This window comes from Nocardiopsis sp. NPDC055551 (assembly GCF_053619415.1).
This window is the reverse complement of record NZ_JBSHJJ010000006.1, coordinates 346,029-397,130: the sequence shown is the minus strand read 5'-3', so window position 1 is coordinate 397,130 and position 51,102 is coordinate 346,029. Positions and strand designations below refer to the sequence as shown.

The 51,102-nt window shown below is 69.9% G+C and carries 46 protein-coding genes and 1 pseudogene (1 of these 47 cut by a window edge); 10 read left to right on the top strand and 37 right to left on the bottom strand.

All coding sequences use genetic code 11. The features are described 5' to 3' along the window. Window positions 1-269 precede the first annotated feature (269 nt). The 3 genes from ACWGSK_RS13915 to ACWGSK_RS13905 form a co-directional block, all read right to left on the bottom strand. Complete coding sequence (locus ACWGSK_RS13915) at window positions 270-569, bottom strand: chorismate mutase (protein WP_358507623.1); 300 nt, start codon at window positions 567-569, stop codon at window positions 270-272. A 260-nt stretch (window positions 570-829) separates the two neighbouring features. Beyond that, on the bottom strand, window positions 830-1,489 hold the full coding sequence (locus ACWGSK_RS13910) for a PaaI family thioesterase (RefSeq protein WP_358507643.1): 660 nt from the start codon (window positions 1,487-1,489) through the stop codon (window positions 830-832). A gap of 157 nt (window positions 1,490-1,646) precedes the next feature. Further along, window positions 1,647-2,084 (bottom strand): GNAT family N-acetyltransferase, encoded by a 438-nt coding sequence (locus ACWGSK_RS13905; RefSeq protein ID WP_358507621.1) that lies wholly within the window; start codon window positions 2,082-2,084, stop codon window positions 1,647-1,649. Between the two features lie 64 nt (window positions 2,085-2,148). Between ACWGSK_RS13905 and ACWGSK_RS13900 the strand changes: the two genes are divergently transcribed. The 4 genes from ACWGSK_RS13900 (at window position 2,149) to ACWGSK_RS13885 (ending at window position 5,998) form a co-directional block, all read left to right on the top strand. After that, window positions 2,149-3,021, top strand: coding sequence for an AraC family transcriptional regulator (locus tag ACWGSK_RS13900; RefSeq protein ID WP_452455957.1), 873 nt, complete (start codon window positions 2,149-2,151; stop codon window positions 3,019-3,021). A gap of 67 nt (window positions 3,022-3,088) precedes the next feature. Continuing rightward, window positions 3,089-3,829: an AzlC family ABC transporter permease gene (locus ACWGSK_RS13895; RefSeq protein WP_452455956.1), complete on the top strand. Its 741-nt coding sequence runs from the start codon at window positions 3,089-3,091 to the stop codon at window positions 3,827-3,829. Next, entirely contained in the window at window positions 3,826-4,140 is a 315-nt protein-coding gene (locus ACWGSK_RS13890) for an AzlD domain-containing protein (RefSeq protein WP_358507617.1), read from the top strand. The genes ACWGSK_RS13895 and ACWGSK_RS13890 overlap by 4 nt, the downstream gene beginning before the upstream one ends. Window positions 4,141-4,315: 175 nt before the next feature. Continuing rightward, the gene (locus ACWGSK_RS13885; protein WP_452455955.1) at window positions 4,316-5,998 is read left to right on the top strand and encodes a thiamine pyrophosphate-dependent enzyme; all 1,683 of its coding nucleotides are present in this window, start codon (window positions 4,316-4,318) and stop codon (window positions 5,996-5,998) included. 130 nt (window positions 5,999-6,128) lie between these two features. On the opposite strand, the gene ACWGSK_RS13880 is transcribed toward ACWGSK_RS13885, so the two are convergent. Continuing rightward, the gene (locus ACWGSK_RS13880; protein ID WP_452455954.1) at window positions 6,129-7,079 is read right to left on the bottom strand and encodes a LysR family transcriptional regulator; all 951 of its coding nucleotides are present in this window, start codon (window positions 7,077-7,079) and stop codon (window positions 6,129-6,131) included. Window positions 7,080-7,151: 72 nt separating this feature from the next. Between ACWGSK_RS13880 and ACWGSK_RS13875 the strand changes: the two are divergent. Further along, window positions 7,152-8,157: pseudogene (locus ACWGSK_RS13875) on the top strand (DMT family transporter). Between the two features lie 52 nt (window positions 8,158-8,209). Here ACWGSK_RS13875 and ACWGSK_RS13870 read toward each other — a convergent pair. The 4 genes from ACWGSK_RS13870 to ACWGSK_RS13855 all read right to left on the bottom strand — a co-directional run bounded on the left by ACWGSK_RS13870 (window position 8,210) and on the right by ACWGSK_RS13855 (window position 10,676). Then, complete coding sequence (locus ACWGSK_RS13870) at window positions 8,210-9,136, bottom strand: RluA family pseudouridine synthase (protein WP_358507610.1); 927 nt, start codon at window positions 9,134-9,136, stop codon at window positions 8,210-8,212. Continuing rightward, window positions 9,133-9,711: a signal peptidase II gene (lspA, locus tag ACWGSK_RS13865; RefSeq protein WP_452455953.1), complete on the bottom strand. Its 579-nt coding sequence runs from the start codon at window positions 9,709-9,711 to the stop codon at window positions 9,133-9,135. The genes ACWGSK_RS13870 and lspA overlap by 4 nt, the downstream gene beginning before the upstream one ends. 29 nt (window positions 9,712-9,740) lie before the next feature. Next, a complete protein-coding gene (locus tag ACWGSK_RS13860; protein WP_358507607.1) occupies window positions 9,741-10,151 on the bottom strand; it encodes a TraR/DksA family transcriptional regulator in 411 nt (136 codons plus the stop codon). A 264-nt stretch (window positions 10,152-10,415) separates the two neighbouring features. Beyond that, window positions 10,416-10,676, bottom strand: coding sequence for a hypothetical protein (locus ACWGSK_RS13855; RefSeq protein ID WP_452455952.1), 261 nt, complete (start codon window positions 10,674-10,676; stop codon window positions 10,416-10,418). 386 nt (window positions 10,677-11,062) lie between these two features. Between ACWGSK_RS13855 and ileS the strand changes: the two genes are divergently transcribed. After that, window positions 11,063-14,263, top strand: a complete 3,201-nt coding sequence (ileS, locus tag ACWGSK_RS13850; protein WP_452455965.1) for an isoleucine--tRNA ligase — start codon at window positions 11,063-11,065, stop codon at window positions 14,261-14,263. Between the two features lie 54 nt (window positions 14,264-14,317). Here the strand turns inward: ileS and ACWGSK_RS13845 are convergent, their stop codons facing one another. The 15 genes from ACWGSK_RS13845 to ACWGSK_RS13775 form a co-directional block, all read right to left on the bottom strand. Continuing rightward, the gene (locus tag ACWGSK_RS13845; RefSeq protein WP_452455951.1) at window positions 14,318-15,643 is read right to left on the bottom strand and encodes a hypothetical protein; all 1,326 of its coding nucleotides are present in this window, start codon (window positions 15,641-15,643) and stop codon (window positions 14,318-14,320) included. A gap of 71 nt (window positions 15,644-15,714) precedes the next feature. Continuing rightward, window positions 15,715-16,632 carry a DivIVA domain-containing protein gene (locus ACWGSK_RS13840; RefSeq protein ID WP_452455950.1) on the bottom strand — a complete coding sequence of 306 codons (918 nt, stop codon included), beginning with the start codon at window positions 16,630-16,632 and terminating at the stop codon, window positions 15,715-15,717. Window positions 16,633-16,762: 130 nt separating this feature from the next. After that, window positions 16,763-17,059 carry a YggT family protein gene (locus ACWGSK_RS13835; protein WP_358507598.1) on the bottom strand — a complete coding sequence of 99 codons (297 nt, stop codon included), beginning with the start codon at window positions 17,057-17,059 and terminating at the stop codon, window positions 16,763-16,765. Window positions 17,060-17,098: 39 nt separating this feature from the next. Further along, window positions 17,099-17,626 (bottom strand): cell division protein SepF, encoded by a 528-nt coding sequence (locus ACWGSK_RS13830; RefSeq protein ID WP_304069162.1) that lies wholly within the window; start codon window positions 17,624-17,626, stop codon window positions 17,099-17,101. A gap of 136 nt (window positions 17,627-17,762) precedes the next feature. Continuing rightward, entirely contained in the window at window positions 17,763-18,491 is a 729-nt protein-coding gene (locus tag ACWGSK_RS13825; RefSeq protein ID WP_358507596.1) for a YggS family pyridoxal phosphate-dependent enzyme, read from the bottom strand. Window positions 18,492-18,615: 124 nt separating this feature from the next. Next, on the bottom strand, window positions 18,616-19,335 hold the full coding sequence (gene pgeF / locus ACWGSK_RS13820; protein WP_358507594.1) for a peptidoglycan editing factor PgeF: 720 nt from the start codon (window positions 19,333-19,335) through the stop codon (window positions 18,616-18,618). Between the two features lie 119 nt (window positions 19,336-19,454). After that, window positions 19,455-21,002 carry a cell division protein FtsZ gene (ftsZ, locus tag ACWGSK_RS13815; RefSeq protein WP_358507592.1) on the bottom strand — a complete coding sequence of 516 codons (1,548 nt, stop codon included), beginning with the start codon at window positions 21,000-21,002 and terminating at the stop codon, window positions 19,455-19,457. Window positions 21,003-21,462: 460 nt separating this feature from the next. Beyond that, on the bottom strand, window positions 21,463-22,191 hold the full coding sequence (locus ACWGSK_RS13810) for a cell division protein FtsQ/DivIB (RefSeq protein ID WP_358507590.1): 729 nt from the start codon (window positions 22,189-22,191) through the stop codon (window positions 21,463-21,465). Window positions 22,192-22,203: 12 nt separating this feature from the next. Next, window positions 22,204-23,661: a UDP-N-acetylmuramate--L-alanine ligase gene (gene murC, locus ACWGSK_RS13805; RefSeq protein ID WP_452455949.1), complete on the bottom strand. Its 1,458-nt coding sequence runs from the start codon at window positions 23,659-23,661 to the stop codon at window positions 22,204-22,206. Further along, the gene (gene murG / locus ACWGSK_RS13800) at window positions 23,658-24,818 is read right to left on the bottom strand and encodes an undecaprenyldiphospho-muramoylpentapeptide beta-N-acetylglucosaminyltransferase (RefSeq protein ID WP_358507586.1); all 1,161 of its coding nucleotides are present in this window, start codon (window positions 24,816-24,818) and stop codon (window positions 23,658-23,660) included. Before murG ends, murC begins: the two co-directional genes overlap by 4 nt. After that, window positions 24,815-26,245 carry a putative lipid II flippase FtsW gene (ftsW, locus tag ACWGSK_RS13795; protein WP_358507584.1) on the bottom strand — a complete coding sequence of 477 codons (1,431 nt, stop codon included), beginning with the start codon at window positions 26,243-26,245 and terminating at the stop codon, window positions 24,815-24,817. Before ftsW ends, murG begins: the two co-directional genes overlap by 4 nt. Before the next feature lie 177 nt (window positions 26,246-26,422). Then, window positions 26,423-27,889, bottom strand: a complete 1,467-nt coding sequence (gene murD, locus ACWGSK_RS13790) for a UDP-N-acetylmuramoyl-L-alanine--D-glutamate ligase (protein ID WP_358507583.1) — start codon at window positions 27,887-27,889, stop codon at window positions 26,423-26,425. 4 nt (window positions 27,890-27,893) lie between these two features. Next, a complete protein-coding gene (mraY, locus tag ACWGSK_RS13785; protein WP_358507582.1) occupies window positions 27,894-28,967 on the bottom strand; it encodes a phospho-N-acetylmuramoyl-pentapeptide-transferase in 1,074 nt (357 codons plus the stop codon). Beyond that, window positions 28,964-30,406 carry a UDP-N-acetylmuramoyl-tripeptide--D-alanyl-D-alanine ligase gene (locus ACWGSK_RS13780; RefSeq protein ID WP_358507580.1) on the bottom strand — a complete coding sequence of 481 codons (1,443 nt, stop codon included), beginning with the start codon at window positions 30,404-30,406 and terminating at the stop codon, window positions 28,964-28,966. The genes mraY and ACWGSK_RS13780 overlap by 4 nt, the downstream gene beginning before the upstream one ends. Window positions 30,407-30,795: 389 nt before the next feature. After that, window positions 30,796-32,460, bottom strand: coding sequence for a UDP-N-acetylmuramoyl-L-alanyl-D-glutamate--2,6-diaminopimelate ligase (locus tag ACWGSK_RS13775; RefSeq protein ID WP_358507578.1), 1,665 nt, complete (start codon window positions 32,458-32,460; stop codon window positions 30,796-30,798). Between the two features lie 87 nt (window positions 32,461-32,547). Between ACWGSK_RS13775 and mmuM the strand changes: the two genes are divergently transcribed. After that, on the top strand, window positions 32,548-33,501 hold the full coding sequence (gene mmuM, locus ACWGSK_RS13770) for a homocysteine S-methyltransferase (RefSeq protein WP_452455948.1): 954 nt from the start codon (window positions 32,548-32,550) through the stop codon (window positions 33,499-33,501). 54 nt (window positions 33,502-33,555) lie between these two features. Here mmuM and ACWGSK_RS13765 read toward each other — a convergent pair whose 3' ends face one another. The 4 genes from ACWGSK_RS13765 to mraZ all read right to left on the bottom strand — a co-directional run bounded on the left by ACWGSK_RS13765 (window position 33,556) and on the right by mraZ (window position 37,711). Then, entirely contained in the window at window positions 33,556-35,529 is a 1,974-nt protein-coding gene (locus tag ACWGSK_RS13765; RefSeq protein WP_358507574.1) for a peptidoglycan D,D-transpeptidase FtsI family protein, read from the bottom strand. Then, window positions 35,526-35,969 carry a hypothetical protein gene (locus ACWGSK_RS13760; protein ID WP_358507572.1) on the bottom strand — a complete coding sequence of 148 codons (444 nt, stop codon included), beginning with the start codon at window positions 35,967-35,969 and terminating at the stop codon, window positions 35,526-35,528. The genes ACWGSK_RS13765 and ACWGSK_RS13760 overlap by 4 nt, the downstream gene beginning before the upstream one ends. A 9-nt stretch (window positions 35,970-35,978) precedes the next feature. After that, window positions 35,979-37,007 (bottom strand): 16S rRNA (cytosine(1402)-N(4))-methyltransferase RsmH, encoded by a 1,029-nt coding sequence (gene rsmH, locus ACWGSK_RS13755; protein WP_358507637.1) that lies wholly within the window; start codon window positions 37,005-37,007, stop codon window positions 35,979-35,981. 272 nt (window positions 37,008-37,279) lie between these two features. Then, window positions 37,280-37,711: a division/cell wall cluster transcriptional repressor MraZ gene (gene mraZ / locus ACWGSK_RS13750; RefSeq protein WP_358507570.1), complete on the bottom strand. Its 432-nt coding sequence runs from the start codon at window positions 37,709-37,711 to the stop codon at window positions 37,280-37,282. A gap of 384 nt (window positions 37,712-38,095) precedes the next feature. Here mraZ and ACWGSK_RS13745 point away from each other — a divergent pair, with 384 nt between their 5' ends. The 3 genes from ACWGSK_RS13745 to ACWGSK_RS13735 are packed head-to-tail and all read left to right on the top strand — an operon-like array spanning window position 38,096 to window position 42,713. Continuing rightward, window positions 38,096-39,088, top strand: a complete 993-nt coding sequence (locus tag ACWGSK_RS13745; protein ID WP_358507568.1) for an AAA family ATPase — start codon at window positions 38,096-38,098, stop codon at window positions 39,086-39,088. A gap of 38 nt (window positions 39,089-39,126) precedes the next feature. Further along, the gene (locus ACWGSK_RS13740; protein WP_358507566.1) at window positions 39,127-40,368 is read left to right on the top strand and encodes a DUF58 domain-containing protein; all 1,242 of its coding nucleotides are present in this window, start codon (window positions 39,127-39,129) and stop codon (window positions 40,366-40,368) included. Between the two features lie 8 nt (window positions 40,369-40,376). Further along, complete coding sequence (locus ACWGSK_RS13735; RefSeq protein WP_452455964.1) at window positions 40,377-42,713, top strand: transglutaminase family protein; 2,337 nt, start codon at window positions 40,377-40,379, stop codon at window positions 42,711-42,713. A 179-nt stretch (window positions 42,714-42,892) separates the two neighbouring features. Here the strand turns inward: ACWGSK_RS13735 and ACWGSK_RS13730 are convergent, their stop codons facing one another. From ACWGSK_RS13730 to ACWGSK_RS13685, 10 genes are all read right to left on the bottom strand, one after another. Continuing rightward, window positions 42,893-43,312: a DUF3040 domain-containing protein gene (locus tag ACWGSK_RS13730; RefSeq protein WP_358507564.1), complete on the bottom strand. Its 420-nt coding sequence runs from the start codon at window positions 43,310-43,312 to the stop codon at window positions 42,893-42,895. A 244-nt stretch (window positions 43,313-43,556) separates the two neighbouring features. Continuing rightward, complete coding sequence (locus ACWGSK_RS13725) at window positions 43,557-44,843, bottom strand: DNA polymerase IV (protein ID WP_358507562.1); 1,287 nt, start codon at window positions 44,841-44,843, stop codon at window positions 43,557-43,559. Between the two features lie 118 nt (window positions 44,844-44,961). After that, window positions 44,962-45,759 (bottom strand): methyltransferase domain-containing protein, encoded by a 798-nt coding sequence (locus tag ACWGSK_RS13720; RefSeq protein WP_452455947.1) that lies wholly within the window; start codon window positions 45,757-45,759, stop codon window positions 44,962-44,964. Between the two features lie 68 nt (window positions 45,760-45,827). Further along, complete coding sequence (gene nusB, locus ACWGSK_RS13715; RefSeq protein WP_358507558.1) at window positions 45,828-46,241, bottom strand: transcription antitermination factor NusB; 414 nt, start codon at window positions 46,239-46,241, stop codon at window positions 45,828-45,830. Further along, the gene (gene efp, locus ACWGSK_RS13710; protein WP_358507556.1) at window positions 46,241-46,804 is read right to left on the bottom strand and encodes an elongation factor P; all 564 of its coding nucleotides are present in this window, start codon (window positions 46,802-46,804) and stop codon (window positions 46,241-46,243) included. Before efp ends, nusB begins: the two co-directional genes overlap by 1 nt. Window positions 46,805-46,942: 138 nt before the next feature. Further along, on the bottom strand, window positions 46,943-48,043 hold the full coding sequence (aroB, locus tag ACWGSK_RS13705; RefSeq protein ID WP_452455946.1) for a 3-dehydroquinate synthase: 1,101 nt from the start codon (window positions 48,041-48,043) through the stop codon (window positions 46,943-46,945). Then, window positions 48,040-48,558 carry a shikimate kinase gene (locus ACWGSK_RS13700; RefSeq protein WP_358507552.1) on the bottom strand — a complete coding sequence of 173 codons (519 nt, stop codon included), beginning with the start codon at window positions 48,556-48,558 and terminating at the stop codon, window positions 48,040-48,042. The genes aroB and ACWGSK_RS13700 overlap by 4 nt, the downstream gene beginning before the upstream one ends. 158 nt (window positions 48,559-48,716) lie before the next feature. After that, window positions 48,717-49,898: a chorismate synthase gene (gene aroC, locus ACWGSK_RS13695; RefSeq protein WP_452455945.1), complete on the bottom strand. Its 1,182-nt coding sequence runs from the start codon at window positions 49,896-49,898 to the stop codon at window positions 48,717-48,719. A gap of 51 nt (window positions 49,899-49,949) precedes the next feature. Then, window positions 49,950-50,879, bottom strand: coding sequence for a prepilin peptidase (locus tag ACWGSK_RS13690; RefSeq protein ID WP_358507548.1), 930 nt, complete (start codon window positions 50,877-50,879; stop codon window positions 49,950-49,952). 100 nt (window positions 50,880-50,979) lie between these two features. After that, window positions 50,980-51,102 carry the 3' portion of an SseB family protein gene (locus ACWGSK_RS13685; RefSeq protein ID WP_358507546.1) on the bottom strand. Its footprint extends 585 nt past the window's final position, so 123 of the gene's 708 nt are visible here — the last part of the coding sequence; the start codon falls outside the window, past its right edge; its stop codon occupies window positions 50,980-50,982.

Here is a 51,102-nt window from a genome sequence, read left to right as displayed (position 1 = left end):
AGCACCCGACATTGCCTTGACGCGTGCGGTGCGGGCGGCAACAATCACGCGGCGGGGAAGGAGGGAGAACCCACCCCCACCCCGCCCAACAACCCGCAGGATCTCTAGCCCAGGCGCCCCACACTGAACCGGTGGATCTGAACCATCTGAACCGGTAGATCCTGCTCACAGCGTCCATCGCAGCCCTCATCTCGGCGCCCATCGCAGCGCCCATCTCGGCGCCGACCCCGGCGCTGCGGGTAAGAGCGGGCAAGAAGCGTCATCGTTGTTCAATGGGCCGCCTCCTGCTGGGCCGCGTCGAGTCCGGCGCTGATGACACGGTCCATGATGGCGGCGAGACGGTCCGCGCCGAGGCGGGGCGCGTGCTCGGCCATGCGCTCGACCAGGAGGCGCTCGCGCTCGGCGTCCCGTCCGGCGAAGTAGCCGACCGGCTTGAGCCGCTGCACCTGGGCGGCGACCAGGGCACGGCGTTCGAGGAGATCGGCGAGTTCGGCGTCCAACACGTCGATCCGACCGCGTAGCCGGGCGATGTGGTCGTCGTTCTGCGGCGGGATGCGGTGGTCGTGCACGGTGGGTCCCTTCCTCGGTGTGTACGGGTGCGCGGTGCGGCCGTATGTCCCCGAGGACGGGGGAATCGGGGCGTCGGCCGCCCGGAAAAGCGAAAGAGCACCGGGCGTTGCCCGAGTGCTCTCTTGCCGACGTTCCCCTGGTTCCGCCTACGTGGAAGCGGCCGACGGGTCCGTCGGCTTGCTAAACACGAAATAGCGGTGGGTCATGGGGGCGATCATACCCGCTCCGAGGTGCAGCGTGTCTCTTCGAGGCCTCGACTCTATTCGGGGACCTCGACGCGGATCATGAGCGCGCTGCCCTCCGCGGTGACCTGGCCGTTGGCGCGGATCTGTCCGGCGACGTACACCTTGCGGCCCTCGACCCGGTCCACCCACGAGGTGATCTCCAGCGGGGTGAACAGCGGGGTGGGCTTGCGGTAGTCGATCTCCAGGTGCGCGGTCAGGCCGGGGCTGGTCTCGACGGCGGAGACGCTGCCGACGGCTTGGTCGAGCATGGCGGCGATCCAGCCGCCGTGCACCAGGCCGGGAGGGCCCTGGTAGATCGTGTTGAGGGTGATCTCGGCGCGCAGACCCTCTTCGGTGCGCATGAGGGCGAGCTGCGGCGCGGCCGGGTTGGTGTCACCGGCGACGATGTTGGTGATGGTGCCCACCTCGGTGGTCCCATCACCGAGCTCGCGGGTGACCATGGTGCCGATCTCGCGACGGGCGACGTTGAGTCGTTCGGTGAGACCTTCGACGGTGGCGGCGGTCTCGGCGAGGGTGTCGGTGTCGACCTCGGTGTTGGCGACGGCGTCGATGAGGTCGTGCACACGAGAGACCAGGGAGCGCAGTTCGGCGGGGATCTCGGTCCCCTGGACCAGGGGAAGTCCGAAGGACCGAGGGTCGGACGTCTCGGTGGCCGGCTGCGTGTTGACCGTCATGTGTTCCTCGTCGATGTTCGGTTCGTGGGCGTCGGCCCGGGGGCGGGGCCTGCTCAACGTCAAAACCGAATCCTACTCGGTAGTATTCCGAAACAGCCTGGTACGGCGGTGCGCTCCCCATCACACGCAGCGGAGACGGGGACCACCGCCGGCGGGTTCAGGACAACTCGTGCTCCATGTGCCGGTGGGGGATCCCCGCGTCGAGGAATTCCGGGCCGTGGGCGACGTATCCCAGTCGTTCGTAGAAGCCGAGCGCGTGGGTCTGCGCGTGCAACTCGACCCTCTTCAGTCCCATCTCCACCGCCAGGTCCCCGACCGCGCGCACCAGGGCCGCACCGATCCCCTTCCCGCGCCCCTCCGGCAGGACCGCCATGCGCCCCAGCAGTCCCACGCCCTCACCCTGGTCCACCAACCTGACGGTGCCCACCGGTACGTCGCCCTCCTTGGCCAGGAGGAACTCGGCGGTGGTGTCGCGCTCGTCCCATTCCTCGGCGATGGGCACCCGCTGTTCGGCGACGAACACCGCGCCCCGGATGACGAAGACGGCCGCGCGATCCCGTTCCCCGCGCACTCGGAGAATCCGTGGTTTTTCCATGAGCGCAGACTAACGGAGCCCTCCCCGCCGGTGTCCGGTGCCCACGCCCTAATAACCTGGGGGTATGGGCATGCCGAGCGAGGTCCATCCCACCGTCGAGGATCCGCGCGTGGAACGAGCACGGTACTGGCGCTTTTCGGGCCTGCCCGGAACCGAACTCCTGACCGCCCGGTTCGTCACCACGTCCTTCACCCGGCACACCCATCCCACCTACACGATCGGGATGATCACCGGCGGGATCGAGGAGTACACCCACCCGCGCGGTCGCGCCCGGGTCGGCCCGGGCGGGTTGGCCGTGGTCGCCCCCGGCGAGGTGCACACCGGACACGCCGGCGTCCCCGAGGGGTGGGGATATCGGGTGTTCTACCCCGCCCCCGAGGTGGTCGAGGAGATCGGCCGTGAGCTGGGAATGCGGGGCACACCCGGCTTCCGCGAATCGGGGATCGACGCCCCGGAGGTGTCCCACGTCCTGGTCGCCGCCCACATGGCCGCCGAACGCGGGGATCGGCTGACCTCCTCCGCCCTGACCAGGCGGGGGCTGGCGATGCTGCTGCGTTCGCACGGCCGTGAACGGGTCCCGGACGCCGCGGAACGGACCGCGCGCCCCGAGGTGACCCTGGCCCGCGACGTTCTGGCGCGGGACCTGACCACCCCTCCGACCCTGGAGGAATTGGCCGCCCACGTGGGGCTGGGCCCCTTCGCCCTCAACCGGGCCTTCCGCACCCGCTACGGGCTGCCGCCGCACGCGTACCTGAACCAACTGCGGGTGGACCGGGCCCGAGCCCTGCTCCTTGAGGGAAGGCGGGTCGGGGAGGTCGCCACGGAGGTGGGCTTCGCCGACCAGCCCCACCTGACCCGACACTTCCGCCGCCATCTGGGGGTGCCGCCCGGCGCCTACCGGCGCGACCTGGGTGACCGGCCACCGCGGGGCGAGTGATGGACCTCATCACGAGACGCAAGAACGTTCAAGACCGGTGACACGAAGCCGCCTAACGTGGGCGAGTGTGAGTATCCTGTCGCAACTGCGCTCCCCGGCCCTCCGGGACGGCCTGGGCATCGGTGTCGCCGTGGGCGCCGCCGGCCTGGCCTTCGGTACGGCCGCGGTGGCCGCGGGGTTGTCCCCCGCCCAGTCCGTGTTCCTCAGCCTGTTCATGTTCACCGGCGCCTCCCAGTTCGCCCTGGTGGGGGTGATCTCCGGCGGTGGGAGCCTGGTCGCGGGCGCGCTCGGCGCGCTGCTTCTGGGCGCCCGTAACACCCTGTACGGGTTGCGGTTGACCGAAGTACTGGGGTGGCGGGGCGCCAAGCGGGCGCTGGCCGCCCACGGGGTGATCGACGAGACCACCGCGATGGCCCTCGCCCAACCGGACCGGGAGTCGGCCCGGCTCGCCTTCGTGACGACCTACGCGGTGCTGGGGTCGTTCTGGGTCGCCTTCACCCTGTTGGGCGCGCTGGCCACCGAGCGGGTGAGCGACATCGACGCGTTCGGTCTGGACGCGGTGGGTCCGGCGATCTTCCTGGGGCTGTTGTGGCCCCGTTTGCGTGACGAGGGTGGACGCACCCGACTGATCGCCCTGTTGGGCGCGGGCGTGGCGCTGGCCACCACCCCGATCCTGCCGCCCGGGGTACCGGTGCTGCTGGCCGCCTCTGCCGGGCTGATCGCACTGTTCGGTCCGGAGCCGCGGGTTCCCGGTCCGGCCGACGCGAACAGCCCCGTGTCGGGCCGGAACGAGGAGGTGGGGTCATGACCCTGTGGATCGCGTTGATCGCCACTGCCGCGGGCTGCTACCTGCTCAAGTACGCGGGCATGGCCGCGCCCCGACGACTCCTGGACAACCCCTGGCTGCGACGGTTCGCGATCGCCGTTCCGGTGGCGCTGTTGGCCGCGCTCATCGCGGTGGAGGCGTTGCGCGGGGAGGGCCAGGCCCTGGCCTGGGACACCGCCCGCATGGCGGGGGTGGGAGCGGCGGTGCTGGCTCTGGTCCTCCGAGCGCCCTTCCTGGTCGTGGTGATCGCCGCGGCCGCCACCACGGCCGCCCTGCGGGCCCTGGGGTTGTGAGCGTCGGGCCGGTCAACGGATTCGAGGGGGCTTGTGGGGAGTTGTCCACAGGCCGCGAAGCCCACCCTTGACCGGCCCTGGGTCGCCTGCGAGAGTCGGCCGCATGCTCTCGGGACACACCCTGGTTCCGAGCGCGCCTTGAGAGGACCTTGCGACGATGGAAGGACCCGCCTCCATGGCCCCTGCCGCACAACGGCCCCTACCCCCCGACGACACCGCCGCGCACGCGGCCGTGCAGGTCCTGGCCGCAGCCGGGATCAGACGCTGCTACACCGTCCCGGGTGAGAGCTTCCTCGAACTCGCCGACGCCATCGACCACCACCCCGAGATGACGCTGGTCTCCACCCGGCACGAGGGCGGAGCCGCCTTCATGGCCGAGGCCGACGCCAAGCTCACCGGGGTCCCGGCGGTCGCCGCCGCCACCCGCGGCCCGGGCGCGGCCAACCTGGCGGTGGGTGTGCACACCGCGATGCAGGACTCCACCCCGATGATCGTGTTCCTGGGGCAGGCCGAGACCGAACGGCTGGGTCGGGAGGCCTTCCAGGAGGTGGACCTGACCGCCTTCTACGCGCCGATCACCAAGTGGTCCACCACCGTGCACCGGGCCGACCGGTTGCCGGAGGTCACCGCGCGGGCGATCCGGATCGCCACCACCGGTCGGCCGGGCCCGGTCGCGATCGCGGTGCCGGGCGACCTGTTCGGACAACGGTTGGGAGAGCGCCCGGTACCGGAACCGTTCACCGCGCCCCGACCGGCGCTGGACACGGCCGACCGGGACCGATTGGCGTCCTGGCTGACCCGGGCGGTGCGGCCGGTGATCATCGCCGGTGGTGGCGCGCGCGACGCACGCGAGGACCTGGTGCGGGTGGCCGAGCGCTACAGCGCCGGGGTGTACGCGTCCTGGCGGCGTCAGGACGTGTTCCCCAACGACCATCCCCTGTACCTGGGCCACCTGGGATTGGGGGCGCCCAGCGCGATCCTGGGCGCGCTCGCCGACGCCGACGCGGTACTGGTGGTGGGCTGTCGGATGAGCGAGACCACCACGCAGGGATACCTGCTACCGGAGTCGGACGGGCGGACCCGGGTGGCGCAGATCGACGTCGAACCCGAACAGGTGGGCGCGACCTGTCCCGTGTGGCTGGGTGCGGTGGCCGACGCGGGCAAGGCGCTGTCCGACCTGGCCCGAGCACCGGGACAGACACCCTACCGGGACTGGAGCGCCGCCCGACGGTTGTGGGTGGAGAGCTCGACCCCGCCCAGGGAGGTCGCCGAGCACCAGGATGAGCGCATGCACCCGTGGTCGGTGGTGGCCGGGATGCGCCAGACCCTGCCCGAGGACACCCTCCTCACCAACGACGCGGGCAACTTCGCGTCCTTCCTGCACCGCGGCTGGTGGTTCCGTCACCCACGGACCCAACTCGCCCCCACCAGTGGTGCCATGGGGTACGCCGTCCCCGCGGCGGTGGCGGCCAAAATCGCCGATCCCGAACGCACGGTGGTGGCCGTGGCCGGTGACGGTGGGGCGCTGATGACCGGTCAGGAACTGGAGACCGCGGTGCGCATGCGCGCCGCCGTGACCGTGGTGGTGTTCCAGAACGGGCTGTACGGCACGATCGCGATGCACCAGGCGCGTGAGCTGGGCCGATTGGCCGGGACGGAGATCAGCGGCCCGCTGGACCTGGCCGGTTACGCCCGCGCCCTGGGAGCGCGGGGCGCCACCGTGCACACCCGGGAGGAGCTGGAGAAGGCCCTGACCGAGGCGGTCACCGCCGACCTGCCGACCCTGGTGGACGTGCGTACCGACCCCGAAGTGATCAGCCCGACCACCACCATGTCGGACCTGCTCGGGCCGGAGTGATCGGACGTGCGCTGATGGCACCGGCGGGTGCGACCCGCGGACCCCTTTCTCGGTGACACTCGTTTCCCGGTGACACTCGTTCTTGTGGCGGCGGTCCGTTCGCCCCGGTCCGCCGCCCGATCGACCTCCCTCACCCCTGCGCCGAACCCATCGACCCCGAGACCGGGGTGGGACGTTGTTCGGTGAGGTGGGCGGCGGCTTCGCGCAGGGCTCGGACGACGGCGCGGATGGCCGGGCGCCGGGAGGCGTCGGTGCGCCAGAAGACGTAGACCTGGCGCACCAGGGCCGGCTGTACGGGTACGACCCGCACCCCTTCGGGCAGGGGCCCTCGACCGAGACGGGGCATGACCGCGGCCCCGATCCCGGCGGCGATGAGGGCCAGTTTGGTCTGGTGTTCCTCGACTTTGTGCACGACGTTCGGTACGCCGTCGCGTCGGCGGATGATCCCGTGCAGCCAGTCGTCACAGATGGAACCACGACCCCAGCTGATCCAGGGCAGGTCGAGGATCTCGTCGAGTTCGAGCAGTTCACGGTGGGCAAGGGGGTGGTCGGCGGGCAGGGCGATGTCGCCGACGTCCTCCATCAACGGGGCGCGGGTCATCCCCTCGGGCAGTGGCAGGGGGCGGCCGACCCAGTCCACGACCATGGCCAGGTCCGCCTCGCCGCGGACCATGGTGGGCACGCTCTCGTGGGGTTCCTCCTCGTACAGCTCCACGCGCAACCCGGGGTGGGCGTCGCGCAGGGCCGGGAGTGCCCTGGGCAGCAGTCCACGGACCGCGGTGGGCGTGGCGGACAGGCGCAGATGTCCGGTGACGTCGTCGCGGTGGGCTTCCAGGTCGGCCTCGGCCCGTTGGACCAGGGACAGGATGCGCGAGGTGTGGTCGACGAGGAGTTCGGCGGCGTCGGTCAGTCGTACGCCACGGCCGTTGCGTTCCACCAGGGACTGCCCCACCTCGCGTTCCAGCTTGGTGAGTTGTTGTGAGACCGCGGAGTTGGTGACGTGGAGGGCCTTGGAGGCGGCACTGAGGGATCCGTGCACGGCGATGGCGTGGAGGACGCGGAGCCGGTCGACGCTGAGCATGTAAGGAACACTAACTCATCGATTTAGAAGAATGAAGTAGACCTAACGCAGCTGTCGGGATAGAACCGTTCCATGAACACCTCCCCGGCTCCCTCCGCCACGGTCTCCTCCGTACCGCGACCCCTGTCCGGGTGGCGTGCGAAGTTCGTGCTGCTCACCCTGGTCTGGGGGATGAGCTTCGTCCTGATCAGGATCGGCGCGGAGGTCCTCACCCCCGTACAGTTGTCCCTGGGGCGCATGCTCATGGGGGCGTTGCCGCTGGTGGCGGTCCTTCTCCTGCGCGGGGGGGCGCCTTCCCACCTCCCCTCGTCTGTGGGGCCACCTGTTCGTGGCGGCCCTACTGCTCAACACGGTCCCCTTCACCCTGTTCGGGTTCGCCGCGCAGCTCATCCCATCCGCGCTCATGGGGATCGTCAACGCCTCCACCCCATTGTTCGGGGTGGTGTTCTCGATGCTGTTGCTGTCCGACGAACGACCCGATCGCCAACGCTTGTGGGGGCTCGCCATCGGGTTCCTCGGCGTGCTCATCGTCTTCGGTGTGTGGAACTCCCTGACCACGGTGAACGTGGACGATCGCGACGGGATGCTCGGCATGCTCCTGGTCGTGGGCGCCACCGCCTGTTACGGGATCGGCACCCCCTACCTGCGCCGCTTCGTCGCCGGGACCTCGCACGGCGCCTTGGAGCTGAGCGCCCTGCAACTCCTGTTGGGTTCGCTTCCCCTGCTGTTGCTCCTACCGTGGGCCGGCGGCGTTCCCACCGACCTGACCTGGCAGGCGGCGCTGGCCGTGGCCACTTTGGGCGCACTCGGTACCGGCTTCGCCTACGTACTCCAGTACGGGATCGTCCGCGGTGCCGGAGCGACCGTGGCCACCACCGTCACCTACGCGGTGCCGGTGGTGGCGGTGACCGCCGGGGTGGTGCTCTTGGGCGAGACCCTGACCTGGAACCAGCCGTTGGGCGCGCTGGTGATCATCGTGGGCGCCGCGCTGTGCCAAGGGGTGGTGCGGGTGCGACGCCCTCGCGGGGGCGTCGGGCGTGCCCCGGCCAAGACCACCGTCGGCACCGAAGGTTCCTGACCTCCAGGCACCCGAACACACCGAAGCGCCGGCAGAGACTCCAAAACACCGCCTAGTCCTCGCGGAGCCTTTCGACCGCGGCGGACAGGTCGTCCGGGTAGGGGCTGGAGAACTCCACCGGGCGGTGCTCGGTGGGGTGGTCGAACCCCAGTCGGACCGCGTGCAGCCACTGGCGGCGCACTCCCAGCCTCTCGGCCAGGGTCGGGTCGGCGCCGTAGAGCATGTCACCGACACAGGGATGACGCAGCGCGGACATGTGCACCCGGATCTGATGGGTGCGCCCGGTCTCCAGCTTGATCTCCAACAGGCTGGCGGCCCGGAAGGCCTCCTGGGTGTCGTAGTGGGTCACCGAGGGACGTCCGCCCGCGACCACGGCCCAGCGACCGTCCCCGGCGGGGTGCCGGTCGATCGGGGCGTCGACGGTGCCGCGCAGCGGGTCCGGGTGTCCCTGGACCAGCGTGTGGTAGCGCTTGTCGACGGTGCGTTCCTTGAACGCCCGCTTGAGCACGCTGTAGGCGGTCTCGCTCTTGGCGACCACCATCAGCCCGGTCGTGTTGGCGTCCAGCCGGTGCACGATGCCCTGGCGTTCGGCCGCGCCGCTGGTGGCCAACCGCACGCCGGAGGCCAGCAGACCCTCCAGGACGCTGGGTCCGGTCCAGCCGACCGTGGGGTGGGCGACCACGCCGACCGGCTTGTCCACCACGATGATGTCGGTGTCCTCGTGCACGATGTTCATGCCGGGGACGGGGTCGGCGCGCGGTACCGGGGCGGTGGGCGGTGGCGGAAGGGTGACCTCCAGCCAGGCCCCGGCCTGGACGCGATCGGACTTGCCGGCCTCGGCGCCGTCCAGCAGGACACCACCGTCACCGATCAACTCGGCCGCCCGGGTACGGGACAGACCGAACATCCGCGCGATGGCGGAGTCGAGTCGGTCACCCTCCAGGCCGTCGGGGACCGGCAGACTCCTGATGTCGCTCATTCGCCCTTCTTCTCCTCACCGTCGGCGTCCGGGTTCTCCGTCTTCGCCTCGGCCTTGTCTTCGTCGGCGACCATCGTCCCGTCCAGGTTCAGGCCCTTGAAGGTCAGCGCGACCACCAGGCAGGCCCCGACCACCACACAGGAGTCGGCGATGTTGAACACCGGCCAGTTCGGCAGCCGGATGAAGTCGATGACGGCCCCGTGCAGGGGCGCCGGGTCACGGAAGAACCGGTCGACGAGGTTGCCCGCGGCGCCGCCCATCATCAGGCCGAGCGTGACACCCCACCACAGGCTGCGCACACGCCATCCGATGTAGCCGATGCCGAGGACGACGACACTGGCGATGATGGTGAACACCCAGGTGTATCCGGTGCCCAGGGAGAAGGCGGCACCGGTGTTGAACACCAGGGTGAATTGCAGGAAGCTGCCGATCACGTCGACGTTCTCGCCGGGCCGGAAGGTCGCGAGCGCCCATTCCTTGGTGGCGAGGTCGACGGCGATCGCTACGAGCGCGACCAGTAGCAGGAGTGGATACCTGCGTGGACGGGCCTTCGTGTTGTCGTCGGTCGTGGTCATGTTGCTGTCCCCAGGGGGCTCTACCTCAGTCAGCGACGCTCCTCGCGCTGTTTGCAGGTGACGCACAGGGTCGCCCTGGGGAAGACCTGAAGGCGTGCCTTCCCGATGGCCTGACCGCATGACTCACAGACCCCGTAGGTTCCCGCGTCCATCCGTTCGATCGCCCGTTCGCCCTCGGCGAGCAGGTCACGAGTATTGTAGGCCAATGCCAGGTCGTGTTCGCGTTGGAAGGCCTTCGCACCGGTGTCGGCGGGATCGTCCCCGGCCCCCTCGACGGGGTCCTGGAGCCGCTCGGCCACTTCTTCCTCGGTCTCCTGGACCTTCTCACGTTGGGACTCGACCTCGGTCTCCAACCGCTCCCTGACCTCGGCGAGCTCCCGCGGGGTCCAGGGGTCCTCACCCGGGCGGACCGGCGGTCTCGCCGCTTCGGTGGTGTTCATCGCACTCCCCCTTCGCGCGACCCACGACCTGCCCCGCGCCCCCGTCGGAACTGCGAAGTCGTCCCTTGCGCGGTGCCGTGAGTGGTGCGCCGAAGCCTAGGAGCTCAACGGACACATGACAACGAACCGGGCCGTGAAACGCATACCGCTCGCCTACCCCGGCAGGCGTCCGATCGAACGCCGGTAGAGCGAGACCGGACACATGATCGTGCCGCCCGGCAACCCCTCCTCGGGCACGGAGACCCCCGCGCGCGGCAAGGCGGTTCACTCGACGGTGGCGAACCCGCCATAGTCCTCGGCGAGCAGCGCCAAGTGCGGTTCGTCGAAGACCGCAGGTCCCCCGTGCGGTCCCACGAGCACCTCGATCACCCAGTCCACGTCCTCGGCGTCGTCCTCGCCCGCGAGCATGTCCCGGTGCACCCGGCAGGGCTCGTATCCCTGCTCCAGAAGCTGCTCGGCCAGCTCCTCCGCGTCCTCGCGATCCGACAGGGTCACCAGCACCGCGCCCCGTGTGCGCTCGGCCATGGCCGCGCCCTCCCACATAATCAGCGGTACGCCTTGCCGTACTGCGTTATCCTGAGTTCCGTGTCGATGGGGACGAGTAGCGTTGGCCCCGACCGGACAGGCACAGCCTAGAGGCGGTGTGCCGGTCCGAGCGACCCGGGGACGGTGCGAGCCCGGGGGTACGACCAGCGCGAAGATCACCCCGGAGCGGCCGGAAGAACGGGCGACCCATCCCTTGGACGAGCGGTGGAGCACGCCCCAGTAGAACCGGCGCGAACCCAATGAAGTGGGACCCGTCACCGAACCGCCACGCGGTCACGGTCACGGTTCCAAGGAGGGTGGTACCGCGGGGCGCGACAAGCCTCGTCCCTCCGTCAGGAACATCCCTGATGGAGAAAGGTACGACGGTGACCGACGACCCCCGGCCCGAATCCCGCGCGCTGCCACAGCTGCCCGCTCAGATCGACCTGCCCACGACGGAGCGCGAGATCCTCGGCCGCTGGTCGAAGGAGAACGTCTTCCAGCGCTCCCTGGACCAGACCCGCGGCAAGGAGAACTGGGTCTTCTACGAAGGCCCTCCCACCGCCAACGGCCAGCCCGGCGTCCACCACGTCGAGGCGCGCGCCTTCAAGGACGTCTTCCCGCGCTTTCGCACCATGCGCGGCTACCACGTCGACCGCAAGGCCGGCTGGGACTGCCACGGCCTGCCCGTCGAGGTCGCCGTGGAGAAGGAACTGGGCCTGAGCGGCAAGAAGGACATCGAAGAGTTCGGCATCGCCGAGTTCAACGACCGCTGCCGCGAGTCCGTCCTGCGCAACGTCGACGCGTTCACCGCCATGACCGAGCGCATGGGCTACTGGGTGAACATGGACGACGCCTACCGCACCATGGACCCGCAGTACGTGGAGTCCGTGTGGTGGGCGCTCAAGCAGATCTGGGACAAGGGCCTGCTGGTCCGCGACTACCGGATCAGCCCCTACTGCCCGCGCTGCGGTACGACGCTGTCCGACCACGAGCTCGCCCAGGGATACGAGACCGTCACCGACCCGTCGGTGTTCGTGCGCTTCCCGGTCACCTCCGGCCCGCTCGCCTCACCCGAACACCCCACCTCGATGCTGGTGTGGACGACCACCCCTTGGACCCTGGTGTCCAACACCGCGGTGGCCGTGCACCCCGAGGTGAAGTACGTGGTGGCCACCAACGGCGACGAGCGGCTCGTGGTCGCCGAACCGCTGTTCGAGAAGGTCCTCGGCGAGGGCTGGGAACTCACCGGTGAGAGCTTCGAGGGCGACGAGATGGAGCGCTGGACCTACCAGCGTCCCTTCGAACTCGTTCCGTTCGAGGAGCCCGCGCACTTCGTGGTGCTCGCCGACTACGTCACCGTCGAGGACGGTACCGGTCTGGTCCACCAGTCGCCCGCCTTCGGTGCCGACGACATGGTGGTGTGCCGCGCCTACGACCTGCCCGTGGTCAACCCGGTGCGCCCCGACGGCACCTTCGAGGCGGAACTTCCACTGGTGGGCGGCGCCTTCTTCAAGGAGGCCGACAAGACCCTGGTAGCCGACCTCAAGGACCGCGGGCTGCTCTTCCGCCACAAGGACTACGAGCACTCCTACCCGCACTGCTGGCGCTGCCACACCGCGCTCCTCTACTACGCCGTCCCCTCCTGGTACATCCGCACCACCCGCGTCAAGGACGAACTGCTCGCGCAGAACGACGTGACCAACTGGGTGCCGGAGAACGTCAAGGAGGGTCGCTTCGGCGAGTGGCTGCGCGGCAACGTCGACTGGGCGCTGTCCCGGAACCGCTACTGGGGCACTCCGCTGCCGATCTGGGAGTTCCCCGACGGCCGCCAGATCTGTGTGGGCTCCCTGGAGGAGCTGAGCGAGCTCAGCGGCCAGGACCTGTCCAACCTGGACCCGCACCGCCCCTACGTCGACGACGTCGTCATCCCCGACCCCGACGCCGACCCGTCCCTGCCCGAGGACCAGCGGGTCGCCCGCCGCGTCCCCGAGGTCATCGACGCCTGGTTCGACTCCGGTTCCATGCCGTTCGCCCAGTGGGGCGCCCCGCACCAGAACAAGGAGACCTTCGAGGCCAACTTCCCGGCCCAGTACATCTCCGAGGCCATCGACCAGACCCGCGGCTGGTTCTACTCGCTGCTGGCGGTCAGCACCCTGGTGTTCGGCCGCAACTCGTTCGAGAACGTGGTCGTGCTCGGCCACATCCTCGCCGAGGACGGCCGCAAGATGAGCAAGCACCTGGGCAACGTCATGGAGCCCATCCCGGTGATGGACCGGCACGGCGCCGACGCGCTGCGCTGGTTCATGCTGGCCAGTGGTTCGCCGTGGAACGCCCGCCGGGTGGGCCACAGCGCCCTGGAGGAGATCGTCCGCAAGGTGCTGCTGACCTACTACAGCACCACGTCGTTCTTCACCCTGTACGCCAACACCGGTACCGGCTGGGACCACTCCCGGTTGGCCGAGGCACCCGCGCCGCAGGACCGTCCGTTGCTGGACCGGTGGCTGCTGTCGGAGCTCAACGAGGTCGTCCGCGACGTCACTCTGTCGATGAACGACTTCGACACCACCGGCGCGGGTCGTCGCCTGACCGCGTTCGTCGACGACGTGTCCAACTGGTACGTGCGCCGTTCCCGCCGCCGGTTCTGGGGCGGGGCCGACACCCCCGAGGGCGCGGCGGCGTTCGCGACGTTGTTCGAGGCGTTGGAGACCGTCACCCTGTTGATGGCCCCGATCGTGCCGTTCCTGACCGACCACGTGTGGACGGCGCTGCGCCGGCCCGACGCGGCCGACTCGGTGCACCTGGCCTCCTGGCCCGAGGTGAACGCCGACCTGATCGACCCGGAGCTGTCCCGTCGGATGGCGCTGGTCCGCCGTCTGGTGGAGCTGGGGCGTTCGGCCCGGGTGGACTCGGCTGTGCGCACCCGTCAGCCGCTGCCCCGTGCCCTGGTGGGCGCCTCGGGCTTCGCGGACCTGCCGGAGCAGCTGCGCGACCAGATCTCCGACGAGCTCAACGTGGTCGGTCTGGACTCGCTGTCCTCGGTCGGCGGCGACCTGGTCGACTACGTGGTCAAGCCGAACTTCCGGGCCTTGGGCAAGCGGTTCGCCAAGCGCACCCCGCTGGTCGCCAAGGCCATCCAGGCGGCCGACCCGGCGGTGCTGGTCGAGCAGGTGCGTTCCAGCGGCTGGGCCCAGGTGACGGTCGAGGACGAGTCGGTCGACGTGAGCGCCGACGAGGTCTTGGTGACCGAGCAGCCCCGCGAGGGCTGGGCGGTGGCGACCGAGACCGGTGAGACCGTGGCCCTGGACCTGGAGTTGACGCCCGAGCTGCGCCGCGCCGGTCTGGCCCGTGAGATGGTCCGGATGCTGCAGGAGGCCCGCAAGGGCGGTGGGCTGGCCGTGTCCGACCGGATCCACGTGTGGTGGACCACCGAGGACGAGACGGTCCGTCAGACCCTGTCCGAGCACGGGCGGGCGATCGCCGGCGAGGTGCTGGCCGACGCCTTCGTGGCCGGCGTGGGCGAGGACGTGCCGCACTCCACCTCTTCGGAGGAGTTCGGCGTGACCTTCACCTTCCGCAAGGCCTGATCCGAGGACCGAAGGGCGCCGCTCCCCTTGTGGAGCGGCGCCCTTCGTGTGTGCTCAGTTCGTGTGGGAGGGGTCCTTGGCACGTTCGTCGGCCTCGTCCCGGTGGTCCCTGTCGTCCTCGGCGTCCTCTGGGCCGGACTCGTCGAAGATCGCCGCGTAGGCGAGCGCCGGGTCCTCCTCCGGCTCCGGGTCGCCCGCTGAGCCGTTTCGGGGACGTTCGAACGCCGCGATGCGGTCCGGGGCGTCCTCGTCCTCTGGGGAGCCCTCTCCACTCTCGGCTTCGTCGGTCTCGGCGGCCTGGACGCCCTGGGCATCCTCGGCCGGCTCGTCCGTCGCGGGGTCCGCCTCCGAGGCGTCGTCATCGGCTTCGAGGGTCTGGTCGCCGTCGGTCTGGAGGGTGTCGTCCTCCGGCTCGGCGGTGTCCTCGGCTTCGAGTTCCTCGGTCTCCGGGGCCTCGTCGACCTTGTCCTCGTCCTCGTCGCTCTCCGCCCACACGGCGGCCGCGGCGTCTTCGCCGGGGTCGGACTCGGGGTCGGTGCCGTCGAACGTCTCCCGAGGCTCCACGGGCGCGTCCTCGACGGTCTCCGTGGGCTCGTCCGCCTCATCGTCGGCGACGGTGCTGTTCTGGACCTCGGGTTCCGGTTCGAGGTCGGTGAACGCCGCACTGGCGCCGATGGTCTCCTCGGTGGCCTCGGGTGTTTCCGCGTCGAGGTCCTCAGGTGTCGCGTACGACTCGAAGTCGGATCCGGCCTCGCTCATGTCGTCGGTCGACTCGAAGGTCTCATGGGGGTCCGCCAGGTGCGCGTCGCTCCGCGAGGGTTCGACCTCCTCGTCCACCGGCCCGGTGGTCTCGACGGTGTCGTCCTCGGTCGTGGGGGTGGCGACGTCGCGCTCGGGGACTCGGTAGGCGAACGCGGAGGCAGGGGCCTCGACGGGTTCGTCCTGAGGGGGCGGGGTCTGGGCCGCCTGGACCGGCTCGGGCCAATCACCCTTGGTGGGCGTCTCCCATCGGGGAACGTCGAACTCCGGTTCCTCCTGGGGTTCCTCGCCCCAGGGCCGTGCGTCCGGAACAGGGGTGTCCCGCACCGACTCCTCAGCCGGTGCGGGTACGCGCCCAGATCGCCCCGACTCCCCTGTGGGGTCCGGTGCCGCGGCGGGGACCGCTGGGACGGACGACTTCCCCAAACCGTCCGTCCGTGCCGTGTCCCTTCCGTCCGCGCCGAACCTGCCTTGGAGCAGAGCGCCCAGTAGGAGGAGGACGCTCAGCGCGCCGAGTCCCAGAGCGATGTACACCAGGGCTGTCTCGGCGAACACCAGTGCGGCCGCGATGACGGCGATGGCCGCCAGCACCGCCACGGTAGCGAGGATGCTAAGGATCACGGGTCGACCAGGGCCTTTACACGTGTTGAGCCGGAGTCTTCAGTTGTTCGGAGTCACATGCCGCTGGAGGGTCAGCGACGCTCGTGCGGGACCTCGCCAGGGTGGAAACCGTGGGGGGCCGGCTCGGGGTGACCGAACGGGTTGCCGCCGGGGCCGCCGGGGCCGCCGGGACCACCGTGCTGCTGCATGGCGGGGGCGCCACCGGTCTGAGGGGCCATGGTCTGGAAGCCACCCGTGGTGTTCGGGTTGAGCTCCGCCGACTTGGCCTTCTCCTCCTCGCTCTTCAGCTCGTTGAGCTGACGCTCGAAGTAGTCCTTCAGACGGCTACGGTACTCGCGCTCGAAGTCCTTGAGCACGTTGACCTTGTGCTCCAGCTCCTCGCGCTGCTGGACCAGGCTGCCCATGACCTGACGGTGGCGCTCCTGGGCGTCACGGTCGAGGTTCTCGGAGCGGGCGCGGGCCTCACCGATGATCTGGTCGGCCTGACGGCGCGCCTTGCCGAGGATGTCCTCGGACTCGTTGCGCGCGCGGCCGAGCGTCTCGTCGGCCTCACGACGGGCGTCGCTGATCGCCTGGTCGGCGGTCTGCTGGGCCAGGGCCAGGACACGGGCGGCCGTGTCCATGTTCTCCTCGCCACCCATGGCGATGTTGGCGCCGGTCATGGCCATCTGCTGCTGCGGCGCGGGCGGCTGGGGCTGCTGCTCGATGGGCGCCTGGGCCTGGACGGGCTCCGGACGCATCTGCTCCATCTGCTGCTGAGCCTCGGGCTGCTCCTGGGGCTGCTGGAAGTCCTGCATACCGGCGTTGGGGACCTTGCCCCGCAGGCACTCGGCGAGCTTGCCGCGCAGTTCCTCGTTCTCCTGGATCAGTCGGTCCAGCTCTGACTCGACCTCATCGAGAAAGGCGTCGACCTCTTCTTCGTCGTACCCGGGTCGTAGCCGGGTGGTACTGAACTGCTTGTTCCGCACATCGGCGGGTGTCAGCGGCATGTTCGTCTCCTTGGCGCGCTTGGAGTCTGTCCGTAGGGACGCTACCTGATCGTGACCTTACGGCAATCCAGATCATGACCAAGACCACAAATCGGAATCCGGGGTTACTTTTCCACCCCTGCCGTCCTCATCACAGGCTCGCCGCCATCCCCGCCAGGACACTCTGAAGGATGATGATGGCGAAGAACAGGATCAACACACTCAGGTCGAGTGCGATGCTCCCCAGCCTCACCGGCTTGATGAACCTACGGAGGAACCTCAGTGGTGGGTCGGTGATCGTGTACACGATCTCAGCGAGTACAAGGACGAACCCGCTGGGTCGCCAGTCCCTGGAAAAGGACTGCACCATCTCCAGTACCACCCTCGCTATCAGCACGAAGACAAACAGCTGCAGGAGGAGGGACAGCACTGATAGGACGATACTCACGGTCGTTCCTCGACCCAATCTCTGGACAAATGTGACGGTCTAGCTCTGATTGAAGAACCCTCGCTCGGCGATCCGCGCCTTGTCTTCGGCGGTCACCTCGACGTTGGCCGGGGACAGCAGGAACACCTTATTGGTCACGCGTTCGATACTGCCATGGAGACCGAAGATCAGACCAGCCGCGAAGTCGACCAGACGCTTGGCGTCACTGTCGACCATCTCGGTCAGGTTCATGATCACCGGTGTACCTTCCCGGAAGTGCTCTCCGATCGTACGCGCCTCGTTGTACGTGCGCGGGTGGAGCGTGGTGATTCGTGCGAGGTCGGCGGTCGAGGCCGTCGTGGTGGTGCCACCGCGTCGTTCACCCGTTCCCAGGTAGTCGCCGGTGTCCATCACGGCATCGCCTCGTGTTTCCTCGCCGGCGGGAGAGTCCGCGTCGCGGTCACGCTGCTCCTCCACAACCTCGTCGAATTCATCGAACTCATCATATTCGTCCGCATAACGGTGATCGTAACGGTCGTCCTCCACGAGACCGAGGTAGACCGCCATCTTGCGCATCGCGCCGGCCATCTCGCACCCTCCGTCGTTCCCGCGGCCTCGACCGCAGCCGGCTCCTCCGTCTACACCCGTCCTGGCCCCACAATCGCGGGGCGGGCACCCTTTCGGGCGAACACCACAGACAGGCCCCAAGGTCTATGTGGGGACATTACCCCACGTTCGTGCCTCGGGCGCCGAGCAACGCCGCACCGAGCCGCAGGTGTGTCGCGCCTCTTTCGATGGCGGCTTCCAGGTCCCCGCTCATCCCCGCGGAGACCATCGTCGCCCGAGGGTAACGGTCCCTGATCCCCATCGCCACCTCGTGAAGACGGGCGAAGGCGGCGTCCGGATCCCCACCCAAGGGTGCGACGGCCATCACACCTCCGAGTTCGAGCGCATCGTGTTCGGCGATGGCGTCGGCGAGGGCCGGAGCGTCCGACGGGTCGACACCGCCGCGTGGTCCCAGCACGCCCGCTCGGGCCTCGTCGTCGAGGTCCACCTGGACCAGACAGGTCAGACGGCGATCGGCGGCCGCCGCGCGCTCACCGAGGGCCCGGGCCAGCTTGGCCCGATCCACCGAGTGGACGACGTCGGCGTAGGAGGCCACCGATCTGGCCTTGTTGGTCTGCAACTGCCCGACGAAATGCCAGGTGAGGTCGAGGTCGGCGGTTTCGGTGGCCTTGGGTGCGGCCTCCTGGTCCCGGTTCTCGCCGACGTCGGTGACACCCAAGGAGGCGAGTGCGCGCACGTCGCTCGCGGGGTGGGTCTTGGTCACCGCCACCAAGGACACCTCGGAGGGGTCGCGGTCCGCCTTCGCACAGGCCGACTCGATCCGGGCCCGCACTTCCTGAAGGTTGGCGCGGATCTGCTCGGTGCGCGCGGGGTCGGTGTGTGACACGTCTGTTCCTTCTGTTCCTGCTGTGGTGGCTGTGTTCCGTGTGGCGTGCGCCGTACCGATTCGGTCCAGGCGGGATTGGCCGATTCCGGCAACGCGGGTTTGGTGGCCGTCAGGGCCGTGCGGGTCAGGTCCTCCAGATGAAGGAGGCGAACCTGCCGGTGGGGGCGTCGCGGCGGTGGGAGAACAGTTCGGGGCTCTCCAGGGTGCAACGGCCGTCGGAAGTGATGTTCTCCACTCCCGAGCGGCTCAGCTGGGCGATGACGGCCGCGAGCATGTCCACCCCGGTGGTGCCCCGGCGGGTGGTGGAGGCCGCCTCCGGCGTACGTTCGGCGGTCCGGGCCTGAAGCTCCGGTGGTACCTCGTAACAGCTCCCACAGATCGTAGGCCCGAGGAAGACGGTGATGTGGTCGGTTCTGGCGCCCTGGGCGACCATGGCCTCGACCAGGTTCACGGCGATCGCCCGGGCCGTACCGAGTCGACCGGAGTGCGCGGCGGCCAGGACACCCGCCTCGGCGTCGGCGGCCAGAACCGGTAGGCAGTCGGCGGCCATGGAGGCCAGGACCAGATCGGAACGGGTGGTGACCACCCCGTCGCAGGTGCCCACCCCACCGGGTTCGGTGGCCACGAGCACGTCGGCGCTGTGCACCTGGTTCATCCACACCGTCCGATCGATGTCGAAGCCCAGGTCCTCGGCGGCGCTCCTTCTGTTGGCGAGAACCGCCTCACGGGAGTCGCCCGTGCCGAGGCCGAGGTTGAGCGAGTCGAACGGTGGAACGCTGACCCCGCCCTTGCGTTCGGTGACGGCGGCGCGTACGCCGGCCCCCAGGTCGATGACGTTGCCCATCGGTGTGTCCGTGGTCCTTCCCTCGGCCCCACCGGCGGCCGGGAGGTCCCGACCCCGGGGGCGGCGACGGCCCCGCCACAAGGGTCGGGGCCGCTGACACGTCGATGGTATCCGGTGGGCTACTTGAGGAACTCCGGCACGTCCAGGTCGTCGGGGTCGTCGAAGATGACCCGACGACGAGGCGTGGGAACGTCGCCGCGCCGCTCGGAGGCGTCCGAGACGGCGTGGATGGGACCGGACTGGACTTCGGACTCCGGCTCCGGTTCGGGTGCCGGAGGCTCCTCGGCCGGAACCGGCTGCGCCGTCGGTGCCGCTGTGGGCTCCGGGGCGATGGGCGCGGCCGGGGCCTCCTCATGGGAGACCCGGTGGCCGTTGCCCTGGTAGGACTCCATGCCCTGGTAGGAGTCGGCGTTCTGTCGGGGCTCCGGCTCGGGACGCGAGGACACCGGCGGGGTCTGCGTGTACCGGGGCTCGGGACGTGCGGACTCCGGGCTCGTCCAAGAGTGGGCGGGCTCGGTGGTCCAGGGTGCCTCGGGCTCCGGGGCGGCCGGTCGGGACGGGGCCGTCCACGGCATGTTGGTGGCCGACGCCCCGCTCGCGCCCTCGGCGGACGGAGCGGCCACGGCGGACTCCTCCTTGCCGGACGTGATGCCTGCCGTGGGGGCGACGGCCTCAGGAGGGTCCACCGGCTGACGCTCCCGCGTCGCCGGCACGATGGCCTCGGGTTCATCGAAGCCCGCGGCTATCACGGTGACCCTCACCTCATCGCCCAAGGCGTCGTCGATGACCGCGCCGAAGATGATGTTGGCCTCCGGGGCCGCCGAGTTGGCGACCAGTTGCGCGGCCTCGTTGATCTCGAAGAGTCCGAGGTCGGAGCCGCCCTGGATGGACAGCAGGACCCCGTGCGCCCCGTCGATACTGGCTTCCAGCAATGGTGAGGAGATCGCCAGTTCGGCCGCTGCGACGGCCCTGTCGTCCCCTCTCGCCGATCCGATCCCCATCAACGCCGATCCCGCCCCGGACATCACCGACTTGACGTCGGCGAAGTCGAGGTTGATCAGGCCCGGTGTGGTGATCAGGTCCGTGATGCCCTGGACACCGGAGAGCAGGACCTGGTCGGCCGCCTTGAACGCGTCGAGGACGCTGACCTGACGGTCGGAGATGGACAGGAGGCGGTCGTTCGGGATGACGATGAGGGTGTCGACCTCCTCGCGGAGCATCGCTATCCCGGATTCGGCCTGGGTCGCACGCCGCTTGCCCTCGAAACCGAAGGGGCGGGTGACCACACCGATGGTCAGGGCTCCCAGGGAGCGGGCGATGTTGGCGACGACCGGGGCTCCTCCCGTGCCCGTGCCACCGCCTTCGCCGGCCGTGACGAAGACCATGTCGGCCCCCTTGAGGACCTCCTCGATCTCCTCACGATGATCCTCCGCGGCCTTGCGGCCGACGTCGGGGTTGGCTCCCGCTCCCAAGCCGCGGGTGAGCTCACGGCCGACGTCGAGCTTGACGTCCGCGTCGCTCATCAGCAGCGCTTGGGCGTCGGTATTGATCGCGATGAACTCAACGCCCTTGAGCCCCTCTTCGATCATTCGGTTGACGGCGTTGACACCGCCGCCGCCGATGCCGACGACTTTGATGACCGCGAGGTAGTTCTGCGGTGCTGCCACGACGAGGGGCCTTTCCGCTCGCATGAGCCGTTCCGTCTTCGCGTCCGCGAGATGGTTCCGCGGGTGCGCCGGCGGTCCGGCATCCGGTTCTACTGAGTGCGTTTCGGGTTCACCCACCTCCCGGTTCGCATGGACCGTCGGCGGGGACCCCGGGTCACCGGTACCGTTCCTCGTGCCTGTGGCCTCGATCAAACGGTTCCTGCGTATCCCGAAAAGCGTGTTTTACTACGTTGTTGATGGTGGTTGTGCTTCCCGACAGTAAGCGGACCGTCGGGTGCGGGCAACCGATGACGGCTTCAGCCTAACCGCGTATAACACGAGGAAGCGAAGTGCGTACTCGGCGCGTCGCGTCTGGAATGTCCTCTCGGAGTGCCGTTTCGCGGTGGTGCGGACCCGCTTGTCCCGGGAACGGCGCGTTGCCCCGACTCCACCCGAACCAGAACATCCCTTGATATTCCCTTCACCTGACCATGGCCAGGTCGGGCGTACCGACGTCGTAGACGCGCCCCTCGGCGGTGGGATGTTCGCGCATCAGCACCCTCAGGACCTCGCTCTTGTCCACGGTGTGTTCGGCGTCGCCCCACTCCACCAGGGAACCGTCCCCCAACTCGATCTTGATCGCGTCGGGGTCCTTGGCGTCGATGAGCTGGATTCGGGCCACGAAGGAGTCGGGGGCCTCCCGCACGATGTCCGCGGCGGCCCGGACCGCCTCGTTCTCCTCGACCTCCCCGGTGACCGACACCAGTGGATGCGTGCCGGGCCGGCTCGTCGAGTCCTCGATGCGCACACCGTCGCCGTCCACCAACCGGTACTCCTCCCCCACCGCGATCGCGAGCAGGGGCTGACGTTCTACGACCTCCACCTTCAAGGTGGCGGGCCAGCCCCTGCTGACGGTGGCGGACTCCACCAGGTCGAGTCCTTCGACGCGGTCGCGGCCGGCGTCCAGGTCCACCCTTATCAGCGGGGTACCGGTGTTCACCGACACCGCCGCCTCGACCTCGGCGGCGGAGATCCGGTCCGCGCCGGTAACCGCGACGTCGCGGACCACCAGCAGCCGGGAACCGAGGAGCAACCACACCACGGCGCAGACCAGGGAGACGACCAAGAGGACCGCGAAGGTCACCTTCCAGGGGTCCGAACTCCCCCGACGTGCCGTCGCAGCGTTCTTCCCGGCCTGGTCGGCACCCACGTGTGTACCCCTTTAGTCGTTTCCGTTGCCCTCTGCCCGCTCCGACAGGGCCGCGACGATGTGCGGACCCAGCTCGGTGACGTCCCCCGCCCCCATGGTCAGGACGATGTCCCCGGGACGGGCGAGTTCGACCACCGTACGCACCGCCTCCTCACGACCGGGCACGTAACGCACCCTTTCGTGGGAGACCTTGGAGGTGATGAGTTCACCGGTCACCCCGGGTTCGGGGTCCTCCCGGGCGGCGAAGACCTCCGTCACCACGACCTCGTCGGCAAGGCTCAGCGCGTCCGCGAACTCCTCGGCGAAGATCCGGGTCCGGCTGTACAGGTGCGGCTGGAAGAGGGCCACGACCCGGCCGAGGGGGACGTCGTCCTCCTCCGCGTCCTCGGAGAAGGACTCCAACGCGGCGCGGGTGGCGCGCAGATCGGCGTCGATCTCGGTGGGGTGGTGGGCGTAGCTGTCGTAGACGCCCACCCCATCGCCCTGGCCCTTGAGCTCGAAGCGGCGGGCCGCTCCGGCGAAGTCGGCGATGCCCTCCACCGCCACGTCCAGGTCGTGCCCGAGTTGGTCGGCCACGGCCACCGCGGCGGCCGCGTTGAGGACGTTGTGCAGTCCTGGGACGGCGACCGTGCCGTCGATCGGGTCGCCGTCGACGGTCTGGAGGGTGAACTCGGTGGTGAAGCCACGGGCGCGGATCCGGGTGATCCGGTAGTCGGCGTCGGCCGCCTCACCGTAGGTCAGCACCCGCTTGCCACGTTCTCGGGCCAGTTCGGCGACCTTGCGGGCACCGGGGTCGTCGACGCCCACGATGAGGGTGCGCTCGACGCGGTCCACGAAGTTCGCGAAGTTGTCGTGGATCTCGTCGAGACCGCTGTAGTTGTCCAGGTGGTCGGCCTCGACGTTGGTGACCACGGCGATCTTGGGCGAGAGCATCAGGAAGGAGCCGTCGCTCTCGTCGGCCTCCACCGCGATGGCGTCGCCGACCCCCGCGTCCGCGCCCAGGCCCGTGGTGACCAGCTTGCCGCCGATCACGTAGCCGGGTTCGGCGCCCAGGTGTTGCAGGACCACGGTGACCATGGAGGTCGTGGTGGTCTTGCCGTGGGTGCCGGAGACGGCGACGCCCTCGCGGTTCAGCAGCAGGGCTCCCAGGGCCGCGGCCCTGGGCAGGATCCGGATGCCGCGACGTCGCGCCTCGACCAGTTCGGGGTTGTCCTCGCGGATCGCGGAGGAGACCACCAGGGTCTCGGCGGGGCCGAGGTTCTCGCCGGCGTGTCCCACGTGGACACGCGCCCCCATCTGTTCGAGTTCGCGCAGCGTGTCACTGTCGCGGGCGTCACTGCCCGAGACCTCGACCCCGGATTGCAGCAGCACCCGGGCGATGCCGGACATGCCGGCTCCTCCGAGGCCGATGAAGTGGGTGCGTCCCAGCTTGTCGACGGGGACCGGTTCGGTCTGCCGGACCAGGCTCATCGTGCGTCCTTACCGTCGTCGTAGTAGACCTCGTCGCCCTCATCCTCGGGCAACGGCATCTCCGGGGTGGGTTTGTCGCCGCGGGCGATCGCCATGACCTCACGGGCGAGCTCGGTGTCGGCGTCGCGGCGGCCCATACGGGAGGCCGCCTCCGACATCGCCACGACCCGGTCGGTGTCGGTGAGCAGCGGGATGAGCTGCTGGACGATCCAGTCGGGCGACAGGGCGGCGTTGTCGACCATGATGCCGCCGCCCGCCTTGACGATGGGCTCGGCGTTCAGGGACTGTTCGCCGTTGCCGATGGCCAGCGGGACGAACGCGCCCGGCAGGCCGACGGCGGTGAGTTCGGCGCAGGTCAGAGCGCCGGAACGGCACATGGCCACGTCCGCGGCGGCGTAGGCCATGTCCATACGGTCGACGTAGGGAACGGCGACGTAGGGGATGCCGTCCTGGGTGAGGTCCTGGGGTTCGTCGGCGTTCTTGGGGCCGACGACGTGCAGAACCTGCACGCCGGCGTCGCGGAAGGCGTCGCGGGCGGCGAAGGCGGCCTCGTTGACGCGCTGGGCGCCCTGGGAGCCGCCGAAGATCAACAGGGTGGGCAGGTCGGGACGCAGGCCGAAGTAGGTGCGCGCCCTGTCACCCATGGCCAGACGGTCCAAGGAGGTGACCTGCTTGCGCAGCGGGATGCCGATGAAGCGCCCGTTGCGTATCTGGGCGTGGGGGTGCCCGGTGAAGACGTGCGGGGTGAGCCGCGCGCCGAGCCGGTTGGCCAGGCCGGGCAGCGGGTTGGCCTCGTGCACGATGATGGGCATCTTGCGACGACGGGCCGCGAGGTATCCGGGGGTGGCGACGTAACCGCCGAAGCCGACCAGGACGTCGGCCTGGATCCGGTCGAGCTGTTCGCCCGCGGCGCTGAGGGCGCCGGCGAGTTTGCCCGGAACGGTGAGCAACTGTGGGGTGAGCCTGCGTGGTAGGGGGACCGCGGGGATCAGGCCCAATTCGTAACCGCGCATGGGAACGAGTCGGGTCTCCAGACCACGCTCGGTTCCCAGGCAGAGGATCTCGGTGTTCGGGTCGATGCGCCGCAGCGCGTCCGCAAGTGAGAGTGCGGGCTCGATGTGCCCGGCCGTGCCGCCTCCGGCGAGGGCTACCCTCATCGTCGTCGATTCCTCCTTGGCCGGTCACCCGCCGGGACCGGGCCGCTCTGGTTCTTGGCCGTTGTCTTGGTGTCGCGCTTGCGCGCCGGGCGAGGGGTGCTCGGCGCGGATGTGCGCTTGGAAGTCGTGCCTCCGGCCCGATTCTGGACGGAAGCGACGAAGTTCTCCAGGCCAAGCCAGCTTAGAGCCCTTTGGGGCCAACCGGGACCGCGAGCCGCCAGCGCCTTCTGTGCCTGGGGCTCGTTACGGGCGAGTGCGAGCAGCACACCGAGGGCGATCATCGTGGGGATCAGCGCCGAACCACCGTAGGAGACCAGGGGCAGCGGGATACCGGTGACCGGGACCAGGCCGATGACGGCGGCGATGTTGATCATGGACTGACCGATGATCCAGGTCGAGATGGCGAAGGCGGCCAGGCGCGAGAAGGGGTCCTTGACACGGAAGGCGACCCGCAGCCCGGCGTAGCCGAGCATGCCGAGCAGACAGAGCACGAGCAGGGTGCCGATGAGACCGAACTCCTCGCCGATGATGGCGAAGATGAAGTCGGACTCGGCGAAGGGCAGGAACCCCCACTTCTCACGGCTGGCGCCGATACCGACCCCGAAGATGCCTCCGGTTCCCAGCGCGTACAGGCCGTGCAGGGACTGGAAGCCCGCCCCGGAGGGGTCGGCCCCCGGGTCGAGGAACGCGGTGATGCGGGTCATTCGGAACGGCTCGATCGCGATGACGATCGCGGCCAGGCCCACGACCAGTCCGAACATCGCGACGAACAGCCTGCCCGGAGCCCCCACGACCCACAACAAGGCGAGGAAGACCAGTAGCAGCACCAGGGTCGTGGACAGGTCCGAGCCGATCAGGACCAGCAGGGTGAGCAGACCACAGCCGGGCACCAGCGGGATCAACAGCTGCCGCCACTCGGTGAGCTCTTTGAGCTCCTCCTTGCGGGCCAGGATGTTGGCGCCCCACAGGGCGAAGGCGAGCTTGGCGGGTTCGGAGGGCTGGATGACCAGGCCGCCGATCTCCAGCCAGCGCATCGCGCCGTTGACCTCGGTGCCCTGAAAGGCGGTGAGCAGCAGCAGCGCCACCGACACGATCATGGCCGGGTAGCCGACCATCCGAAAGATCCACAGCGGCGTCTGGGAGGCCAGCAGCATGAGGGGAAGGCCGATCGCCGCCGACGTCAACTGGCGTTGGAAGACGGAGAAGGCCGATCCCGTCTCGCTGATGGAGTTGACCATCGTCGAGGACAGGACCATCACCAGTCCCAGGGCGATGAGCATCATCCCGGTACTGAGGATCAGGTAGTAGGAGGTGAGCGGCCGGTCCAGGGACCTGGCCCACTCACGCCAAAGCGCACGCTCGCGCCCACCGGAGGCAGTACGCCCCCGGCTCCGGGTCGCCCCGGGAACCGCTGTCGTCGCCGCCATCCACACACCCTCCGCACGATCGGCGCCTCAATAGTGGCGTACCGGCGGGTCGGGACCAGTGGACATTTTCCGCGTGTTGGCCATCTTTGACGGGCTTCACGGGTGGTACGGCACACAACAGGGCCACCGGAACACGAAGTGTCGTCGTCCGATGACCCTGGGTGCGATATCGGTGGTTCAACCGAGGCGGCGGACGGCCTCGGAGAAGAAGCGGCCCCGCTCGGGGTAGTCGGTGAACATGTCCATGGACGCGGCGGCCGGGGCGAGCAGCACCGTGTCACCCTCCCGGGCCAACGCGGCGGCCTCGCCGACCACCACGTCCATGACGGTGTGCTCGCGAGGAGCGTCGGCGGCGGGTCCCTCGACCTCCACCACCGGCACGTCCGGGGCGTGCTCGTCCAAGGCCTCCCGGATGCGCGCCCGGTCGGCGCCGATCAGCACCACGCCGCGCAATCGGGCGGCGGCCTCGGCGACCAGGTCGTCCACCTCGGCGCCCTTGAGCAGCCCGCCGGCCACCCACACCACGGACTCGTAGGAGTTCAGGGAGGCCGCGGCGGCGTGCGGGTTGGTGGCCTTGGAGTCGTCGACGTAGTCCACTCCCGCCACCTTGGCCACGTGGGCGATCCGGTGGGGTTCGGGGACGAACGCGTTCAGACCGGCGCGGATCGAGTCGGCGGTCACACCGATCGAGCGGGCCAGGGCCGCCGCGGCCAGGGCGTTGGCGACGTTGTGCGGGGCGGCCGGGCGGACGTCGCCCAGGGTCGCCAGTTCCTCGGCGCTGCTGTGGGGTTCGGCGACGAAGGCCCGGTCCACCAGCAGGTCCTCGACCACGCCCAGTTCACCCGCGCGCGGGGTGTCCAGGCGCAGGCCCACCAGCGGGGTGTGCGGGTCACCGTCCTCCTCGGCCAGGCGCACCGACCATTCGTCGGCGGTGTTGACCACGCGCACGGTGCCGCGGGCGAACACCTTGCCCTTGGCTCGGGCGTAGGGGTCGAGTCCGCCGTGCCAGTCCAGGTGGTCGGCGGCGATGTTGAGGACTGTGGCCGCGTGCGGGCGCGGGCTGTCGGCCCAGTGCAGCTGGAAGCTGGACAGTTCCACGGCCAGGACGTCGTACACGTGACCGTCGGCGTCCGGGCGGACCGCGTCGATGACGGGGGTGCCGACGTTGCCGACGGCGAGCGCGTCGCGGCCGTCCGCGCGCAGGATCGATTCGAGCATGCGCACGGTGGTGGTCTTGCCGTTGGTGCCGGTGATGGCCAGCCACACCTGGTCGGCGGGCTTGATCCGCCAGGCCAGTTCCACGTCGCCGATGACCTCCACGCCGGCCTCGGCGGCGCGGAGCAGCAGCGGCGAGTCGGGACGCCAGCCGGGTGAGGTGACGACCAGGTCGCAACCCTCGGGCAGGGGCGTGTCACCGAGGAGGACCCTCGCGCCCGCCTCGGTGAGTTCGGCGGCCACGGCGCGGGTGGTCTCGTCGTCACGGCCGTCGACGACGACCACCCGGGCCCCCTGCGCCAGGAGCGCCCTGGCGACGGGGGGACCGGAGACTCCGAGACCGGCGACACAGACCAACGCGCCCGCGAAGGGGTTCTCGCCTTCGGCGGGCGCGGTGGTCGGGGAGGTGGAAGAACGGTGGTGCGGCATGCCTCTAGCTTGGCATCCATTCGAGGTAGAACAGGCCGATCGCCACCGCCATGAACAGACCTTGGATGATCCAGAAACGGATCACGATGGTCGGTTCGGCCCAGCCCTTGAGCTCGAAGTGGTGCTGCAGTGGCGCCATGCGGAACACGCGTTTGCCGGTGAGGCGGAACGACGTGATCTGGATCATCACGGACAGGGTGATGATGACGAACAGTCCACCGATGATCAGCAGCAGGAGCTGGGTGCGGGTGGTGATGGCCAGACCCACGATGAGACCGCCCAGGGCCAGCGAACCGGTGTCGCCCATGAAGATCTTCGCCGGGGGCGCGTTGAACCACAGGAAGGCGATGCAGGAGCCGAGCACGGCGGAGGCCACGACGGCCAGGTCCAGGGGGTCGCGGACCGTGTAACAGCTGGAGGTGAGGGCCTCCACGCAGGACTGTCGCAGCTGCCAGTTGCCGATGATGACGTAGGCGGCCAGCGACAGGATGACCGCGCCGGTGGCCAGGCCGTCCAGACCGTCGGTGAGGTTCACCGCGTTGGAGAACCCGACGATGAGGAACAGCGCCCAGATGACGAACACGCCGATCATCAGCGGCGGTCCGAAGTCGCGCAGGAAGGACAGCTGGGGGGCGGCCGGGGTGTAGCCGTACCCGTTGGGGAACTGGGTGACGCCGTAGGCGAAGCCCACACCGATGACGGCCTGACCGACCATCTTGGCGCCACTGCGCAGACCCAGGCTGCGGCGCTTGTAGATCTTGATGAAGTCGTCGAGGAAGCCGACACAGCCCATGCCGACGAACAGGAACATCACCAGCAGACCGGAGGCCGTGGGCCCGGAGGCCGTCGGCTGGACGATCCACAGCACCAGGTGGGAGCCGAAGTAACCGATCACCGCACCGAGGATGATGACGATGCCGCCCATGGTGGGCGTGCCCTGCTTGGTCTTGTGACCCTCGGGTCCGTCGTCGCGGACCTCCTGTCCGAACTTGAACCGGTACAGGAGCTTGATGAGCGGCGGCATCAGCAGCATGGAGACGATCAGCGCGAGCGCCGCCGCGATGGTGATCCCGATCATTGGTCATCACCCTTGGTGATGAGGTCGATAACCCTTTCGAGCGCAGCCACGCGCGATCCCTTCACAATGACGACGTCTCCTGTGCGCATCCGCTCGCGCACCGCTTCGGCTGCCGCCTCGGCGTCGGGAACTCGGATGCTCTCACCGCTCCACCGGTCGGCGGCGCGTTCGGCACCGATGGCGATGCCCTCGGCCGCCTCCCCGACCACGACCAGGTGGTCCACGCCGATGTCGGCGACGAACTCGCCGATCTTCTCGTGTTCGGCGTCGCCCTCTTCCCCGAGCTCCGCCATATGGGCGAGCACGGCGATGGCGCGGCGTTCCCTGGCCAAGGAGGCCAGGGTGGTCAGCGCGGCCCGCATCGATTCGGGGTTGGCGTTGTAGGCGTCGTTGACGAGGGTGACACCGTCGTGTTCGGTGACCTCCATCCGCCAACGGCTGACCGGGGTGGCCGCGCCGAGGGCTGCGGCGATGTCTTCGATGTCCATGCCGAGCTCGTCGGCGACGGCGGCGGTGGCCAGGGCGTTGCTCACCTGGTGGGCGCCGACCAGTCCCAGTCGGACCCGGGTCGAGCGGCCGTTCAGGTGCAGCGTGAACGCCGGGGCTCCGCTGTCTTGGGTGGTGATGTCGGTGGCGCGCACGTGGGCGTCCTCGGCGGTGCCGTAGAGGACGACGCGCGCGTCGGTGCGGGAGGCCATGGCGCGGACCAGCGGGTCGTCGGCGTTGAGGACGGCCAGGCCGCCCGTGCCGCGCCGCTCGGAGCCGGCCGGGAGCGCCTCGACGAGTTCTCCCTTGGCCTTGGCGATGGCGTCGCGGCCACCGAATTCGCCCATGTGCGCGCTGCCGACGTTGAGCACCACGCCGATCCGGGGCGGGGCGACGCGGCACAGGTGGGCGATGTGCCCGATGCCGCGCGCGGCGACCTCCAGGATCAGGTGGCGGGTGTCGGTGTCGGCACGCAGCACCGTGAGCGGGTGGCCGATCTCGTTGTTGAAGGAGCCGGCCGGGGCCACGGTGGCCCCCATACGACCCACGACCTGGGCGATGAGGTCCTTGGTCGTGGTCTTGCCGGAGGAGCCGGTGACGCCGACGATCCGCGTCGTGGCGTCCTCGCGCGTCGGATCGCCGAGTTCACCGGCCACGTACCTGGCCAGACGGGCCAGGGCCGCTACGACCTCGTCGTCTCCGCCGTCCACCAGCAGGTGCGGTGCGGGGACCGGGCGCGAGGCCAGGACGGCGACCGCCCCGGCCGCCACCGCGGACTCGGCGAAGTCGTGTCCGTCGACCCTCTCTCCGTTGAGCGCGACGAAGAGCGCTCCGGACTCCACCAGTCGGGAGTCGATGACGACGGGGCCGTCGACGACGGCGTCCGGGGGCGCTGATCCGCCGATGGCGGTTTGGGTGATCTCAGCGATCCGATCGAGCGTGAGCGCGATCAAATCCACTCCTCAGGTCAGGCCCGGCCCACAGCGCCCCAAGGGCATTGGCCACCCGGCCTCGGGTTTCGGGTCAGGGGATGGCACCGCGGATACCGTGCGCGCGGTGCCACACCGGGCCACTGACGACCCGACGATGCCGGGTCATGGGCGCCACGTGGGGCGGCACTATCGGGCTGCGATTGCCGGACCTACCTTAGAACATGTTGGGGCGTCCGGGGTCCCGACGGGGCCCTGTGAACGCCAATATGCTCCACTTCGTAACCGCCAAGGGCCATACCGAGAGTGATACGCACACGTCAGGGCGCTCGATGTGACCGGGACACGGCCACAGGCCGTGTCCCGGTGAGTGGACGGCACCATTTTCGGCGCGTCTTCGGTGTGTCGGAGTGTCAGCCCTGGTCCGGTGCGCGGTGTACGTCCCGGAGGGCGTCCCCGAGCCGTTGCCCGGCCCGGATGCGCAGCGCGTCCTCGATGGCCCCGCGCAGCACCTCACGATCGTCGAAGGGCAGGACCTCGCCCTTGACGTACTGGCCGGTCTCGTGGCCCTTTCCGGCGACCACGACGACGTCGCCGGGGCCGGTGCGGGCCACGCCCAGACCGATCGCCTCGGCCCGGTCGAACTCCACGGTGACACGTGCCCGTCGATCCTCGGGGACCTTGGCGACCCCTTCGAGCATCGCCGTGGCGATCGTCACCGGGTCCTCGGTACGCGGGTTGTCGTTGGTGATGATCAGGTGGTCGGCCAGGCGCGCGGCGGCCTCGCCCATGAGCGGGCGTTTGGCCCGGTCACGGTCACCGCCACAGCCGACCACCATGGTGACCCGTCCCTCGGTGGTGGCGCGCAGGGCGCTCAGGACGGCTTCGATGGCGCCGGGTTTGTGCGAGTAGTCGACCAGCGCGGTGAAGTCCTGTGGCTGCGCCGCCTCGCGGGCCTCCACCTGTTCCATACGGCCCGGGACGCCGGGCGCCGCGGCGACTCCGGCGATGGCCGTCTCCATCGGAAGACCCGCCTCGACCAGACCGACGATGGCGGCCATGGCGTTGGAGACGTTGAAGGGTCCCGGTAGCGCCACGGACGCCTTGGCCTCCATGCCGCCGGGTCCGACGACGCGGAAGGTGCTGCCGGTGGCCCCCAGGTGGACGTCCACGGCGTTCCAGTCCGCTTCCATGGCGCTCTCGGGGTCGGCGTCGGAGAAGCCCTCCACGGCGAAGGTGGTGACGGGGACGTCCCCGCGTGGCTGCACCATGTCCACCAGTGCGCGACCGAAGCGGTCATCGACGTTGACCACCGCGATGTCGCAGTACTCGGGGGTGAACAGGAGCGCCTTGGTGTCGAAGTAGTCGCGCAGGTCCGAGTGGAAGTCCAGGTGGTCCTGGGACAGGTTGGTGAAGATCGCCACGTCGAAGCGGGCGCCACCGACCCGGCCCAGGGCGAGGGCGTGGCTGGAGACCTCCATGGCGGCGGCGGTGACGCCGCGTTCGGCCATGACGGCGAAGAGGCCGTGCAGGTCGGTGGCCTCCGGCGTGGTCAGGGAGGAGGCGACGCGTTCGTCGCCCACCCGCATCTCCACGGTGCCGATCAGGCCGGTGCTCATCCCGGCCTGGCGCATCCCGGACTCGATCAGGTAGCTGATCGTGGTCTTGCCGCTGGTGCCCGTGGTCCCGACCAGGAGCAGGTCGCGGGCGGGCTCGTCGAAGACCCAGGCGGCGACCGTGCCGAGCGCGGCGCGCGCGTCGGGGACCACGACCACGGGCAGGCCGGTCGCCACGGCCTCGTCGGCGCCGTCGGCGTCGGTCAGGATCGCGGCGGCCTCGGCGTCGGCCGCCTGCCGGGAGAACCGGGCGCCGTGGACGCGGGTTCCGGGCAGGGCGACGTACAGGTCGCCTTGGCCGACCTGTCGAGAGTCGTGGGTGATGCCGCGGACGTGGATCTCACGTGGAGGCATGTCCGCGGGCCGGTCCGGATCCAGGTCCGGGCGCAGCAGGGTGGTGTCCGGACCGAGCTTCGTCGCCAGGTCGGACAGTGGACGGAGTTTGGAGTGTTCAGGTCGCATTACCGGTGGCACGTCTGGAGATTAACGGCTGTGGGGGGCCGGTCGGTAATTTCCACGCTGGGCCGGTCCGCGTTTCCCCGGCAGGGGATGGTGTGGCCTTTCGTCCGGGTTGGGACAGGTGGGTCGAGAAGGGTGGTCACGTTGGCGAACCGGGCACTGGTGTTGGACGGCGGACTCGCGACGCGGTTGGAGGCCTACGGCCGTGACCTGGGAGATGGTCTGTGGTCGGCCCGACTGTTGGCGCGGGAGCCGGAACTGATCGCGCGGGTGCACCGCGACTACTTCGAGGCCGGCGCGGACGTGGCGATCGCCGCCGGCTATCAGGCGAGCGTCGACGGGTTCACCGCCCATGGGTACTCGCGCGCCGAGGCCTTGGGGTTGCTGGCGCGGTCGGTGGAACTGGCGGTGACCGAACGGGACGCGTTCGGCTCGGGTCTGGTGGCGGCGGGCGTGGGCCCCTATGGCGCGGCCCTGGCGGACGGGTCGGAGTACACCGGCGACTACGACCTGGACGAGGAGGGGCTGTACCGGTGGCACCGGGAGCGGTGGCGGGTGCTCACCGACTCCGGTGCGGATCTGGTGGCCTGCGAGACGCTGCCGTCGGCCGCCGAGGCCCGGGCACTGGCCCGCCTGGTGGCGGAGACTCCGGGGGTCCGTGCGTGGTTCTCCTTCTCGTGCGCCGACGACACTCGGATCGCCGATGGCACGCCGCTGCGCAAGGTGGCGGAGGGATTGGCGCCGTTGTACCGGCGGGGGCGGGTGGTGGCCGTGGGCGTGAACTGCGTTCCGCCGTCGAACGTGTCCGCCCTGGTGCGGGAGGTGGCCTCGGTGGGTCTGGCCTCGGTGGCCTACCCGAACTCGGGTGAGGTGTGGGACGCCCGACGCCGGACGTGGGCCGGTGCCACCGACATCGAGGGCTTCGCCGCGGCGGCGGCCGGTTGGTGCTCGGACGGCGCCGTGCTGGTGGGCGGTTGCTGCCGTACCGGCCCCGCCCACATCCGTGCCCTCCGCGAAGCCGTGGACGACCGCCACCCCGGCTAGGACGGCGTACCCCGGGGCGGGCCGGCAGGCGGCCCGCCCCGGGTGGTGCGCGTGTCAGCCGTCGGCGTCCTCGTCCTCCACCAGGCGGATGGCCGGGGCCTCCTCGTCGGTCGGGGGGACCTTGTAGGACTTCAGCGCGAAGGACATGATGTCGTTGAACACCGGGCCCGCCGCCTCACCGCCGTAGTAGGTGCCCTGCGGGTTGTGCAGCACCACCTGGACCACCAGTTCCGGGTCGTCCGCGGGGGCGAACCCGGCGAAGGTGGCCGTGTAGCCGCCCTCGTCGTAGCGGCCCGTCTCCGGGTCGATCCGGTTGGCGGTGCCGGTCTTGCCGGCCACCCGATAGCCGTCGATGCGGGCCTGCGGCGCGGTTCCCTCGTCACTGGTGACCGCCTCCAGCATCAGTTGGAGCTGTTCGGCGGTCTCCTCGCTGATCACCCGTTGACGGGCGGGCTCCTCGGCCTTGGTGAACTCGCCCTCCGGGTCGACCGTTCCCGAGACGAGCGTCGGTTCGACCCGCACTCCCCCGTTGGCCACGGTGGCGTAGACCGAGGCCATCTGCACGGCGTTGACCGACAGACCGTGTCCGATGGACACCGACGGCAGCTGGGTGCCCCACCAGTCGTCGGGATCGCTGAGCACACCGGCCTCCTCACCCGGCAGGGCCAGGCCCGTGGGCTGTCCCAGACCGAAGTTCGTCATGTAGCGGTGCAGGACCGAGGCGCCCACCTGATCGGCGATCTTGATCGTGCCCACGTTGCTGGACTGGGCCATGATCCCGTTGGTGGTCAGGCGCTGGGTGCCGTCGTTGCTGGAGTTGCGGAAGGTCTGGTCGTAGTACTGGAGCGCGTAGGGCACGGTGTAGACCGTCTCCGGGGTGGTCTTCTGCTCCTCCAGGGCGGCCGCCAAGGTGATGACCTTGTTGGTGCTGCCGGGCTCGAAGGTGGAGGCCACCGACCCGTTGCTCCGGTCCTCGGGCTCGGAGGAGGCGATGTCGGTCTGGTCGTAGGTGGGGAAGTCGGCCATGGCCAGGATCTCCCCCTCCTTGTTGGAGACCACGACGCTGCCCGCTTCGGCCTCCAGCTCCTCGACCCGGTTCGCCAACGCCTGTTGGGCGTACCACTGCAGGTCACGGTCCAGGGTCAGGCGTACGTCCTGACCGGCCTCGGGTTCGCGCACCAGACCGCCGGCCATGGGGATCTGGGTGCCGTCCTGGCCGACCTCGACCTGCCGCTTGCCGGCCTCACCGGCGAGCGTGGAGTCCATGTAGCCCTCCAGGCCTTCGAGGCCGTGCCCCTCGGCACCGACGAAACCGATCAGGTCGGAGGCACCGGTCTCGTCGGGGTAGACCCGGTTGTAGTCGACGTCGGCGCCCACTCCGCTCAGGCCGAGCTCCCTGAACTCCCCCCAGTCGCCGGGCGAGATGTCCTTCGCCACGATCTGGTAGCGGCTCGGCTTGGCGTCGACCTTGGCCGTCACGTCCTGCTCTTCCAGGTCGAAGCGGCTCACCAGTTCGTCGATGAGCCGGTCCCGTTCGTCCTCCGCGACCTCCTCGGGGTCGACGAAGACGTTGCGGACCTCCACCGACAGGGCGAAGGGGTTGCCTTCGGAGTCGGTGATCTGCCCGCGCAGGGTGGGGATGTCGATGGTCTGCATGCGCAGGTTCGCCGCGGCCTCGGCGTAGGTCTCGGCGTCGATCCCCTGGATCTGGGTGAGGCGTCCGGCGAACAGCATCAGGATCACCACGATGATGACCCCACCGGCCTTGATCCGCTTACGCGGGTCGCCGGCTCGGAAGGTACGACGCAGCAACGGTGGGGGCGGCGGCGGACTCGACCGACGGCGGGGGCGTTCCCCCCGCCGTACCGGACGGCCCGTGCCACCGGATCCGCCACCGGCCCGAGCCCGCCCGCTCTGGGCCGGCCGGTTCGGTCTCCTCTGTGAGCCCTTGTTCGGCCGCGACCCGGAGCGGCTGGTCGCTCCGGGTCGGCGGGGGTCACGTGGGCGTCGGTCCCGAGGCGTGCTCAATCATCGCTCCCAGCGTCCCCGGTGATCTCACCGTTGTCCAAGTCCAGGAAGAGCGGGGCCTCGCCCGGCTCCATCCCCATCTCCTCCGCCTCCTCCGCGATGCGGTCGGAGGTCTCCAGGTGGGCGACGGACTCCTGGAGCCGCTGTTCCTCGTAGGACATCTCGCGGTTCTCCGACTGCAGGCTGGTGATGGCGTAGGCCTCCTGCGCCACGAGACTGCGCAGCAGCAGCAGGCTGATGAGGGCCCCGCCCAACAGGCAGAGGATGAGTAGCACGAAGGGGATCTTCGGGGCGCGACTCGCCGCGGCTCCCCCCGTCGCGCGTGCCTTGGCGGCCGGCGCCTTGGTGCGCACCGAGCGTGGGGGCGCGGCGGTACGGGTGGTGGTCCCGGTGCGTCCGCGGTCCTTGCCGTTGCGGCGGGTGTCCGTCTTCGTGCCCATCTGTTCTCCCTACTGCCGCGACGGTTCGCGCACACGCTCGGCCGCCCGGAGCCGGGCTGACTGCGCGCGCGGATTGCGTTCGTTCTCTTCGTCCGTGGGGAGTTCGGCGCCCCTGGTGAGGAGCTTCAGTTCCGGTTGCCGGTCCGGGAGAGGGACCGGGAGGTCGGGAGGCGTGGTGTCGGTGGCCAGCGCGGCGAAGGCCTTCTTGGTCATCCGGTCTTCGAGGGAGTGGTAGGACAGCACCGCGATGCGTCCGCCCATGGCCAGCCGGGACAGGGCGGCGGGCAGGGTCTCCTTGAGGATGGACAGTTCGGCGTTGACCTCGATGCGCAGCCCCTGGAAGGCGCGCTTGGCGGGGTGCCCTCCGGTACGCCTGGTGGCGGCGGGGATGGACTCGCGGACCAGGTCGGCCAGTTCCCTGGTGGAGGTGATGCGGCCCTGCGCGCGGCGGCGTTCGATGGCCTTGGCCACGCGCGGCGCGAAGCGTTCCTCGCCGTAGTTGCGCAGGACACGGATGAGCTCACCGACGGGATAGTCGTTGACGACCTCTTCGGCGGTGAGTCCCTGGGTGCGGTCCATGCGCATGTCCAAGGGCGCGTCCTGGGCGTAGGCGAACCCGCGGTCGCTCTCGTCCAGCTGGGGTGAGGAGACCCCCAGGTCGAGCAGGACGGCGTCGGCCCGGTCGAACCCGGCCTCGTCCAGGGCCCGCGGGATCTCCGAGTAGACCGCGTGCACGAAGTGGGTGCGGTCGGCGAAGGGCTTCAGTCGTTCGGCGCTGCGCTCCAAAGCGGTGGTGTCGCGGTCCACACCGACCAGCCGCAGGTTCGGGCAGGCCTTGAGCAGTGCCTCGGAGTGGCCGCCCAGGCCGAGGGTGCCGTCGACGAGCACCGCGTCGGGGCGGGTGAGCGCCGGGGCGAGCAGTTCGACGATCCGGTCCAGCATCACCGGCACATGGGCCTGCGCGGTGTCACCGAGGTCGTCGTGGTCCTGTGACGCTTCGTCCCCGTCGGGACGGTCGTGCTTGCGGGTCTCCCCCATGCGGTGCTGTTCCTCCACGCTGTCGCGGTCTCCCCCTGAGTCCATGAGCGCGCCCCGGGGGCGCGTCACGGTGTCCTTCGCGTGGCCCGGCCGGGAGTCACCGGTGGGCCTCCGGACACGGCCGCTATTGTCCACCCTTCGGTGGGTCCAGCGTCCACGACCTGGCACCGGGGAAGTCGCGCCAGCTCGTGTCTCGTGTCCGGAGACCACCGCCGGTCCCGGCATTGCATGGACGTAGTGCCGTCCGCGCGGCGCAGAAAGGACCGCCCCGCTCACAGCACCCCGGGCAGCACCTCCTCTGAGAGTTGCGCGAACTCCTGCTCCTGTTCGGCCTCGTAGTCCGACCACGCCTGGGAGTCCCAGATCTCCAAACGCGTGTTGGCGCCGATGACGACGCACTCCCGGTCCAGGCCCGCGTACTCGCGCAGTTTCGGCGGGACGGTGACCCTGCCCTGCTTGTCGCAGTCCTGATCCGACGCGCCGGCGAAGAGAATCCGGCCGTAGTCGCGAACCGCCTTGGCGGTGACCGGTGCGGAGCTCAGGGCTGCGGTCAGACGAGCGAACTCGTCCGTCGGAAAGACATAGAGGCAGCGCTCCTGGCCCTTCGTGATCACCACACCCCCCGACAGTTCGTCGCGGTACTTCGCGGGAAGGAACAGCCGTCCCTTCTGATCGAGGCGAGGTGTGTGGGTGCCGAGGAACACACGCTCACCCCCTCACCCCCCGAGTGGAGAATTCACCCTCTCCACGCTGCTCCACCTTACTCCACTCTCCCCCACCGTCAACAGTTCAAATCGGCGCGCGGCACTGGAAGGATCGTTGAATGCGCAGGTCACAGCAGTGGTGTTCGGGTGGGGCGGCGGAGGGCCCGGGCGCCGCGGCGCCACCCCCGGCCGGCTCCTCGCATCCGCCCGGCTTCCCGGACCCCCGCTCCCACCGATGATCAGAAGCACCATTCCGGACCATGTGGAACATTGCTCCGCAGGTCCCCCATTCCACAGCCTATTTCGGCACTTTGGTTTGCTTAGGGCCTGATTGGGCCTAGCCTCGGATCGATACACCGAGGCATATGGAGCGAGAGGGGTCTCGTGTCACTCGGCACACAGCACGACGGTCACGGGGGTGACGTCCGAGAGGACGTGGACGCCGTCGCGACCGTGGCCGACCGCGTCCGCGACGCGATCGAGACGGTCATCGAAGGCAAACCCGACGTTCTGCGCATCACGCTGACCGTTCTGCTCGCCGAGGGCCACCTGCTCATCGAAGACGTCCCCGGCGTGGGCAAGACCATGCTGGCCAAAGCCCTGGGACGGGCGGTGGACTGTTCGGTCCAACGCGTCCAATTCACCCCGGACCTGCTGCCCAGCGACATCACGGGCGTCAGCGTCTACCACCAGGACCGCGGCGAGTTCGAGTTCAACCCGGGCCCGGTGTTCGCCAACATCGTCCTCGGCGACGAGATCAACCGGGCCTCGCCCAAGACCCAGTCGGCCCTGCTGGAGTGCATGGCCGAACGACAGGTCAGCGTGGACGGCGAGACCCGCGCCCTGGAGCGCCCCTTCATGGTGGTGGCCACCCAGAACCCCTCGGACATGGAGGGCACCTACGCCCTGCCCGAGGCGCAGCGGGACCGGTTCATGGCCCGCGTCTCGGTCGGGTACCCCTCGCCGCAGGCCGAACTCGACATGATCGACTCCCACGGGTCACGCTCCCCGTTGGAGGACCTGGCCCCCGTCACCAACGCCGCCGAGATCCGGGACCTGGTCGAACGGGTCCAGCACGTCCACGTCGCCCCCGGCATGCGCCGCTACGTCGTCGACCTGGTCAACTCCACCCGTACCGCGCCCGAACTCAAGCTCGGCGCCTCCCCCCGCGCGACCCTGCACCTGGTGCGCGCGGCCCGCGCCCACGCCGCCTTGGAGGGCCGCCACTACGTGGTGCCCGACGACGTGCAGACGTTGGCCGTGCCCGTCCTGGCCCACCGGCTCCTGCCCGGACCCGAGGCCCATATGGAACGCCTCAGTCCCGAACAGATCGTGGCCAAGCTGGTCGCTCGACTTCCCGTGCCCGGACCCCGCTGACCCTTACGGCAGCGCCCGATCCCACCCAGAGACGGACGATGCGCCCGCAACGCACCCTCACCGCCCGTGGCGGCCTGATGCTGTTCTTCGGAGCGGTCGCGCTCGCGAGCGGTCTCGTCGTCGGTCAACGCGAGATCGTCGGTGTCGGACTGCTCCTGATCCTGGTGCCGGCGATCGGCGCGCTCACGCTCATCGGAGCGTCCGCGCGCATCGTCGAAAGCCGTGACCTGCGCCCTCGCCGGATCCCCGCGGGCACCGAGGCCCAGGTCCTGGTCCGCGTCGGCAACGGCTCCCCCGTCTGGCCGGTGGGCTGGGTCCGTCTCCAGGACGCCCTGCCGGTCCGACTCGGTCACGAACCCCGTTTCACCGTCGGCTTCCTGGGGCCACGCGCCGTCAGCGACATCACCTACCTGGTGCGTCCGCCCGTTCGCGGTCGCTACCCGGTGGGGCCCTTGTGGGTGAGCGTGCTCGACGCGCTGGGTTGTGTTCGCGTGACCCGTTCCCTGGGCTCACCCACCCCCTTGTTGGTCACGCCCCGCTTCGTACCCCTGCCCGAGCGGGGCCCCACCGACGGCTCACCCGGGGAGGACGCCCCCCGGCGGTCGGTGACCGGTGTCGGCGAGCAGGACCCGATCCCCCGGGCCTACCGCCACGGCGACGATCTGCGCCGGGTGCACTGGCGTTCCACCGCCAAGCACGGCGAACTGATGGTGCGCCGGGACGAACAGCACCGGCGCGAACACAGCACCCTGTTACTCGACACCCGCGTCGACGCCCATGCCGGCGACGGCCCGCGCGACTCCCTGGAGACGGCGGTGAGCGTGGCCGCGTCGGTGGCCCTGCACGTGCTCGAACACGGGCACGAACTGCGCTTCCACACCGATCGCGGCCCTCTGGCCACCGAACACGCCACCGGTGTGTTGGACGGACTCGCCGTGGTGGAGGCCTCCGACACCTCCCGACTCGGCGGTGGCGTCGCCGAACTGGAGGGAGTGCGCGGGACCTCGGCCGGGCTGGTCGTCGCGGTCCTGGGCGCCCTGGACACCGAAGACGCCGTCGCCCTGTCCCGAGTCGGCGGTTCCGCGACACGGGTGGCGGTGTTGTGCGTCAACGCCGCCTGGCCCGACGCCGAGGCCCCGCGACGAGTGGGCGACCTGCTGTCCGCCAACGGCTGGCGGGTCCTCCCCGTCGCCGAGCCCGCCGAACTTCCCGCCCTGTGGCACGGCGCCGTCTCTCCCGCCGCCGCGGCGACACCGAACCCCTGGGAGGGCCCGCGTTGAGAGCGTTGATGCCCCTGGCCACCCTGGTCACGATGCTGGCCTCACTCCCCCTGTTGAGCGGCCTGGTCCGCGGCGACGCGTGGTGGGTGCCGGCCGCCGTGCTCATGACGGTGGTCGCGCTCGTCTCCACGGCGTACCGGTCGCTGGTGGGCGGGGCCTTCGCCGTGCCCTTCCTCCAGCTGTTCGCGGTGTCGCTGCTGTACGCGCCGCTGTTCGCTCCCGAGACCACCGTTCTGGGTTTCCTGCCCACACTGGACACGCTCGACCACACCGGGGCCCTGTTCGTGGAGGGCCTGCACACCGTCAGCACCAACACCCCTCCGGTATCGCCCACGCCGGGGCTCACCGTGATCATCGCCATGGTGTTCATGGTGTTCACGATGACCGCGGACTTCCTCGCCGTGACCGCCCGCTGCCCCGGCATGGTCGGTGGCCTGTTGCTCTCGCTGCTGGTGGTGCCGCTGTTCGTGGACGACGCCGGGATGTCCTGGGGTCCGGCCGCGATCACCGCGATCGGCTTCCTCGCCCTGTTGGCGGTGGACATGTGGGCCCGTTCCCACGAGTGGGGGACGCGTGTCTCCACCGGGCGCGGGCCCGGCGCGCCCCCCGATGGCGTGGTCGGTCGCGTGGGTCTGGCCGCCGCCGTCTCGGTGGTGGCGGTCTCCCTCGCCCTGTCGCTGCCGCAGACCCTGCCCTCGCTGCGCACCGACGCTCTCTACACGCTGGCCGAGAGCGGGATCGTGGCCAACGACTCGGTGACCACCACCCACCCGATGGTGTCCCTGCGCCGGGACCTGGGGGCCGACTCCGACCGCACCGTGCTGACCTACCGGACCGACGACGAGCAACCCGAGTACCTGCGCACCTTCGCCCTCGACGAGTTCGACGGTGAGAACTGGACGATGACGCCGGTGCACGCGGGGCGGGACAGCGGGGTCGACGGTACGCTGCCCACTCCCCCGGGCCTGGCGGCCGAACCCGACGAGGACGGGCTCGTCACCACACGGATCTCCCTGGACTCCGACACCCCGCCGATGGACTTCCTTCCACTGCCCTACCCGGCCCGCTCGGTGGAGATCGCCGGGGACTGGTACGTGGACGAGAGCAGCCTGATGGTGTTCACCACCGAGACCCCGCCCAGCGGCTACAACTTCGTGGTGACCTCCGCGGAGAACCGGCCCGGGGCGCGCGAGCTGGACACCGCCGGGCCGCCGCGCTCCCTGACCGACGACCGGCTTCACCTGCCGCAGGACCTGGACGAGCGGGTGCAAGAACTCACCGACACCCTCGTCGAGGGCGCCGACTCCGACTACGAGAGCGCCCTGGCCCTGCAGGAGTTCTTCGTCGGCGGGGACTTCACCTATGACCTGAGTCCGCCGCCGGTACCCGAGGGCACCGACCCGCTCACCCACTTCCTCTTCGAGGACCGGATCGGCTACTGCGAGCAGTACGCCGGCGCGATGGCGGTCATGGCCAGACAGGCCGGGATCCCCGCACGTGTCGCGGTGGGCTACACCGCGGGCAAGCCCAGCGGTGAGGACCGGTGGACGGTGGCGGCGAGCGACGCCCACGCCTGGCCCGAGCTCTACTTCGAGGGGTCGGGCTGGGTGCGGTTCGAGCCCACCCCGGCCGACCCCGACGGCGGGCAGGGCACCGCCTCCCGGCCGGACTACAGCGCCGGGGTGGACGAACTGCCGGACAACGTCGCCCCCGAACCGAACACCGAGGACGAGCCCGAGGACGAGGAGTCACCCGAGGAGGAGCCCTCCACCACCCCGGAGGCGAGCGAGTCCCCGGACGAGGGATCGGATGCGGCCGCCGACGGGTTGGACGAGACCGGCGCGGTGAGCGGTGGTCAGGGTCCTTCCGGGTGGCCGGTCGCGCTCCTGGTCGGCCTGTTGGTGTTGTCGGCGGCGGCACTGCCCGCGCTGGTCCGCGCGCTCCTGCGCCGGGCACGCCGGTCCGCGGTGATCACCGGTGGGCCGGCGGCCGCGCACACCGCCTGGCGGGAGTTGCGCGACACCTGTCTGGATCTGGGGATGACCTGGGATCTGACCGAGAGTCCGCGAAGTACCGCCGCGCGGCTGGCCACCGTGGGTGAGAGGGGGCTCGGGGAGGAGGCCGGGGATGCCCTGTGGCGGTTGGCCCTGGCCGAGGAGGGTGCTCGATACGCCCCCGAACCGCGGCCCGTTCAGGGGCTTCAGGGTGACCTGGTCACCGTCGTGGCGGCGCTGTCCGGGTCGGTCACGACCGGTCGGCGGTGGCGTGCGGTGCTGGCGCCACGATCCTTGGCACCCTGGCGTCGGCCCCGGGTCGAGGCGGAGCCGGTCCCCGGCCTGGTCTGACCCGCCCGTCCTGAGGCCCGCACGGCTTTCAGGGCCATACGAAGGGCCCATACACGTAGGTGGGGCCCGTGGAGGACCACCATCGGTCCTCCACGGGCCCCACCTACGTGAAACCTCTTGTGTTCGGGGAACACCCGGCCCCGGGGCGGAACGGATCCCGCCGATCGGTCACCGGTCGTCTACTGGTCGTCGCCCTCTTGGCGGCGTCGCCAACGCTCCTCGAACCGGTTCATCATCCCGGGCCGCTTATCGCCTTTGCGGCGTTTGGGCTCGGGTTCCTCGGCCGCCATCTCGGCACCGCCTCCGGACGCCTTGCGCCATGCGTTGGCCCCCATGAGGAAGGAGGCCAGCATCAAGACGAAACCGAGGACACTGATGCTCACCGGCAACACCATGGAGGTGTCGGGGTTGCTCAGCAGCAGTCCCAGAAGCAGCAGCACGATACCGGTGATGAAACCGGCCCCGGCCCTGATGATCCAGCGCTTGTAATGCACCGAGGGGTTCGTCTGCCGAACGGTGTTGGCGAACTTCGGGTCCTCGGCGTACAGCGCCCGCTCGATCTGGTCGAGCATGCGCTGCTCGTGTTCAGAGAGCGGCACGGCGCCTCCCTACGGCAGTCCCCGGTTGGGGTGACGGGTACTGATGAACTGTCTCTTGCTCGGTGGTATGCCCAGAATACGGGGCGCTAGCGCCTGATGGAAAGAAAAGCTGCGTGTGTACCTGGCCCACCACAGCCACGATACCCTCGCCCTCTTGAGGAAACACCGGCTTCCATGCCTCTCTTCTTACCCTGCACTCCGGTTCTACTCTTACAACGCTCAGAGGGCCCCGGAAGTTGCCGTATCATACGTCGTTTTCGTCACGTTTGGCCAACACTGCCGACTGTATCGCGCCCGGCCCGAAACGTGCCGTCACACGGTCCATAACCCGTTCAACGTCACGCCAACCGGTGTCCTCCTCTCCCAGTGCCAACTGTCGGTGGTTCTGTCCCTCGGCGATCACGCCCTCCACCCGCACACCCACCAACCTCAGTGGGACGCCCTTGAGCCCCGAGGCGGCGTGGAGTTCACGCGCCACCGTGCTGATCTCCCGGGCCACGTCGGTGGCCTCGGGAAGGGTGCGCGAGCGGGTGACGGTGGAGAAGTCGGCCCGACGGAGTTTCAGGCTCACCGTGCGCCCCATCTGGCCGGAGGCGCGCAACCGGCGCGCCACCTTCTCGGAGAGGCGCAGCAGTTCGCGATCGATCGTCTGGGGGTCGTCGACGTCCTCCGCGAAGGTCTCCTCCGCGCCGAGGCTCTTGTCCGGTGTGTCCGGCACCACGGGGCTGGGGTCCCGGCCACGCGCCAGTTCGGTCAGGCGGGTGCCGGCCTTGTCTCCCAGCTCCATCCGCAGCAGTTCGGGATCGGTGCGGGCCAGGGCTCCTACGGTGCGCAGCCCCAGCCGGCCCAGCACACGTTCGGTCTTGTCTCCCACACCCGGCAGGGCGCCCACCGGCAACGGGTCCAGGAAACCCTGAACGGTGTCGGTGGGCACCACCAACATCCCGTCGGGCTTGCAGTGGGTGGAGCCGAGCTTGGCCACGAAACGGGTGGCCGCCACCCCCACCGAACAGGTCAGGCGCTGCTCGCGACGGACCCGTTCCCGGATCATCGCCGCGATGCGGGCGGGACCGCCCAGCCGTCGACGGGCACCGGACACGTCCAGGAAGGCCTCGTCCAAGGACAGCGGCTGCACCAGCGGCGTGACCGAACGCAGGATGTCCATGACGGCCTCGGAGGCCTGCCGGTACGCCTTGCCATCGGGTGGGAAGACCAGGGCCTGCGGGCACAAACGCATCGCCTGGGCCATGGGCATGGCCGAGTGCACGCCGTGACGGCGGGCGATGTAGTCGGCGGAGGAGACGACGCTGCGCGGCCCGGTACCGCCCACGATCACCGGTCGGCCGCGCGCCTGGGGACGGCGCAACTGTTCGACGCTGGCGAAGAACGCGTCCATGTCCAGGTGCAGGATGTCGCAGTCGGAGTCGGGACCGGAGCCGTCCAGGGGGAAACCCGAGTCGAGGGGCACGATGGCGTCACGGGTCACCACTCCCCGCAACGCGGCCCCACGCTCCAGTTGACGTCGGCTCATGCGTCCAGGTTATGTGCTGCCCCGGACCGACCCGTCCGGGCCCGGGAACTTCGTCGCCCCGCCGACCCGGACGTGATCCGGTCGAGCGGGGCGACGGTGTCGTACATGCGAGGGCCGCTCAGGCCCGGTGCGCGATGACGTGCAGCTGGGTGGCGATACCGAGCAGCTCCGGGTGGTCCGCGGCGGCCTTCTCCAGCTCCACCAGGTGCTGGCCGGCCTGCGCGTCCCGCTCCCAGGCGTGCCCGGGAAGGACGTCGGCGAACACCCGTACCCCACGGATGCTCTCACCGGTCAGACCGGTCCGGGCGATGAGTTCCAAGAGCTGCTGACGGGTGAAACGTCGTGGCATCGGGTCGGCCTCGCCCCACCGGCCGTCGGCGTCCGACAGCAGGTGGTGGGCCTCGCTGATCCGCCCGGCCAGGGCGCGGTGCAGGGCCCCGGCGACCGCGTTGGTAGCCAGCAGGCTCACCGCGCCTCCGGGCCGGGTGATCCCCACGACGTCGGCCAGCGCGGCGGCCGGTTCGTCGACGTATTCCAGGACGTTGTGCACCAGCACCAGGTCGGCGCCGCCCTCGGGGAACAGGGACGCCAGGTCCCGGGTCTCCCCCTGGACCCCGCGCACCGTCACACCGCTCTCCGCCGCTCGGCGTTCCAGGGCGGCGAGCGAGTCCGGGCTGGGTTCGACGACGGTCACCCGGTGACCCAACTCGGCGAGCGGGACGGCGGCTCCCCCGGTGCCCCCGCCCGCGTCGACGATCTCCAGGGGACCGTCCTCGGACAGGCGGGCCAGCAGCCGGGACAGCGCGTCCCACACCACCGCGGTCCGTGCGGCGTTGGCCGCGCGCGCCGGGCCGGTCAAACCGCTCACTCCGAAACCACCGGTGGCGGTCTCGGACGTGCCCCTGCTGTCAGTCACCTGTTCCCTCATTCAGCTCGTGGCCCCTCACCCGAAGCGCCGGCGGGCGTCGTCGCCGGTAGGGCGCCTCAGAGCGAGAGCGTGGACTTGTTCTCCATCAGCCTAGACAGAAGTCCGCTGATGAAGTTGGGCGAATCGTCGGTGGACAGCTCCTTGGCCACACCGACCGCCTCGGCGATCGCCACGCCGTCGGGGATGTCGTCGGCCCACAGCAGCTCGAAGGCGCCCATCCGCAGGATGTTGCGGTCGACCACCGGCATGCGCTCCAGGGTCCACCCGATGGCGTACTCGTTGAGGAGCTCGTCGATACGCTCACGTCGTTCGTCGACGGAGCGGGCGAGCCGCTCGGTGAACTCGTTGATCGGCGGCTCGGGCTGGGCCAGGCGACGCTTGATGACGTCTTCGACCGTCGTGCCGCGCACCTCGGCCTCATAGAGGACCTCTACCGCGCGCCTACGTGCCTTGCGCCGTGCACCACTCATCAGTTGACACGCCCGAGGTAGTCACCGGTGCGGGTGTCGACCTTGACCCGCTCGCCCGTGGTGACGAACAGGGGCACCTGGATGGTGGCGCCGGTCTGCACCGTGGCGGGCTTGGTGCCGCCGGTGGAGCGGTCGCCCTGGACGCCCGGGTCGGTCTGGGTGATCTCCAGCTCGACGGCGGCGGGCATCTCGATGTACAGCGGGTTGCCCTCGTGGGTGGCGACCGTGACCTTGGTGTTCTCCAGCAGGAAGCCCTTGGCGTCGCCGACGACGGCCTCGGGGACCGGGAGCTGGTCGAAGGTCTGGTTGTCCATGAAGATGAAGGAATCACCGTCGTGGTACAGGTACTCCATGTCGCTGCGGTCCACGTTGGCGAACTCGACCTTGATGCCGGCGTTGAAGGTCTTGTCGACGGTCTTGCCGGTGAGGACGTTCTTCAGCTTGGTACGGACGAACGCGCCGCCCTTGCCCGGCTTGACGTGCTGGAACTCGATGACATTCCAGAGGACGCCGCCGTCGAGTCGAAGGGTGGAGCCGTTCTTGATGTCGTTCGTCGTGGCCACTTCGGTCGTCTCTCCAAGAGGTTTGACACGTCGGAAACCGGACATGGCGGCCCGGTCGATGATCGGTGTGACGAGGCGTGGGGCCCGTTACCGTGCTGTTTCACGGCCCATGGACGCTCCCCGCCTTCCCTTCGCAGTCTAGTGGAAACGCGGCGCGCCGGTGTCGCCCGAGATCAAGCGGTAGGCCTCGTCGAGCAGCTCGGGGGCGGGGCCGGCGAGGATCGCCGGGGTGGCCAGGCCGTCCAGGACCACGAACCGCAGGGTGTTGCCACGGGCCTTCTTGTCCACGCTCATGGTGGCGCGCAGCGCCTCCCAGGACTGGGCCGTGTAGGAGGTGGGCAGGCCCACCGAGGCCAGGACGTCGCGGTGGCGGCGGACCAGTGCCTGGTCGACTCGCCCGTCCAGACGGGCCAGTTCGGCGGCGAAGACCATGCCGATCGCGACGGCGTAGCCGTGCCGGAAGGTGTAGTTCTCGGCGCGCTCGATGGCGTGCCCGAGGGTGTGGCCGTAGTTGAGGACCTCCCGGAGCCCGCTCTCCTTGAGGTCACCGGAGACCACGTCGCCCTTGAAGCGGATGGCGCGCTCGATGAGCTCCCGGGTGTGCTCGCCGCCGGGGGTGGTGGCGCCCTCGGGGTCGGCCTCGATCAGCTCGCAGATGACGGGGTCGTCGATGAACCCGGCCTTGATGATCTCCGCGAGGCCTCCGATGTAGTCGGCCTTGGGCAGGCCCTCCAAGGTGGTGAGGTCGCACAGGACCCCCGCCGGCGGGTGGAAGGCGCCGACGAGGTTCTTGCCCTCAGGGGTGTTGATGCCGGTCTTGCCGCCCACGGCGGCGTCGACCATGCCCAACAGCGTGGTGGGCACCAGCACCGAACGCACCCCGCGCAGCCAGCTCGCGGCGACGAATCCGGCCAGGTCGGTGGCGGCGCCACCGCCCACGCCGACCACGGCGTCGCTGCGGGTGAAGTTGAACGAGCCCAGCCTGGACCACAGGTCGGTGGCGACGGCGGCGGTCTTGGCGGCCTCGCCGTCCGGCACGGGCATCGGGCGGACGGTGCATCCACCGGCCTCCAGCGCGGTGACCACGCCTTGGGCGATGCCGGTGAGGCCCTCCGGGTGGATGACGGCGACCTGCGCGGCGCCCTCCACCAGTCCGGGCAGCTCGTTCAGGAGGTTCTCTCCGACCAGCACGTCGTAGCGTCCGGCGGGGTCGCCCACACCGATGCGGGTCACGCTCACTGGTCGGCCTTTCCGGGCAGGGAGGAGACGATGGTGTCCACGATCTCCTCGGGATGCAGGTCCGTGGTCGGCACCGTCACCGAGGCCAGGCCCTCGTAGACGGGCAGGCGCTCGTTGAGGAGCTTGCGCAGCTGTGTGCGCGGGTTGCCGGACAGCAGGGGGCGGGCCACGTCCATGCCCACTCGCTTGGCGGCCTCACCGAAGTCGACCTGCAGGTAGACCACGTGGTGTTCGGCCAGGTCCTTGCGGGTCTCCTGGTCCAGGACGGCGCCGCCACCGACCGCGATGACGCCCTCCCAGGCCCGCAGCCCCTCCGCGACGACCTCGCGTTCCAAGGCGCGGAAGTGCTCCTCGCCGTCCTCGATGAAGATGTCGCCGATGGGCTTGCCCGCGCGCTTCTCGATCTCGGTGTCGGTGCACAACAGGTCCGAGTCCAGGCGGCGGGCCAACGCCTCGCCGACGGTGGACTTGCCCGAACCGGGCGAACCGATGAGGACCGCGATCGCTCTTGCCACGCTCTGCCTACCTATCGGGGGTCACGTCCTCCCACGAGTGTGGGAGGGGAAGTCGCTGCCGTTCGTCCTCTTGTCTAGCAGAAAGCCCTCGGGGGGCGGGTACGAACGGTGTCGAAGGCCGGCCCGCCCTTCGGTGAGGGGCGGGCCGGGTCGGTCCTCTAGCGGATCGTCAACGAGTCCAGGTAGCTCTGGAGGTTGCGGGCGGTCTCGGGAACCGAGTCGCCGCCGAACTTCTCGATGGCCGCCTCCGCGATGACCAGGGCCACCATCGCCTCGGCGACCACGCCGGCGGCCGGGACCGCGGTGACGTCGCTGCGCTGGTGGTTGGCCTTGGTGGGCTCGTGGGTCTCGATGTCGATGGTGTCCAACGCGTTGGGCACGGTGGCGATGGGCTTCATCGCGGCGCGCACACGCAGCGGGTCACCGGTGGACATGCCGCCCTCGACGCCACCGGCGCGGTTGGTGCGACGGCGCACACCGTCGGGGCCGGGCTCGATCTCGTCGTGGGCCTCGGAACCGCGGCGGGCCGCGGTGCGGAAACCGTCACCGACCTCCACGCCCTTGATCGCCTGGACGCCCATGAGGGCACCGGCCAGGCGAGAGTCCAGACGACGGTCCCAGTGCACGTGGCTGCCCAGGCCGGGCGGCAGGCCGTAGGCCAGCACCTCGACGACTCCGCCCAGGGTGTCCCCGGACTTCTTGGTGTCGTCGACCTCCTCGACCATGCGGGCGCTGGTGGCGGCGTCGAAGCAGCGCAGCGGGTCCTCGTCGATCGCGGCGAGGTCTCGCGGGGCGGGTTCGGGCGTGCCCTCGGGTACGGCCACGGGTCCCATGGAGACCACGTGGCTGAGGATCTCGATGCCGAGCGCCTGGCGGCAGAACCGTCGAGCGACCTCCCCGACGGCCACGCGCGCCGCGGTCTCGCGGGCGCTGGCCCGTTCGAGGATGGGGCGGGACTCGGTGTGCCCGTACTTCTGCATGCCCACGAGGTCGGCGTGACCGGGACGGGGCCGGGTCAGCGGGGCGTTACGCGCCAGGCTCTCCAGTTCCTCCGCGGGAACCGGGTCCGGCGACATCACCTTCTCCCACTTGGGCCACTCGGTGTTCCCGACCTCGATGGCGACCGGTCCCCCCTGGGTACGGCCGTGTCGGATGCCTCCGATGACGGAGACCTGGTCTTTCTCGAACTTCATCCGGGCGCCTCGACCGTACCCGGCGCGGCGTCGGAGCAGCGCGGCGGCGATGTCGTCAGAGGTGACGGACACGCCGGCCGGGAGGCCCTCCAAAATCGCGACGAGTGCCGGTCCGTGGGACTCCCCCGCGGTCAGCCAACGCAACATGTGCACGATCCTCCCACGAACCATGACCCGAGGTCGCACTCGGGATGGGGATTAAGGCAGGAGTGGTCGGCCCGCGAGGACGGTGGCGAGGGTGGCGGCGATCATGAACGGTCCGAGCGGCAGGGGGTCTGAGCGACCGGCTCTGCGCAGCAGCAACAGGATCAGGCCGACCACGGCGAAGGCGGAGAAGGCCCAGAACACGCCGACCAGCGCGCCGACCGGTCCCGCGGCCCAGCCGGTGTACAACCCGGTCAGTCCGGACAATTTGACGTCGCCGAAGCCGAGCCCGCGCGGGTGGACCCGCCACAGGCTCCAGTACAGGACCGTGATGAGCACCATTCCGACCAGGGCCTGGGCGCCGCGCTGCAGGTCCGGGCCGCTGGGCGGCAGCAGCACGGAGGCGGCCAGCAGCAGCCCGGCCATGGGGTAGGCGGGGGCGACGACGGCGTCCGGCAGTCGCATCACCCGCAGGTCGATGGCGGACAACAGGGTGCCCAGGGCGGCGAACCACAGGACCGCCGCGAGACCGAACAGGGACCAGTCCTGTAGGTGATGGGGGAAGACCGCGCCGATCAGGGCGAATAGGACGGCGGTGGCGATGGCGGCCGGTGCGTGCGGGTCCACTCCCCGTTCACACCAGGGGCAGCGTCCGAGGCGTCGGAAGTCGCGGGCGGCCACGGCCGGTAGGCCACGTACGAACGACAGTTCGGTGTGGCAGTGCGGACATCGTGGTGGCGGCGGGCCGGTGTCCTGCTCCTCCAGCGCGCCTTCTTCGGCGACGGCCCCCGGTATGGCACCGTCCTGACCTGGAGGGCCCACGGACGCGGGACGGATCGGTTCGGTATGGGGGCGGGCCGGTCCGAACAGGTGCACCAATCGACCGGTGGCGCGCCCGACGAGCAGACCGACCAGGCCCAGTGAGAGGGCGGCGGGGATCGACCAGGGCGTCAGGGTGAGGCTCAGCACCAAGGGGGTGGACATGATCGGAAACTACCCGCCCCGGAGCCGGGATCACAGTGCCTCGGCGAGCCTGTGGACGACCCTGGAGGGGACGGAACGGGTCCGTCCCCGCTCACCCCGCTCACTCCTCGTCGCGTTGGGCGCGCACCACGGCGCTGAGTTCGATCCCGCCCGGCAGCACGTGTTCGAGCTCGGTGGACAGTCGTTCCGCGACCCGGCGCAGCGACTCGTCGTCGCGTTCGTC

Coding starts and splice junctions, on each gene's coding strand:
- ACWGSK_RS13775 (WP_358507578.1), bottom strand. CDS start 32,460: ATGCGACCTGAACACTCCAAACTCCGTCCACTGTCCGACCTGGCGACG.
- aroC (WP_452455945.1), bottom strand. CDS start 49,898: ATGTTGCGTTGGCTGACCGCGGGGGAGTCCCACGGACCGGCACTCGTC.
- ACWGSK_RS13900 (WP_452455957.1), top strand. CDS start 2,149: ATGGGCATGCCGAGCGAGGTCCATCCCACCGTCGAGGATCCGCGCGTG.
- ACWGSK_RS13870 (WP_358507610.1), bottom strand. CDS start 9,136: ATGAGCGACATCAGGAGTCTGCCGGTCCCCGACGGCCTGGAGGGTGAC.
- ACWGSK_RS13830 (WP_304069162.1), bottom strand. CDS start 17,626: ATGGCCGGCGCGATGCGCAAGATGGCGGTCTACCTCGGTCTCGTGGAG.
- murD (WP_358507583.1), bottom strand. CDS start 27,889: ATGCCGCACCACCGTTCTTCCACCTCCCCGACCACCGCGCCCGCCGAA.
- mraY (WP_358507582.1), bottom strand. CDS start 28,967: ATGATCGGGATCACCATCGCGGCGGCGCTCGCGCTGATCGTCTCCATG.
- ACWGSK_RS13905 (WP_358507621.1), bottom strand. CDS start 2,084: ATGGAAAAACCACGGATTCTCCGAGTGCGCGGGGAACGGGATCGCGCG.
- ACWGSK_RS13855 (WP_452455952.1), bottom strand. CDS start 10,676: ATGGCCGAGCGCACACGGGGCGCGGTGCTGGTGACCCTGTCGGATCGC.
- pgeF (WP_358507594.1), bottom strand. CDS start 19,335: ATGGGCAACGTCATCGACCTGGGGGCCGGCGTACGCGCCGCCGTCACC.
- rsmH (WP_358507637.1), bottom strand. CDS start 37,007: ATGGGGGAGACCCGCAAGCACGACCGTCCCGACGGGGACGAAGCGTCA.
- ACWGSK_RS13725 (WP_358507562.1), bottom strand. CDS start 44,843: ATGAGCCGACGTCAACTGGAGCGTGGGGCCGCGTTGCGGGGAGTGGTG.
- ACWGSK_RS13885 (WP_452455955.1), top strand. CDS start 4,316: ATGGCCCCTGCCGCACAACGGCCCCTACCCCCCGACGACACCGCCGCG.
- murG (WP_358507586.1), bottom strand. CDS start 24,818: ATGAGGGTAGCCCTCGCCGGAGGCGGCACGGCCGGGCACATCGAGCCC.
- nusB (WP_358507558.1), bottom strand. CDS start 46,241: ATGAGTGGTGCACGGCGCAAGGCACGTAGGCGCGCGGTAGAGGTCCTC.
- ACWGSK_RS13740 (WP_358507566.1), top strand. CDS start 39,127: ATGCGCCCGCAACGCACCCTCACCGCCCGTGGCGGCCTGATGCTGTTC.
- lspA (WP_452455953.1), bottom strand. CDS start 9,711: ATGACCACGACCGACGACAACACGAAGGCCCGTCCACGCAGGTATCCA.
- ftsW (WP_358507584.1), bottom strand. CDS start 26,245: ATGGCGGCGACGACAGCGGTTCCCGGGGCGACCCGGAGCCGGGGGCGT.
- ACWGSK_RS13840 (WP_452455950.1), bottom strand. CDS start 16,632: ATGCCGCTGACACCCGCCGATGTGCGGAACAAGCAGTTCAGTACCACC.
- ACWGSK_RS13860 (WP_358507607.1), bottom strand. CDS start 10,151: ATGAACACCACCGAAGCGGCGAGACCGCCGGTCCGCCCGGGTGAGGAC.
- murC (WP_452455949.1), bottom strand. CDS start 23,661: ATGAGCCTGGTCCGGCAGACCGAACCGGTCCCCGTCGACAAGCTGGGA.
- ACWGSK_RS13690 (WP_358507548.1), bottom strand. CDS start 50,879: ATGTCCACCCCCTTGGTGCTGAGCCTCACCCTGACGCCCTGGTCGATC.
- ACWGSK_RS13890 (WP_358507617.1), top strand. CDS start 3,826: ATGACCCTGTGGATCGCGTTGATCGCCACTGCCGCGGGCTGCTACCTG.
- ACWGSK_RS13760 (WP_358507572.1), bottom strand. CDS start 35,969: ATGGGCACGAAGACGGACACCCGCCGCAACGGCAAGGACCGCGGACGC.
- ACWGSK_RS13880 (WP_452455954.1), bottom strand. CDS start 7,079: ATGCTCAGCGTCGACCGGCTCCGCGTCCTCCACGCCATCGCCGTGCAC.
- ACWGSK_RS13910 (WP_358507643.1), bottom strand. CDS start 1,489: ATGACGGTCAACACGCAGCCGGCCACCGAGACGTCCGACCCTCGGTCC.
- ACWGSK_RS13735 (WP_452455964.1), top strand. CDS start 40,377: ATGCCCCTGGCCACCCTGGTCACGATGCTGGCCTCACTCCCCCTGTTG.
- mmuM (WP_452455948.1), top strand. CDS start 32,548: ATGGTGTGGCCTTTCGTCCGGGTTGGGACAGGTGGGTCGAGAAGGGTG.